The sequence below is a fragment of the Caulobacter sp. BK020 genome, assembly GCF_004342605.1.
Classification (GTDB): domain Bacteria; phylum Pseudomonadota; class Alphaproteobacteria; order Caulobacterales; family Caulobacteraceae; genus Caulobacter.
On sequence record NZ_SLZL01000001.1, the window covers coordinates 1 to 54,153 of the forward strand.

Consider the following 54,153-nt stretch of genomic DNA (forward strand, 5'->3'; position numbering starts at 1 on the left):
GACGACAGCGGCGTGGGCTGGCATTACATCGCGCCGGGCAAGCCCCAGCAGAACGGCTACAACGAAAGCTTCAACGGCCGGCTGCGCGACGAACTACTGAACGAGACCCTGTTCCGGTCGCTGCCGCACGCCCGCGCCGTGCTGGAGACCTGGCGGCGCGATTACAACGAGCGCCGGCCCCATTCCAAGCTCGGCTGGATGACGCCCAGGGCGTACGCCAGCGCCTTCTGCGGAGACACCGGCCGGCACGCTGCGCAGGCTGATAGCTCCGCGCGCCGGCCTCTTGCCACCCACCAACACCAAGGCTCAAATCAACCCAGGACTCTCGTTATCGCTGGATGAAAAATGGGGGTCACGTCACGGTCACAACGATCAGCAAACGCACCTTGAGAGAGGCCCGTCCCCGGACGCGCTTCTTAACACGCGAGGAGTTCGCTTCTCTCAAATCTGCGGCACCCGACTTCTTCAAGCCGATGCTCGTGCTGGCTGTCGAGACCGGGATGCGCCGCGAGGAGCTTCTCAGCCTGACGGTGAGGTCGATTGACCTCGAACGGCGGGAGGTTCACCTCGACAAGACCAAGACAAACGCACCACGCCGGGTGCCATTGACGGACACAGCAGCGGTCACAGTCGAAAGCCTCCTGAACGCTCCCAACCGACCGTTGTCGCCCTACCTGTTCTGCAAGGCTGATGGCAGCCGGTATGTGGACCCGAAGAAGGCGTTCGCGTCAGCCTTGAAAGCAAGTGGGATCAAAGACTTCCGCTGGCATGACCTTCGTCACACCTTCGCGTCATGGTGGGTGCAAGCGGGCGGCGACCTCTACCGTCTCAGCAGGGTGCTGGGTCATTCCACGCTGCAAATGAGCGCGCGATATGGCCACCTTCGCACCGACGATCTGCACGACGAACTGCGGACCTTGGCACAAAAGCGGTCACAGGGGCGTCAGACCAAGGCTCCAGAACTGTCGCCGGAACTGTCCGTGGATTTTGGCTCGCGACCGTCTAAACCGTTGAAGGAAAACGGTTCTCGACGGTCTGGAGTGTCAGGAGAAAATGGCGCGCCCGGAACGATTCGAACGTCCGACCCTCAGATTCGTAGTCTGATGCTCTATCCAGCTGAGCTACGGGCGCGCACTGCCTTTCGGCGAGGCGGGGGAGATAGCCCGGACCATCCGAGGACGCAAGCGCCTTTTGATGCAGAAGAGGCGAAGTTTGTGGAGAAGGGCCTCCAGGCCTTGACCCGCAAGGCTCCGCTCCCCTTTTGGAAGGAACGACCTTGGCCACGCGGGGATCGCAACGGCGCGCTCCCCGTTTCCGTGGCCGGGGTCTTCGAGAAGGTTCGCCATGCGTCTGATCGCCCCCCTGCTCCTTGCCCTGCTCGCCGGCTGCGCGCCCCTCGCGGCGGAGGCCGGGCCGCCGGCGCCGGCGGCCGCGACGGCGGCGTCCGCCCCCGCCTACACGCCCCGCGGCATGGTGGCGGCGGCCAATCCCCTGGCGGTTGAGGCCGGTCTGCGGGTGCTGCGCGACGGCGGCACGGCGGTGGACGCGGCGGTGGCGGTGCAGGCGGTGCTGGGCCTGGTCGAGCCGCAGAGCTCGGGCCTGGGCGGCGGGTCGTTCCTGGTGTTCTACGACGCCAAGACCGGCAAGGTGACCGCCTATGACGGCCGCGAGACGGCGCCGCGGGCGGCGACGCCGCAGCTGTTCATGGGACCGGACGGCAAGCCGCTGAACTTCGTGACCGCCGTGCTGTCGGGCCGCTCGACCGGCGTGCCCGGCGCGGTCGGCATGCTGGCCCAGGCCCAGAAGGAACACGGCAAGGCCGCCTGGAACACGCTGTTCAAGGACGCCGAGCGCCTGGCCGACGGCGGCTTCACGGTCAGCCCGCGCCTGGCCGGCATGATCAACAGCCCGCGCGTGCCGCAGAACGTCGCGCCGGACGTGATCGCCTATTTCACCAAGCCGGACGGCCAGCGCTACCAGGCCGGCGACACCCTGAAGAACCCGGCCTACGCCGCCACCGTGCGCGACCTGGCCGCCAAGGGCCCCAGCGCCCTCTACGACGGCCCCCTGGCCCAGCAGATCGTTGACCGGCTGCACCAGGGCGACCTGCCCTCCAGCATGACCCTGGCCGACCTGAAGGCCTACAGGCCGCGCTCGGCCGACGCCCTGTGCCGGCCGTGGAAGGTCTACACCGTCTGCGTGCCCAATCCGTCGTCGAGCGGCGTGTCGGTGCTCCAGGCGCTGATGATGCTGGAGCACACCGACATCGCCCAGCGCGGACCGACCGATCCGGTGGCCTGGGCCCAGCTGGCGGAGGCCGAGCGGGTGATGTACGCCGACCGCGACCGCTATGTCGGCGATCCGTCGTTCGTGAAGGTGCCGGTCGAGGGCCTGCTGGATCCGGCCTATGTCGCCCAGAGGGCCAAGCTGATCGGCAACACCGCCGGGCCGGTCCCGACGTTCGGCCTGCCGAAGGGCGCGCCGGCGGTCGGACCGGACAAGACCCAGGAGCCGGCCGGGACGACCCACATGGTCATCGTCGATCCGATGGGCAATGTCGTGTCGATGACCACCACGGTCGAGAGCGTGTTCGGCTCGGGCCGGATGGTCGGCGGGTTCTTCCTCAACAACCAGCTGACCGACTTCAACTTCGACCCGCACGACGGCGACGGGGCGCCGGGGGCCAACGCCGTGGCCGGCGGCAAGCGGCCGCGTTCGTCGATGGTTCCGATCGTCGTGCTGGACAAGGACGGCAAATTCCTGGCCGCCGTGGGCTCGCCCGGCGGCTCGGCGATCCTGTCCTACAATCTCAAGGCCATGGTCGGGGTGTTCGACTGGGGCCTGACCATGCAGCAGGCCATCAACCTGCCCAACCTGGTGGCGCGCGGCGACAGCTTCTCGGCGGACGTCGAGAAGTTCGGGCCGGAGATGACGGCGGCCCTGCAGGCGCGGGGGGTGGCGATCAGGACCGGCCAGAACGAGACCTCCGGCCTGCACGGGGTGATCGTGCGACCGGGCGGCGTGCTGGAAGGCGGGGCCGACCCCCGCCGCGAGGGGGTGGCCAAGGGGTTGTAGGACCCCCTCCGGCCCTTCGCCCCTCACACGGGAGGATCTACGCCCTACGTGCTGCTCCCCTCTGGGGGAGCTGTCGCGGAGCGACTGAGGGGGCCTACGGCTTCGACTTCGCCCTGGGCTTCACCGGCTCGGGCGGCGGTTCCGGCAGCGGCTCGGGCGCGCCCGCCAGCGTCAGGTCGAACACCGAGCCGCCCGGTCCGGTCTCGACCAGGGCCAGGTCGCCGCCGTGGCCCTGGGCCAGTTCGCGGGCGATGGCCAGGCCCAGGCCGGTGCCGCCCCGCCGCACCGAGCCGACGAACGGCTGGAACAGGTTGTTGCGCGCCTTTTCCGGCACGCCGGGGCCGTCGTCGGACAGCCGCAGGATGCTTGAGCCCTCGGCGCGGCGCAGCTCGACGAACACCCGGCCCTTGCCGCCGCGGTCGGGCGCGCCCTCGATCGCCTCGCGGGCGTTGCGCAGCAGGTTGGTCAGGATGCGGTGCAGCTGGTCCGGATCGGCCAGCACCTGCTCGCGGCCGTCGATCACGGTCTCCAGGGCCACGCCCGTCGGCTGCAGGCCGGCGTCCTCGGCGGCCATGTCCAGGGCGGCGCGCAGCGGGGTGGCGCGCAGGGCCGGGGCCGGCTCCTTGGACTTGCCGTAGGCCATCACGTCGCTGGCCAGGGTGATGGCGCGGTCCAGGGCCCGTTCGAGGCGCGGCAGGGCCTGGGCCACCTTGGGGTCGCCCAGGGCGGCCAGACGGTCGGAGGCCATCTGGGCGCTGGTCAGCATGTTGCGCAGGTCGTGATTGATCTTGGCCACCGCCTCGCCCAGCGCGGCCAGCCGGGCCTTGGCCTGCAGGGCGGCGATCAGGTCGGTCTGCATCATGTCCAGTTCGCGTTCGGCCCGGCCGATCTCGTCGCGGCGGCGCGAGACCACCACCCGGGCGGCCGGATCCTCGGGATCGACGCGGAACCGCTCCATGGCCTGGGTGATGCGCTGCATGGGCCGCACCAAGAGGAAGTTCAGCGACAGATAGATCAGCCCGCCGGCCAGGGCCGCGACGAACAGCGTCACCCCGGCCAGCCGGCCCAGGGTGGCGACCAGCTCGGCCTTCAGCTTGGCGTCGGGCAGCACGATCTCGACGAACTCGGCCTCCTGGCGGAAGCGCGGCTCGGCCATCACCCGCACCATGCTGCCGGGCGCGCTCTTGAGGGTGAAGAACGGCGCGGCCAGCCAGGAGCCGGGGTTCTGGCGGCGCAGGTCGACCAGGTAGGGCGGCTGGATCTTCAGGCCGCGCGGCTCCGACGGCAGGACCAGGCGGCGGGCGCCGTCGACCTCGAGCGCCACGATCACCACCCCGGCCTGGTCGAGCAGCTGCTGGGAGACCTTGTCGGTCACCCGCCGCTCGGGATCGGCGTCGGCGATGGTCGAGGCCAGCTCGGCGGCCCGCACCCGGTCCAGCAGCCACTGCTTCTCGAAATAGGCCAGGGCGGGCGGCAGGATGACGACGCCGGCGATGGCCACGAACAGGGCGGTCAGCAGCAGCAGGCGCGCCGACAGGCCTCCGGGCCACGGGAAGCGACGCCCTGGCCTGGCATTCTCCGGAACGGACGGCGCGACCGGCTCGGTCATTCGTCTGGGTTACTTCACGTCTGGAGCTTGGGCAACGCGGCGGTTTCGCCAATAGCGCCACAACGGCGGCAGCAAGGCCAGGGCGCCCATCGCCGCGATCGGCAGGTAGATGCGCGGCGAGAACAGGGTGTGCATCGTCACCGGCTCGCCGCTGGCGAAGATATGGCCCAGGCCCGCGCCGATGCCGGCATAGACGAACGAGCTGGGAATCATCCCCAGGAACGAGGCCAGCAGATAGGTGCGCACCGGGATGTTCATCAGGCCCGAGGCGACATTGACCAGCAGCAGGGGGAAGGCCGGGATCAGGCGCAGGGTCAGCAGGTAGGAGAAGGCGTCGGCCCTGAAGCCTTCCTCGATCCGGGTCAGCAGGGCGCCGGGCTTGCGGCGCAGGAAGTCGCCGAAGGCCGAGCGGCAGACGAGATAGACCACGGTCGAGCCGCCGGTCGCCCCGGTCACCGCCGCCGCCCCGCCGCCGATCGGTCCGAACAGGAAGCCGCCGGTCAGGGACAGGAACAGGGCGCCCGGCAGCGAGATCGACACCGTGGCGACGTAGATCAGGATGTAGATCGCCGCGCACTTCAGCGGATTGGCCGCGGCGTAGGCCTGCAGGGCCTGTCCGTGGGCCTGCAGGGTCGCCAGGTCGAGCTTGCCGGCCAGGCCGCTGGCCAGGGCGGCGACCAGCAGGATCAGCAAGGCCCCCAGCGGCCCGAACCGGCGCAGCCAGGCCAGGGTGGCGTCAGGCGTCATCCCGCGCCGACCGCGTCGGTCACCGAGGCGAAGCCCTCGGCGCGCAGCCGGGCGGCCAGGTCGCGCTTGATCCGCTGGACCAGGCCGGGGCCGCCATAGACCAGGGCCGAATAGAGCTGCACGGCGCAGGCCCCGGCCCGGATCTTGGCCAGGGCGTCGGCGCCGCTGGCGACCCCGCCCGCCCCGATCAGGACCAGCCGACCGCTGTTGGCGGCGTGGAACCGGGCCAGCATGGCCGTGGAGGCGGCCAGCAGCGGCCGGCCGGACAGGCCGCCGCTCTCGCCCTTGTGGGACGAGGCCAGGTCGGTGGGGCGGGCGATCGTGGTGTTGCTGACGATGATCCCGTTCAGGCCGTTGGCCGTGACGGTCTCGACGATGGCCTCGACCTCGCCGTCCTCCAGGTCGGGCGCGACCTTCAGGAAGATCGGATAGTCGACCGTTCCGGCCGCCTTCAGCAGGCCGCGCGCCTCGGCGATGCGGCCCAGCAGCTCTTCCAGCGCCGCCCGGGTCTGCAGGGCGCGCAGGCCGGGGGTGTTGGGCGAGGAGATGTTGACGGTGAAATAGTCCGACAGGCCCCAGAGCCGCGTCAGGCCGGCGACATAGTCGACGATCCGGTCGGTCGCGTCCTTGTTGGCCCCGATATTGGCCCCGACCACCGGTCTCCGGCGTTCGGGAACGGGCGCGGCCTTCAGGGCCGACAGGCGGGCGGCGAACGGCTCCAGCCCCGCGTTGTTGAAGCCCATCCGGTTGATCACCGCCTGGTCCTGGGTCAGGCGAAACAGCCGCGGCCGCGGGTTGCCGGCCTGGGCCAGGGGCGTGACCGTGCCGCATTCCACGAAGCCGAATCCGGCCTGGGACATGGCGGCGGGCACCTCGGCGTTCTTGTCGAAACCGGCGGCCAGGCCCACGCAGTTGGACAGCGAAAGACCGGCCACCGTGCAGGCCAGGATCGGATCGTCGACGTCGGACTGGCGCGGGCCCAGGCCCATCTTCAGACCCCGGATCGCCCAGCCGTGGGCGTCCTCGGGGTCAAGCGCATGCAGGGCTCGGGCGGCGATGTCGTGCAAGGTCATTGGGGCAGGCTCATGCGGCCAGCTCGCCCAGGATCGGCGCGCCGTCGGCGTCCAGCGCGAGCGGCCGCTCGGCGATCACCTCGTCCACCTTCAGCGCGCGGAACAGGTGCGGGAACAGGGCCCCGCCGCGCGAGGCCTCCCATTTCAGGGCCTCGCCCAGGTCGTCGGCCTCGACGGTCAGCAGCATCAGGTCGGACTGGCCCTTGAAATAGAGTTCAGCCGTCCGCTGGGCGGTGTCGTGACCGGAGAAGTGGATGAAGCCGTCGGCCAGGTCGACCGCCGAGCCGGCGAAGACGCCGGCCGCGCGAGCAGCCTCCCATTCGGCCTTGGGAAGGATCTTGTAGATCTTGCTCATTCGCCGCCGTGTCCGCCGTTTTCCGAAGCATAGAACAGGTGGCTCAAGGTCGGGGCTCCATCGGGGTCGATCGAAAACACCGCGACGGTCGCGGTGGGGAACTTGCCGCGCAGCTGGGCCAGCTTGGCGGGATCGGCCGGACCGCCCATGGCCAGGCGCAGGGCCAGCTCGTGCAGGCCGGGATTGTGGCCCACGACCATGACCGTTCCTTTGTCGGGCGCCTCCTCGCGAATCGCCGCCAGCACGTCCTGGGCCTCGGCGTGATAGAGGTCGCGGCGGGTGGCGGCTCGCGCCTTGGGAAACGCCGGGGCGGCGGCGTCCCAGGTCTCGCGGGTGCGGCGGGCCGAGGAGACCAGGGCAAGGTCTGGCGACAGGCCGGCCTTGGCCAGGACCTTGGCCATCAGGGCCGCGTCGTTCTGGCCGCGCGGCGCCAGGGCGCGCTCGAAATCGCCGCCCGACGCGGCGTGTTGCTCGGCCTTGCCGTGGCGCATGAGGATCAGTCGGTCCATGATCCTCCATAGCCTTGACCGGAGCGCATCGGAAGCGCGCGGTTGACACGGAACACGCCAAGCGGTCCAAGGCGGCATGGCTGAACTCGACTTCGCCGGACCTGTGCTGTCGGAAGGCGGAACCTGGCGGTTTCCGTCCCATCAACCTCTGCGGCTCGACTCCGGCGCCCAGCTGGAAAACCTGGAGATCGCCTACCGCACCTGGGGCGAGCTGAACGCCGACGGCACCAACGCGATCCTGATCTGCCATGCCCTGACCGGCGACCAGCACGTGGCCGGAACCCACCCGGTCAGCGGCAAGCCCGGCTGGTGGACCCGCCTGGTCGGTCCCGGCAAGCCGATCGATCCGGCCAAGCACTTCGTCATCTGCTCCAACGTGGTGGGCGGCTGCATGGGCTCGACCGGCCCCGCCTCGATCAATCCGGCCACCGGCAAGGCCTACGGCCTGAGCTTCCCGGTGATCACCATCGCCGACATGGTGCGGGCCCAGGCCATGCTGGTCGAGGCGCTGGGCGTCGAGAACCTGCTGGCCGTGGTGGGCGGCTCGATGGGCGGCATGCAGGTGCAGCAATGGGCGGCCGACTATCCCGACAAGCTGTTCAGCGCGGTGATCGTCGCGTCGGCCTCGCGCCACTCGGCCCAGAACATCGCCTTCCACGAGGTGGGCCGCCAGGCGATCATGGCCGACCCCGACTGGAAGGCCGGCGCCTACGCCGAAGGCAAGTCCCGGCCGGAAAAAGGCCTGGCCGTGGCGCGGATGGCCGCCCACATCACCTACCTGTCCGAACCGGCCCTGCAGCGGAAGTTCGGCCGCGAGCTGCAGCGCGACGGCCTGTCGTGGGGCTTCGACGCCGACTTCCAGGTGGAGAGCTACCTGCGCCACCAGGGGGCCAGCTTCGTCGACCGCTTCGACGCCAACTCCTATCTCTACATCACCCGGGCCATGGACTATTTCGACCTGGCCGCCGCCCATGGCGGGGTATTGGCCCAGGCCTTCGCCGGGGCGCGCCACGTACGCTTCTGCGTGCTGTCGTTCACCAGCGACTGGCTCTATCCGACCGCCGAGAACCGCCACATCGTCCGCGCCCTGACCGCCGCCGGCTGCCGCGCGGCCTTCGTCGAGATCGAGAGCGACAAGGGCCACGACGCCTTCCTGCTGGACGAGCCGGTGATGGACGCGGCGCTGCAGGGCTTCCTCGGCTCGGTCGAACGGGAGCGGGGTCTGGCCAAATGATCCGCGAGGACTTCAAGGAGATCCTGCGCCTGGTCCGTCCCGGCTCCCGCGTGCTGGACGTCGGCTGCGGCGAGGGCGTGCTGCTGGACCTGCTGACCCGGGAAAAGCAGGTCGACGGCCGCGGGCTGGAGATCAGCGCCGCCGGCGTCGCCGCCTGCATGTCGCGCGGCCTGTCGGTGGTGCAGGGCGACGCCGACCTGGACCTGGACCACTTCCCCGACCGCTCCTTCGACTACGCCATCCTGTCCCAGACCCTGCAGGCGACGCGCCAGCCGCGCCACGTGCTGGACGAGCTGCTGCGGATCGCCGACCGGGCCGTGGTCTCGTTCCCCAACTTCGGCCACTGGCGGGTGCGCTGGTCGCTGCTGCATCGGGGCCGCATGCCCGAGACCGAGGCCCTGCCCCTGCCCTGGTGGTCGACGCCCAACATCCACCTGTGCACCCTGGCCGACTTCCTGGCCCTGACCGAGGACCTGGGCGTGCGCATCGACGCCTGCGCCGCCTTCGCCGGGATCGGCCCGGCCCGGCAGATCGACCCGACCAAGGCCATCGAGAACTGGCGCGCCGAAAGCTGCCTGTTCATGCTCAGCCGCAATCCTCCGCCGGTGCAAGGCGCGACGAGGACGGAACCTCCAGCGACCTCAGGCGATCTCTTCGACGGATGAAGCTTCGTCTCATGACCTACAATGTCCACCGGTGCGTGGGCACGGATCGCAAGCTCGACGTCGAGCGTGTGGCCGAGGTCATCGCTGCGGAAAACGCCGACGTGGTGGCGCTCCAGGAACTGGACGTCCGCCGGGCCCGCACCCGGGGCGTGGACCAGGCCCACCGCCTGGCCGAACTGCTGAAGATGCGCTCGCACTTCCATCCGGCCATGGCGGTGGAGGAAGAGCTGTACGGCGACGCTATCCTGACCGCCCTGCCCGAGAAGAAGGTCAAGGCCGACGGCCTGCCGCTGTATCCGCGCATCCCCGGCCTGGAGCCGCGCGGCGCCATCTGGATCACCGTCGACGTCGGCGGGACGCCGGTGCAGATCATCAACACCCACCTGGGCCTGGTTCCCCAGGAGCAGAAGCGCCAGGCCGCCGCCCTGCTGGGCGAGGGCTGGATCACCCACGAGGCCTGGAAGGCGCCCGGCATCCTGCTGGGCGACTTCAACGCCACGCCCTATTCGGCCACCTATCGCCTGCTGAGGGCGGCCCTGCGCGACGCCCAGGCCCCTAGCGCCACGTGGCGAAAGACGCCGACCGCGACCTTCCCGTCCAACTTCCCGTTCATGCGCATCGACCACGTGTTCCTGACCAAGGGCCTGGAGACGGTGGGGGTGCGCTCGCCCTACGGCCCCCTGGCGCGGACCGCCTCGGATCACCTGCCGCTGGTGGTGGACCTGGAGATCACCGGCGCTTGACGCGGGCCTGACCGCGGACGCGTCGAAAGTCCGAAGAAGGGTGGTTGTCGGACCTCCCTCTCCCATAGGGAGAGGGTCGGGGTGAGGGGTTATTGAGCAAGACGGAGTGCCGGCACGCCGGTCGACGCTGTAACCCCTCACCCTCCCACCGCTTCGCGGCGGGCCCCTCCCTCTCCCTAAAGGAGAGGGATCTGAAGTCCGACCTGGGTCGAAAGCAGCCGATCACCTCTGCCCGAAGGACGGAAAGTCACTCCCGCAGGTGATCGGGCAGTTCCGGTCGGAAATCCGCCGTCAGGCGGCGCAGCTCGCGCCTGAGGCGCCGGCGGCGGCCCCAGGGCCGCCAGGCGTCGGTCGGCGAGATCGCGTCGCCCAGGCTCCAGTTGGCGATGAACCGCTGGACGCCGGTCAGCGGCTTGGCCGGCACGGGCGCCAGGCGACGCGGCTGGCCGTCCTTGCGATCCAGTTCGTTGATCGTCGCCGCCAGGCCGCCCAGGCGGTCATAGGTCTCCAGCACATAGCCGGTCTCGTGGTCCAGGAAGTGGCCGATCAGCCGGCCCAGGAAGGCGCGGATCGCGGCGCGGCTGGTCTCGTCGGTCCCCTCGAAGGCGATGTCGCACTCGGTGTCCAGCCCGATCGAGCGGTTGTTCAGGTTGGCCGAGCCCAGCCGCAGCACCCGGTCGTCCATGATCGCCACCTTGGAGTGGACGATGATCGCCGCCCCTTTCGGCGTGCGGGCGCTGAAGGCCGAGAAGCGGCCATGGACGTCGATCTCGCGCAGGCGGTTGATCGCCGAGGTGCGGGCGCTGTCCATGGTCATCTGGTCGAAATAGCTGGGGCTGTGCGCCGGCCCCACGGTCACCACCTCCGGCCCGTCCGGCTCGGCCAGGCGTTCGGCCAGGGCTTCGACGATGATCGGCGAGGTCAGGTACTGGTTCTCCAGATAGACCAGCCGCCGCGCGGCCTTGATGCTGGCCAGGTGCATCAGCATCGACTCGTTGATCTCGGCGTCGTCCTTCCAGGCCGGCTGGGTGCGGCAGACGGCGACCGGAACATTGCGCAGGTCCGGCGCCAGATAGTCCGGCCAGGGCGCCTCCGCGGGCCTTTCGGGGCGCTCCAGCGCCTCGCCCGTCGAGCGGGCCCAGCGGGCGATGAACAGGTCGCCCAGGGCCTCGGCCGCCTTGCCGTCGACCATCGCCGCCACCTCGTGGCGCGCCGGATAATGATGACCGGTCGGCAGGCGGCGGCGGGGATCGTTGTCCAGGTGCTGGGTGGTGTCCCAGCGATCGACGCCGATGTCGCCGCCGCTGACCAGGGCCACCGAGCCGTCGACCACGACCACCTTCTGGTGGTGGCTGGCGCTGGCCGGCAGGGTGTTGTCCAGGTGGTACTTCACCCGCGAGCCGGTGAAGAAAACCTGGCCGCGATGGGGTCCGAACAGCTGCGAGGCGGCGATCGGGAACGGCATGTCCCAGACCAGGATCCGGACGTCCAGGCCGGGGTTCAGCGCAGCCTGCCGGCGCAGCAACAAGCCGATGCGGTCCACGTGCTTGGGGTCTCGGCTCTTCCTGACCCGGTCGGGATCCAGGCGGGTCAGCGGGTCGAACACCCAGGCCAGGATCCAGATCGACTTCCGGGCCGACAGCAGGATCGACTTCAGCGCGTCGAAGGCCTCGTCGTTGTCGATGAACAGCGCCAGCCGGTCGGCCTGCTCGACGCGCCAACAGGTGGCGCCCGGTCGGAGGAGGGAAGCGGCGGTCAGCGAGGATGTGTCGTCGGCCATATCGCCCCTTGTGCCATGGAAATTCGTCAACGCACGGACCCATGTTATGGCTCCGCTTGGATTGAACGCTGACCCATGTTTGTTGGACGCCGATGACAACCCAGACACCCGCCCATCATGTTCTCGCCGACCGCCAGCGCCTTTGGGCCTTCTGGCTGGGCTGCCTGGTGGTCACCGCCGGCGTGGTCCTGCACGTGCCGATGTACCTGATGGGCGCCGACATCGGCTACCGGCTGGCCGGCATGAAGATGGACCTGGGCATGACCGTGGGCATGCTGATCATCCCGCCCGGCTGCGCCCTGGCCGGCTGGGGCCTGCTGCCTCGGCGCGGCGTCGACCATCACCTGGAGCACACGATCGAGGTCACCCCGCCCGAGGACGCGCCGCTGTCCCTGGCCCATTGGGGCCTGATGCTGGTGCTGGTGGTGGCCCTGATCATCGACATCATGAAGCCGGCCAGCCTGGGCTTCGTGGTGCCGGGCATGATCAAGGAATACGGGGTGACCAAGGCCATGGTCGCCTGGCTGCCGTTCGCCGCCCTGACCGGCACGGTGGCCGGTTCGATCATCTGGGGCGCCCTGGCGGACATCTTCGGGCGGCGGGCCTCGATCCTGCTGTCGGCGGTGATGTTCGTCGGCACCTCGATCTGCGGGGCCATGCCCGATTTCTGGTGGAACGTCGGCATGTGCTTCATGATGGGCGCGGCGGCCGGCGGGCTGCTGCCGGTGGTCTACGCCCTGCTGGCCGAGACCATGCCGTCCAAGCACCGCGGCTGGGCCCTGGTGCTGGTGGGCGGCCTGGGAGCCGTGGGCGGCTATCTGGCCTCGTCCAGTTCGTCGGCCTGGCTGCAGCCGGCGTTCGGCTGGCGGATCATGTGGTTCCTGAACCTGCCGACCGGTCTGATCCTGATCGCCCTGTCCGGTTTCATCCCCGAATCGGCCAAATTCCTGATGGCCATCGGCCGCCTCGACGCCGCCCATGCGGTGATGAAGCGGTTCGGCTCGGTGGTCCGCGAGAAGGCGGACCGGCCCGAGGATCACCACCACGTCCTGACCCCGCCGCCGGTCGAGCGGCGCTTCCTGGGCAAGACCGCCGCCCTCAGCATCGCCGCCGTGGCCTGGGGCCTGGTCAATTTCGGCCTGCTGCTGTGGCTGCCGGCCGAGCTGGTCGCCGAAGGCCACAGCGTCGGGGTCTCCAGCCAGCTGCTGGCCAAGTCGGCCCTGATCGCCTTCCCGACCGTCTTCGTCTGCGCTTTCCTCTACAGCCGCTGGAGCACCAAGTGGTCGCTGGCGACGACGATCGCGGTCAGCGCCCTGGGGGTGGCCGGCGTGCTGACCATCGGCCCCGGCGTCAGCCCGGTGCTGCCGGTGGCCCTGATGATCATCGGCACGAACGGCCTGCTGGCCATCCTGCTGCCCTATACCGCTGAGAGCTTCCCACTGCGGATCCGCGGCCGCGCCACGGGCTGGGTGGCGGCGTGCAGCAAGTCGGGCGGGCTGATCGCCCAGCTGCTGGGCATCCTGGCCGCCGTGCCGCCGCTGAAGGTCGCCGCCCTGATGATCATCGCGCCCCTGGCCCTGGCCCTGGCCCTGGTGGCCTGGTTCGGCACCGAGACGCGCGGCCGGGACCTGCGGGAGCTGGAGGGGTAGGCGTCCGGCGTCCTTCGAGGCTCGCATCTCAGGATGAGGAAATCAGAGCCAGCCTACGTTCCTCTTCGTGAGGTGCTCGCGAAGCGAGCCTCGAAGGACGCAGGGCGGACTACCCCGCGATCGCGGCGGCGTCGCGTTCGCCGGTGCGGATGCGCAGGGCCTGTTCCAGGTCCATGACGAACACCTTGCCGTCGCCGATCTTGCCGGTGTTGGCGGTGCGCTGCAGGGCCTCGACCACCGGCTCGACCACATCGGTGGGCACGGCGATCTCCAGCTTGACCTTGGGCAGCAACTTCACCTCGTACTCGGCGCCGCGATAGACCTCGGTCTTGCCCTTCTGTCGGCCATAGCCGCGAACCTCGGTGACCGTCAGGCCCGAGGCGCCGGCCTCGGTGACCGCCTCAAGCACGGCGTCCAGGCGACTGGGCTTGATAATGGCGACGATCATCTTCATGGCGCGGCTCCCGCTGACGACGGCTTGTTCTACGGCTTGAAGCTAGGCCCGGGAATCGATGGCTCCAAGGGCTTTGCGGCATTTAGAGTACCCGGCGCCTTTCGAACAGGCGCCGTCCTGACCGGAGCTGGGCCGCCGGGCGAGGGGGCAAGCACCCCCGGCGCGAAAACCCGCACCCGGGCCCGGCTGCCGCGCGGCTTGACCGCGAAGGTCTGCTTGACGGCCTCCATCAGGATCAGGCCGGCGAAACGCGGCCACAGCCGGGCGCCGACCTGCTCGAATCCCTCGGCCCAGCGCGCCGCCACCGCCAGTGGCGGGGCGTAGAGGGCCCGCGTCCAGCCGGCGGGCTCCAGGTCCGCCTCGCGCAGCAGGGCCTCCAGCTGGTGGCGGCTGAACGGCCGTCCGTGGCCGAAGGGCGTGCTCTCGGCCCCCGCCCACAGGCCGTCCCGCGACGCCACCGCGACGATCAGCCGGCCGGACGGCGCCATGACCCGCCAAAGCTCGCGCAGCACCGCGCCCGGGTCGTCGGCCTCCTCCAGGGCGTGGACGGCCAGGATGCGGTCAAACATGGCGTTGGGGAACGGCAGGGCCGTCTCCTCGACCAGGGTCGCGGCGTTGGCCCCGCCGGTGGGCCAGACCTCGACGCCCTGGGCGGCGGGCATGGCCGCCACCACCCGGCGCGCCTGGGGGCGGGCCTTGTCGAGAAACGGCGTGGCGTAGCCCAGGCCCAGGACGTCCAGCCCGCGCGCGTCGCCCCACGCCTCCTCGACCTTGCGGCCCAGCATCTCGCGGGCCGCGCGTCCGAGCGGACTAGCGTAGAACGCTCTGAGATCGAGCACGTCGCGGCGCATTGAGTCTCCCGATCGATCGCATCATCTATGTAGGCGGGCGGGTCCCTGGCGTCACGTCCCGCCCCCCAAGAGAGCATGGCCCTGTCCGGAGTCGAAACCATGTCGCTGACCGTTCACCAGTTTCCCTGCCTGTCGGACAATTACGGCTTTCTCGTGCGCGACGACGCCACCGGGACGACGGCGACCATCGACACGCCCGACGCCGATGCGATCCTGGCGCAGCTGGACAGGCTGGGCTGGAAACTGGACCTGATCCTCAACACCCACTGGCATCCGGACCACGCCGGCGGCAATGCGGCGATCCAGGCGGCGACCGGCGCGACGATCGTGGGTCCCCAGGAGGTGACCCGGATCGCGCCGCTGGACCGCCCCGTGGTCGAAGGCGACGAGGTGCAGCTGGGCGAGAGCGTGTTCCGGGTGATCGACACCGGCGGCCACACCCTGGGCCACATCGCCTATCACGACGCGGCCGACCGCATCGCCTTCGTCGGCGACACCCTGTTCGCCCTGGGCTGCGGCCGATTGTTCGAGGGCACGGCCGAGCAGATGTGGGGATCGCTGGCCCGGCTGGCCGCCCTGCCGGACGACACCACCGTCTATTGCGCCCACGAATACACCGCTTCCAACGCCCGCTTCGCCCTGTCGGTGGACGACGCCCCGGCGCTGAAGGATCGGGCCCAGGCGGTGTTCGCCGCCCGCGAGCGCGGCCAGCCCACCGTGCCGACCACGATCGGCCTGGAGAAGGCGACCAATCCCTTCCTGCGCGCGCCGCTGCTGCGGCCCCACCTGCCCCCGGCCGAGGCGTTCGGCGAGATTCGCGCCGCCAAGGACGGCTTCAAGGGATGAGCATCGACTTGCGCGGCCTCTCCGGCGACCTCGGCGCCCGCGAGATCATCCGGCTGCTGGACCTGGCGCCCCACCCCGAGGGCGGCTGGTACCGGCGCACCTTCGAGGACACGAGCGTCGACGCCGACGGCCGCCCCGCCTCCACCGCCATCTACTACCTGCTGCAGGCCGAGGAGCTGTCGGCCTGGCACCGGATCGACGCGGTCGAGACCTGGCACTGGTACGCCGGCGCGCCGATCCGCCTGACCCTGTCGCCCCCCGACGGCCAGGGGGCCACCGCCCACACCCTGGGACCGGACCTGCGGGCCGGCTGCCGGCCACAGCTGATCGTGCCGACCGGCTGGTGGCAGACCGCCGTCAGCCTGGGCGCCTGGACCCTGGTCGGATGCACCGTGGCCCCGGGCTTCCGGTTCGAGGGCTTCGAACTGGCGCCAGAGGGGTGGCGGCCGGGGGGCTGGCGCTGACGGCTCCAATCAAAATCGGCTTGCAGAACAAAGGTGGAACATGTAGCCTAAGGATGCAACATCCTGGGATACAATCGATGTTCAGGCGCGTACGCGACACCGCCCTTTCTTCGCTGAGCTATGTCGTGTTCATCGGCGCCTGGATCTATGGGCCGGCTCTACCCTTGCTATGGTCCCGCCCCTTGCACGGTTTGGACCTCATTTACGCCGCACCGATCTTTGGCGTTGTCTGCATCGTCATGGCCGGCGCGCTGATGGCGTACTCGGTCTGGTGCGGCGCACGTGTAAAGACCTGGCTGAAGGCCAATCCAAGCCCGCCACTGTCCGCGACGCTCGTGGCCGCCGTGGTCGCATTGTGCCTGGCCTTCTTCACCGCCGAAGGTCGCAGGCTGCTCGGCCTGCTCCAGCCGCAGGGCGATGTCGGTTCGCAGGCCCTGGTCGTCTACGAGACCGTGTGGCTGTTGGCGATCGCCTACCTGGCCAAGCTCTTCTGGGACAACGCCATCGAAAGCTCGCAGCGGGCCCGCGCCGCCAAGGCGGAGACCGCCGCCTGAGCCCCCCCCTGCGCCTCACCTACAGGCGCAGATCAGCGGATAGTTGGTCGTGTCGGCGATGGTGGTCATGCCGTAATAGTCGACCAGCACCGACTCGGCCGTGCAGAACGCCCCTTCCACCCAGGCCTGGTCGTTGGAATAGGCCTCGCCAATGATGAACAGGTTGGCGGCCGGGGCGCCGTCGACCAAGCCGGTGGGCTGGCGGATACGCTGCATCACGTCGCAGATGTCGTAATGCGCCGCCCAGGCGTGGTAGCCGGCCCCGAACGGGTTGAACGAGAAATCGTTGTACACCGCCGACACGGGATACGGGATCTTGTAGGCGTCGTTCGGGTCGCCGTAGTGCACCTTGGCCAACTCCAGCAGCACCATGCGGATCATCGTCTCGTTGGCCGGCGCGGGCGCGTGGAGGACCTGGTAGTCCTCCTCGAGCGGGATGGTGCGGCGCTCATCGACGTGCAGCTCCAGCTCCTGCCAGAACTGCACGTACTGCATGTCGTCGTACGAGGCGAGCACGCCATAGACCGGGTTGGGATTGCCGTCGCTGTTGTTCCCGAAATAGTAGACTTGGCGCAAGGGCAGGTCGGTGATGGTCGGGCCGAAGGTGTTGGGCAGGCCGTCGCTGGTCAGGTCGGGCGGATAGGGGCAGGTCTCCCACCAGGGGCTGTCGAAGAACAGCATCACCCGCATCGACGGCTGGCGGATCACCCCGTCCATATAGAGCTGCACCGGCCTCTGGTTCATGACGTCCAGTGTCCCCGCCGGCAGGTCGGCGTAGCGCGTGGCCTCGGCCACCAGGTCCAGGGAGGCCGGCGGCATGGCCAGGAAGGCGTTGGGCGTGGTCAGGGTCGGCCCGCCCTTGAACGGTTCGGCGGCGCTGGCCAGCCGGTAGCTTATCACCCCATCGGCCAGCCAGATCGAATGCAGCCGGGTGTTGGCCTGCAGCGAGAACCCGATCCCGGCCGCCTGGGCCGCGGCGCGGGTCTGCTGGAACAGCTGGACGAAGACCTGGGAATAGCCGCCCTGCACGGTCTTGAACTGGCCGCCGGGCGCGAACTCGCTGTTGTAGACGGCGGCGTTGGCGGCGTTCCAGTTGATGACGTTGGAGGTGTAGCCGCCGGCGTCCGAGGCGTACTCGTAGCCCTCGTTGCCGGCCTGATCATAGAAGATGTTCCAGTAGCCGATGTTGCCTGCGGTCGACCCCGGCGCATAGACGAACGAGTTGAAGGTCGAGGGTAGGGTCCCATCGCCGTAGAAGGCGCACTGGGCGATGCGGGTCGAGGGCGCCGGGACTCCGGTGATCAGGTTGGAGATGTTGGCGAACAGCGTGGCGGCCGGAGCGGCGTTGTTGCCCGGCGTGTTGTAGGGCGCGTGCTGGGTGGCCAGGTTCCTCTGGTAGATGTGCTCGCCGCGCAGATAGAGCAGCGGATCGGTCGTCGTGTTGAACGGCACGACCTTGGGCGTAAGGCCCAGCTTGTTGATCGTCAGGGTGACCAGCTGGTGGCCCTGGCTGGTCGTCGGATCCCATTCGATGAACCGCATGCCACCGGCCTCGATATAGGACTGGGTCGGGTCGTCGTCGCAGAAGTGGGTCACGATCCGCCCGGCTGGCAGGCGGGAGCCCGAGCCCGGCCCGTCGAACGCGTAGTCGCCCCATTCGATCAGCTCGACGCTGTCGCCCGCCGCGGCCTTGCCGCCGGTGACCAGTCGCCAGGCCGTGTAGAGCCCCGCCGGCCCCGCGCCGAAGATGGTGTAGGTGGTTCCCATGACGCCCTCCCGAGTTGGCGGGCCTTGCCGCCAACTCGACCCCAGCGTGCGTCAATGTATTTTTCGCGTCAATATTGAAGCACCAGAAAAGGCCCCGGAGCGATCCGGGGCCTTTTGCCTTACGGCGCGATCGACGCCGGCTCGGCGGTCGGTTCGGGGGTGGTGTCGTCCGAGCCGTGCGACCACTTCCTGAGGATCGGCGACAGGGCCAGGAACAGCACGCCGATGCCGATCGCCACCAGGCCGATGACCTTGAACACCAGCAGGGACTGGGTCATGGCCGCGGCCGGGTCCAGCACCTGGCCGCCGATGGTCTCGGTCGAGGCGATGGCCGCGATCCAGCTGCCGAACAGGTTGGCCATGGCCAGCGCCATGTACCAGACCGCCATGACGAACGAGACGATCGACAGCGGCGACAGCTTGGTCATCTGCGACAGCCCCACCGGCGACATGAACATCTCGCCGGAGGTGTGCAGCATGTACATCAGGACCAGGAAGATCAGCGGCATCCGGAAGGCGCCGTCGGCGAAGGCGGCGCCGACCAGCAGGATCAGGAAGCCGGCGCCGACCTGGATCAGCGACAGGCCGAACTTGACCATCGGCCCCGGGTTGCGGCCCCGCCGGCCCAGCACCGTCCAGAGCGCCGCGAACACGGGGGCGAAGATCAGGATCCAGCCGGCGTTGATCGCCTGGGTCTGGGCGGCGTTGAAGGCGGTGTTGACCCACAGCTTGCCGGCCGGGTTCTGGCCCGCCGCCGCCAGCTGCTCGGGCGAGCCCAGCAGCACCGCGCCGCCCAGCCATTGCACCGGATGCGACAGCAGGGTCAGGTTGACGTTGGTGGCGGCGAACAGGTTCAGCGACGAACCGGCCTGTTCGAACAGCGTCCAGAACACCACCGCGCCCAGCACCAGTACCGTGGCCAGCAGCAGCCGCTCGCGCTCGACCTTCTGGCACTTGGCGAAGGCGAACCACAGGATGTAGCCCAGCGACCCGAACATGCCGGCGACCAGGGTGGCGCTGACCACCGGGGTGTACTGCACCAGGAAGAAGATCAGCCCGACCACGCCCAGCGAGGCGGCGTAGATCACGCCCTCGCGGTTGACCGGCCCCAGGACCGGGGCCTTCAGCCTGGTCAGCTCCGGCGGCTCGCCCTTGCCCAGCAGCCAGGGCTTGCCCAGCACGAAGGCCACGAAGCCGGCCAGCATGCCCAGGCCGGCGGCGCCGAAGCCCGCCGACCAGCCGAAATTGACGCCCAGCAGGCCGCAGAGGATCGCCGCCCAGAACGACCCCAGATTGATGCCGTAGTAATAGAGGGTGAAGCCCGGATCGCGGCGCGGGTCGCCCTGCGGATAGAGCTGGCCGACCAGGGTGGCGACATTGGCCTTCATGAAGCCCACGCCCACGATGATCAGCGCCAGGGCCAGCCAGAAGATGTTCAGGTACAGCGGGTCGCGGTCCTTGACCCCCAGCTTGTACTGGCCCTTGGGCAGGACGCCGGGCAGCGCGGCCTGGGCCGGCAGGTTCCTGATCTCGAAATCGCCCCTGTCGTTGGCGGCGACGTCATAGGGCTTGTCGCCGACGACGATCCTGGCCACGCGCGCCTCCCCACGGCCCTCGACCTGGAAGTCGTAGACCTGGTTGGCGTAGGTCAGGGTCTGGGTCGCGGGCCGGCCTTCGACGGCCATGGCCAGGTGCCCGGCCACCAGCAGGATCGCGCCGAAGGCCACGGCCTTGCGGGTGCCCAGATAGCGGTCGGCCAGGAAACCACCCAGCAGCGGCACGATATAGACCAGCGAGGTGTAGGAGCCGTAGTGGCCGCTGGCGACCTTCGGATCGAACAGGAAGTGCTGGGTCAGGTAGAAGATCAGCAGCCCGCGCATGCCGTAGTACGAGAAGCGCTCCCACATCTCGGCCAGGAAGCAGATGATCAGGCCGCGCGGATGGCCTCGCAGCAGCTGGATAAGCACGGGTACACCGGTCACCAGGGTGACCAGGATGCCGACGGCGACAACGATATTCATTCACGAACCTTGAAACGTACAAGCGGCGGGGCGACCAGCGGGTGGTTTCGCCCTCCCCTCCCCCAATTGGCGGGGAGAAGATCACGCCGCCCTGCGTTTCACAAGCAATGGCTTGCCGCATCGGAGCCCCGTTCCCGTCCCGCGCGTTTGATAGGCGCACGCTTTCATCGCAGGAGAATCAGCCATGGACGCCACCCGTCAGGACCATCCGATCACCTGCGCCAAGGAGCCCGGCCGGGTCCAGGTGCTGTTCGAGGGCCACAGCATCGCCACCAGCGACGACGTGCTGGTGCTGCGCGAGGAAGGACATGACCCCGTTCGCTACTTCCCCCGCGAACACGTGGCCATGGCCTTCCTGAAGAAGACCGACAAGGTCACCCACTGCCCCTACAAGGGCCAGGCCTCGTACTACACGATCATGCGCGATCGGCAGATCATCGAGAACGCCATCTGGTCGTACGAGGACCCGCTGCCGGGCATGGGCCTGATCGCCGGCCGGCTGGCCTTCTATCCCGAGCATTTCGATTTCCAGGTCGGCGCCCAGTCGGCCTCCGACACAGAAGCCGCCGACCATGGCCGGCCCGAGGCGGCCAATGCGCCGGCCCGCGGCGTCGACGCCGCCCGCTCCTTCGCCCCGGCCGACCCGCGCGGGGTCGACGAGGTGGTCCGCCACACCGACAGCGGCTCGGGCGCCAGCCAGGCCGAGCACTGGGACGCCAACGTCTCGATGCCGGACGACGAGGCCTGGGAAGGCGACGACATCCGCGAGGACGGCCCGCCCACGGTGGCCAAGCCCTACGAGGGAACCGGCTCGATCTGAACGCCGTCGTGGAACCTTGGGCGTAAAACGTTCGTTAACCTATGAAGCGCTGCAATGACCGCAACACTCAAGTTTGAAGCCTCCCCAAGAGAGGCGTCCTGGGAGAAACGTCATGGCCTACATCGGTTATGAGTCCGGCTTGCGTCCGCCCTCCGGCCGGACGCAGTCTCGCCCCGCCCGCGCCCGGTTCGCCTGGGAACGCCTGGGGCTGGTGGCAGCCAGCCTCCTGGCCTGGGCCGCGATCATCGCCGGGGTCCGCGCGATCTTCTAAAGTCCCGGCGCTGGGCCCCGGTCTCAGTACGCGAAGTCCTCGAACACCCGGCCGATATCGCCCTTCCAAGCGCCGTCATACAGCGCCAGCAGACGTTCGGCCGGGGTAATCCCCGTCTCGGCGATCTCCTCCAGGTCGCCCAGATAGATCGTCTCGTCCAGGAATCCGCCGTTCAGGTGGGCGCGGCCCTTCAGGCCAGCCCTGGCGATGGCCACGAAATCCTTGGCCACGTCCTGGGCCCTGCGGCCGGCCACCTTGGCCTTCAGGCCCAGCCGGGGCACGTCGCGGCGCAGCCCCGCGCGGTCCTCGGCCGTCCAGTGCTTGCAGAGGTCCCAGGCCGCGGCCAGGGCGGCGTCGTCGTAGAACACCCCGGTCCACAGGGCCGGCAGGGCGCAGAGGCGGCTCCACGGCCCGGCGTCGGCCCCGCGCATTTCCAGATAGGTCTTCAGGCGGACTTCCGGGAACAGGGTGGTGGTGTGGTCGGCCCAGTCCTTCATCGTCGCGCGTTCGCCCGGCAGTTCGGGGATCTTGCCATCGATGAAGTCGCGGAAGCTGCGGCCGGCCAGGTCGATGTACCTGTCGCCGCGCTTGGCGAAATACATCGGCACGTCCAGGGCGTAGCGGGCGTAGCGCTCGAAGTCGAAGCCGTCCTCGAACACGAAATCCAGCAGGCCGGTGCGGTCGGCGTCGGTGTCGGTCCAGACATTGGCCCGGGCCGACAGGAAGCCGTTGGGCTTGCCTTCGGTGAACGGCGAATTGGCGAACAGGGCGGTGGCGATCGGCTGCAGGGCCAGGCTCATGCGGAACTTGGCGACCATGTCGGCTTCGCTGGAGAAGTCGAGATTGGCCTGCACCGTGCAGGTGCGCAGCATCATGTCCAGGCCCAGGCCGCCGACCTTGGGCATGTAGTTGCGCATGATGACATAGCGGCCCTTGGGCATGACCGGCACCTCGTCCCGCCGCCAGAGCGGCGAGAAGCCCAGACCCAGGAAACCCAGGCCCAGCTCGTCGGCCACGGTCTTGACCTCGTCCAGGTGCTGCCCGGTCTCCTCGCAGATGTCGTGCATGGTCTTGAGCGGCGCGCCGGAAAGCTCGAACTGGCCGCCCGGCTCCAGGCTGACATTGGCGCCGTTGCGCTCAAGGCCGATGATCGTCGACCCTTCCATGACCGGCTTCCAGCCGAAGCGCTGCAGGCCGGTCAGCAGAGCGTGCACGCCCTTGTCGCCCTCATAGGGAACCGGCGCGTGCGAGCCGAGGTAGAAGCCGAACTTCTCGTGCTCGGCGCCGACCCGGAACTGGTCCTTGGGCTTGGAGCCCTGGGCGAAATAGGCGGTCAGATCGTCCAGCGTCAGCGGACGCTCCTGGCTCACGGTTTCGGCCATCGGCCCCTCCCCAAAACACGCTTCAAGAAGGGAGGGAATTTCCCTCCGACCAGGCCGCGAACTGTCGTGCTGCGCAGTTGGGCGCTTTCTTAGCGAACCTCAAGAGGGCGGGACAGGGTTTCGCGACAAGCGAAGCCTTGCCCCAGGCCGGGCGGCGTCGGCCAATCACGGAACGGATGACGTTCGGACGAGGATCTAAGGTGGCGAGGCCGGCAGTTCGGCGCCATATCGCCGGGCGGTCTCGTCGCTCATTTCGAGCACGAAACGGTTAAGGGCGCCGTCCTCGTCGCGCCCCTCCAAATTCAGAAACAGCTGCGGTGTGTGAAGGCCGGGGGTGATCGAAACCTCGTCGATCCGCAGCGGCAGCCGGGCCAGGATTCGTGCGGGGGGCTGGATCTTGCTGTCCGCGAACGCGACGATGACGGTTTCTGACGTCTTGGCAGGATGCATCAGGCCGACAAAAAAGAGCGTTCCACCGGTGTAGACCGGCGCGATCGCGCCAGCCTGAAAGCCCGCCAGCACCGGACGCGCGCCGTGTTCGGCGGCCAAGGTAGCCGCCGGCGCCAGATCACGAGCTTGCGGTTTGAAGACCATGTTCCAGCGCGAGCGATTGGCGTCAAACGCGTTCCAACCCGACGGACCGTCGACGACGAAGCCGCAGGCGTGCCGAGTTCCGACGCCTGGCTGCACGACAAGTTCCCGAAAACGGGGGTCCGAGGACCGGATCGTCAACCCATAGCCCCGATAGGCCAGATCTCCGATGGCGACGGCGGGCCGCTCGCCGGAGACCAGGATCGGCAAGGGCCGTCCGCCAAGCGCCTCGGACGGGATGCTCGACAGACTGATGGCGATCGGCTCGTTCAGACGGGCCACGAAGGCCGCGCAATCTTCACCCGCCAAGACGCCGGCGAACATGAGCACGGCGATCATCAGGGTTCTCCGAGGATGGTGCGGGCGCTGTATGCCCAACAGACGCAACCTCAGGCTACAAAGTTTCAGGGTCGGGACAAGCGCCGCGACAAGGATGTCCGAAGCTTTTGCCTACCGCCAATCTCCCACCGCCGCTTGCCACAGGGTCATGGCGGCGATGGCGGCGGTGTCGGCGCGCAGGATGCGCGGGCCCAGCGACACCGGAATGACGAACGGCAGCGACCGCAGGCGCTCGCGTTCCTCCGGCGCGAAGCCGCCCTCCGGGCCGATCAGGATGGCGGCTGGCGCGCCGGTTTCCGCAAGGGCCTCGATCATCGGCCGCGCGTCGCCGCCCTCGTCGCAGAAGACCAGCCGGCGGGCTGGATCCCAGCCGTCCAGGATCCTGTCCAGCTTCTGCGGATCGTCGACGGCCGGCACGTCCAGGCGGCCGGTCTGCTCGGCGGCCTCGATGGCGATGGCGTCCAGGCGGCCCAGCTTGACGAAATCGACATTGGTCCGCCGGGTCTGGGTCAGGCGCACCCGGCGCGCGCCCAGCTCGGCGGCCTTCTCGACGATGGTCTCGACCCGGCCGCGCTTGACCATGGCGATCACCAGGTCGAGATCGGAACCGTGGGCCTGGGGCCGCGTCTGTTCCTCGGCCTTCAGCAGGCAGCCGCGCTTGCCCGCCTCGGCCAGGCTGCAGCGCCATTCGCCGTCCTGGCCGTTGAACACCAGGATCTCGTCGCCGACCGACAGCCGCATCACCGCGGTCAGGTAGCGCGACTGGTCGATCGTGGGCGCGACGCCGGCGCCGGCCTTCAGCGGATGGGGAACGAAGAGACGGATCATGCCGCTCTTCTAGCCTAACTGCGCATTCCAGGGGTAGGCTCGCGTCATGAGCAAGTCCGAAGACTACGAAGCCGAGCTCCGCGACCTGCAGCTGGCGATGATCGGTCTGCAGCGCCAGGCGATCAAGGAAGGCTGGAAGACCGTCACCCTGTTCGAGGGCCGCGACGCGGCCGGCAAGGACGGGGCCATCGCCCGCCTGACCGAGCACGCCCACCGCCGCGCCACCCAGGTGATCTCGCTGCCCGCGCCCAGCGACCACGAACGCAGCGAATGGTACTTCCAGCGCTATGTCCGCCACCTGCCCGCCGCCGGCCAGTCGGTGGTCTTCAACCGCTCCTGGTACAATCGGGCCGGGGTCGAGCGGGTGATGGGCTTTTCCACGCCACAGGAGCAGGAGCAGTTCCTGCGCGACGTGCCGGCCTTCGAGCTGATGCTGGTGGAGAACGGGATCAAGCTGACCAAGTTCTGGCTCGACATCGACCAGGACACCCAGGCCGAGCGGCTCAAGGCGCGCCGCGACGAGCCGCTGAAGGCTTTCAAGGTCAGTGATCTGGACGCCGTGGCCCAGGCAAAATGGGACGACTATTCGGCGGCCCGCGACGAAATGCTGATCCGCACCCACTCCACCCCGGTCCCGTGGATCTGCGTGCGCGCCAACCACAAGAAGGCCGCGCGGCTGAACATCCTGCGCTGGCTGCTGCACGTCTCAGCCCCCAAGAAGCTGCTCAAGGGCGTCGCCAGGCCGGACCCGGCGGTGATCTTCAGGTTTGAGCCGGCGGCGCTGACGGATGGACGGCTGGCGAAGTAGCGATCGCTTGCCCCCTACGGATCGCTTCGCGATCGTCGTCCCCCAGAGGGGGAAGAGCCTGATGCGCTAAGGCTCCGCCCCCTGTGGGGGCGGACAGGCGGCGAAGCCGCCAGGTGGGGGCAAGTATCAGTTCTAATCCACGTCCCACGCGAACGCCGGATCCAGCCACTCCCCAAGCCGCCCGTCCGGTCGCGCCAGGGCGGAGATCCGGGCCATTTCGTCGTCCGACAGGGCGAAGTCGAAGATGTCGAAGTTCTCGGCCAGCCGCGCCGGATTGCCGGTCCGGGGAATGGTGGCCACGCCCTGCTGGATCTGCCAGCGCAGGGTCACCTGGCCCGGGGTCTTGCCGTGGGCCTGGCCGATGGCGACCAGCACCGGATCGGTCGCCACCTTGCCCTGGGCCAGGGGCGACCAGGCGGTGATCGTCGAGCCCATCGCCTTGGCCTTGGCGATCAGGGTCTTCTGCGACAGGTAGGGGTGGTACTCGACCTGGTTGGTGGCGATCGGCGCCTCCGAGGCCGTCTGGGCCCTGGCCATCAGGGCGGACGGGAAGTTCGACAGGCCGATGGCGCGGGTCAGGCCGCGGCCATGGACGTCGTTCAGCGCCGCCATGGTTTCCGACAGGGCCGGCTTCGGCTTGGGCCAGTGCAGCAGCAGCAGGTCGACGCGCGGGACCTTCAGCCGCTTCAGGCTGGCCTCGACCGACCGCTGCAGGTCGCCCTGGGCGAACTGGTCGACCCAGACCTTGGTGGTCAGGAAGACTTGGTCGCGCGGCACGCCGGTGGCCGCCAGCGCCGCCCCCACGTCCTGTTCGTTGCGATAGGCCTGGGCGGTGTCGATATGGCGGTAGCCCAGCTCCAGCGCCTTCTCGACCATGGCCTGGGCGGCGCCGCCCTCCAGCTGCCAGGTGCCCAGGCCGATGACGGGCATGGCCACGTCGCCCGCGCGGAGGTCGGGAATGGAATGGGGCATGGCGGGGGTCTCCGGACGGGCGCTCCGGCCGATATAGGCGCTGGCGGCCTTCGCGTCAGCCGCCGTCGCGAAACGCCAGCCTCAGGCCTGCGCCGCGTCCCAGGCTTTCAGCAGCCTCTTCGGCGCGGTCGCTCGCCACTGCCGCTCGATCAGGCGTTCCACCGTGCCGGCGTCCGCCCGCGCCAGGCGGACCAGCACATAGGGATAGTTCCGGTAGTGGTCGGTCACGAAGAAGGTCTCGGGCTCGGACTCGACCAGCAGCTCGCGCTCGTCGAAACCGACCCCGGGGCAGACCAGGGTGTCGCCGTCGTCCCAGACACGGGTCAGGAACTTGCCGTAGGCCTTCAGGCACGGATGGCCGTAGGCGGTTCCGTCGGTCACGCCCGGCAGCTTGAAGGCGAAGGCGCGGACGTCCTCGAAGATCATGGCCAAAGTCCTGGGTCGCCGCTGGCGGGGCGACTATAGGAGGAAGATGGACGCTGAAAACACCCCCTCCGCCCCGGCCGGCCGCCCGTCCGCCCTGGCCTCGCCCGTGCTGGTGCTGGGGGCCACCAGCCTGATCGGCGGCTTCATGCTGGCGCGGCTGAACGCCCGGGGGATCACGCCGATCTCGCTGAGCCGGCGTCCGCCCAGCGACGACGTCTGCTGGGTGGACGGCGACCTGGCCGACCCGAACCTGGCCGACGAGCTGCCGCCGGTCGCCACGGTGTTCTCGCTGTCGCCGATCTGGCTGCTGCCCGGGGCCCTGCCGGCCCTCAAGGCGCGCGGCATGACCCGGCTGGTGGCGTTCTCCTCGACCAGCCGCTTCACCAAGCTTGACTCGGTGGAACCTTCGGAACGGGCGGTGGCCCGGTCGCTGGCCGAGTCGGAGGCCCGGGTCGAGGCGTTCTGCGCCGAGCATGGCGTGGCGTGGACCATCCTGCGGCCGACCCTGATCTATGTCGAAGGCCGCGACGCCAATGTCAGCCGCCTGGCCGGCCTGATCCGCCGGTTCAAGGTGCTGCCGCTGTCCGGACGGGGCGATGGCCTGCGCCAGCCGGTGCACGCCGACGACCTGGCGGGCGGCGCGATCGCCGCGGCCGAGGCCCCGGCGGCGCGGGACAAGGCCTATGACCTGGTCGGCGGCGAGACCCTGACCTATCGGGTGATGGCCGAGCGGATCTATGCGGGCCTTGGCTGCCGGCCGATGATCCTGGCCCTGCCCCCGTGGCTGTTCCGCCTGCTGCTGACCCTGGCCAAGCCGTTCTATCCTGGCGCCACGGCGACCATGGCCGATCGCATGGCCCGGGACCTGACCTTCGACGACGCCTCGGCCCGCCGGGACTTCGGCTGGGCGCCGCGCGATTTCCGGCCGCGGTTCTGAGGCGCCGCGACGGGTAACGGGTCTCAGGAAGCGACGGCCAGCGTCCGGACCCGCCGGTAGCTCAGCCCGTAGTCCAGCAGCACCACCCCGCGCTCCAGCGCCTCGACCCCGTTCAGCCGCATGTCCCGCAGACCCGGCGAGGCCTTCGGAAACAGCGACCGGCCCTGGCCCAGCAGCACCGGCGCGACCAGCAGCTCCAGCCGGTCCAGCGCGCCGGCCTCGATCATCCCCGCCATCAGCCGCCCGCCGCCGGCCACCCAGACGTCGCCGTCGTCCAGGTCACGCAGGTGATCGACCAGGGCCGGCAGGCCGTCGGTCCAGAACCGGGTCTTCTCGCGCACGCTGGAGCCGCGCCCCGAGGTCAGCACCAGGGCTCGCTTGCCTGCGTACGGCCAGCCGATGCCCAGGCTGGGGATCAGGTCATAGGTGCGTCGGCCCATCACCACCGTGCCGACCTGGTCGATGAACCGCTGGTAGCCGTGCTCGACCGAGACGAACGGCGCCAGGGCCGCGACGCCGCCGTCGGGGCCGGCCACATAGCCGTCCAGGCTGGCGGCGATCAGTCCGCGAATGACGGCCATGACGTCCTCGAAATCCGGCGCGAAAGTCAGGCCGCCAGCATTTCAGAACATTTCAGGAACATCAAGTATCGCGCTGACGACGCTGGATTTTCTGAGTCTGATCGGACTCAGTCCGCCGGCTTCCAGCGAGGTTAACGGCCGATAACCATGTCCATCAACACACTATTTACTAGCTAGACTCATGATTCCGCTCAGTGTTTTTGACGGGAAGCGGACATGTCCTTCGGGCCTGAAACCATCATCCAGGGCGACTGCATCGAGGCGATGAACGCCCTGCCCGAGAAGTCCGTGGACCTGATCTTCGCCGATCCGCCCTATAATCTGCAGCTGGGCGGCGACCTGCTGCGGCCCGACAACTCCAAGGTCGACGCGGTCGACGACCACTGGGACCAGTTCGAAAGCTTCGCCGCCTACGACAAGTTCACCCGCGAATGGCTGAAGGCCGCCCGCCGGGTGCTGAAGGACGACGGCGCGATCTGGGTGATCGGCAGCTATCACAACATCTTCCGCGTCGGCGTGGCCGTGCAGGACCTGGGCTTCTGGATCCTCAACGACGTGATCTGGCGCAAGTCCAACCCGATGCCCAACTTCAAGGGCACCCGCTTCGCCAACGCCCACGAGACCCTGATCTGGGCCAGCAAAAGCCAGGGCGCCAAGCGCTACACCTTCAACTACGACGCCCTGAAGATGGCCAATGACGAGGTGCAGATGCGCTCGGACTGGACCATCCCCCTGTGCACCGGCGAGGAGCGCGTCAAGGGCGCGGACGGGAACAAGGCCCACCCGACCCAGAAGCCGGAAGCCCTGCTCTACCGGGTGATCCTGTCGACCACCAAGCCGGGCGACGTCATCCTCGACCCATTCTTCGGCGTGGGCACCACCGGCGCGGCCGCCAAGCGCCTGGGCCGCCGATTCGTCGGCATCGAGCGCGAGGCCGAGTATATCGAGCACGCCAAGGCGCGCATCGCCAAGGTCACGCCGATCGCGCCGCAGGACCTGGAGGTCATGGGGTCCAAGCGCGCCGAGCCGCGCGTGCCGTTCGGCACGATCGTCGAGGCTGGCCTGCTGCATCCCGGCGACACGCTCTACTGCGCCAAGGGCGCCCACGCCGCCAAGGTCCGCCCCGACGGCTCGATCAGCGTCGGCGACCTGTCGGGCTCGATCCACAAGGTCGGCGCCCTGGTGCAGTCGGCCCCGGCCTGCAACGGCTGGACCTACTGGCACTTCAAGACCGACAAGGGCCTGGCCCCGATCGACGTCCTGCGCTCGCAGGTGCGGGCGGGGATGAACTAGCGAACCCATCGCCCCCTGACGGGTTAACCCCGTCATGGAACAGCGCTGGCCGAACACTCTCTGGATCGTCCGCCATGGCCAGAGCGCCGGCAATGTCGCCCGCGACGCGGCCGACGCCGCCGGCCTGGGGCGGATCGACATCGCCGACCGCGACATGGACGTGGCGCTCAGCCCGCTTGGCGAGGATCAGGCCAGCGCCCTGGGCCGCTGGCTGGCGTCGTTGCCGCGGGACGAGCGGCCGCGCACTCTGATGACCTCGCCCTATCGCCGGGCGATCCAGACCAGCCAGCGCATCCGCGACGCCGGCGGCATGGCCGCGCCCGACGCCAAGTTCTGCATCGACGAGCGGCTGCGCGAGAAGGAGTTCGGCGTCCTGGACCGCCTGACCCGCGTGGGCATCGAGGCGCAGTTCCCCGAACAGGCGCAGTTCCGCCGCCTGCTGGGCAAGTTCTATCACCGGCCGCCCGGCGGCGAGAGCTGGTGCGACGTGATCCTGCGGCTGCGCAGCGTGCTCGACACCATCAGCCTGCACCACGGCGGCGACCGGGTGATGATCGTCGCCCACCAAGTGGTGGTGCTGTGCCTGCGCTACCTGCTGGAAAGCCTGACCGAGGAGCAGATCCTGGCCATCGACCGCCAGGCCGACATCGCCAATTGCGGCGTCACCGAATACCGCTTCGACCCGACCTGCGGCCCCGACGGCGGGCTGAAGCTGACCCGCTACAACTTCACCGCCCCGCTGGAGGCGCAGGCCGCGCCGGTGACCGCCGAACCCGACGCCAACGTGGCCGCCCGGTGAGCGACCTCCTGGCGTTGGACCGGGCGTGGATGCGCGCCCGCCCCCTGCCCCTGCCCGGCGACGGCGGCAAGGAAGAACGGGGCCGGGTGCTTGTGGTCGGCGGCGGGCTCGAAATGGCCGGGGCCGTGCTGCTGGCCGGCACGGCGGCGCTGCGAGCCGGGGCGGGAAAACTGCAGCTGGCCACCGTGGCCGGCGCGGTGGTCGCCCTGAACGTCGCCATGCCCGAGGCCCGCGTGTTCGCCCTGCCCGAGACGGACGGCCGCCCTTCCGCCCAGGCCGCCGACGTCCTGGCCGAGCAGGTGGCCGGCTGCGACGCCCTGCTGATCGGCCCCGGCATGATGCGTGACGCCGAGGGCATGGCCAGGGCGCTGCTGGACCTGTCGCCCCGCCAGCCGATGGTGCTGGACGCTGGAGCTCTCAACGCCGTCGAGGCCGCCGGCCCGCGCCGCGGGGCCCTGATCCTGACGCCGCATTCGGGCGAGATGGCCCGGCTGCTCGACCGCGACAAGTCGGTCGTCGAGGCCGAGCCCCTGGCCGCCGCGCGCGAGGCCGCCGAACGGTTCGCGGGGGTGATCGTGATGAAGGGCGCCCGAACCCACGTGGTGGGGCCGGACGGCGCAGCAGGCCTCTATGCCGGCGGCGGGGTGGGCCTGGGCGTCTCCGGCTCGGGCGACGTGCTGGGCGGGGTGATCGCCGGCCTGCTGGCGCGCGGCGTTCCGCCGTTCGAGGCGGCGGCCTGGGGTGTCTTCCTGCACGGCGAGGCCGGCGCGCGACTGAGCAAGAGCGTCGGAACCCTGGGCTTTCTGGCCCGCGAGATCGCCTGTGAGATCCCGGCGGTGATGGCGAAATTTCTTTGAGACCCGCTCATTCCGGCGAAGGCCAGAACCAGCGGCCATGAGATTCTAGAGCAAATCGCGCGATATAGGAATCGCACGACTTGCTCTAGATTTTTGTTTTCGCATCGCTTTTGCGGAAAACCGGCGTCCACTTTTCCGCGCGATGCTCTAGACCAAACGATCCCGCCCCGCCCGCGCCGCCTTCAGGAACACGCTGGGCAGCGCGGCCAGCCCCTCCGGCGCCGTCCAGACGAACTCCCCTTCGCCGTTCGACTCCGCCCGCAGCACCCGCAGCGTCAGGGCGAAGTGGGTGAAGACATGCTCCACCGTGCCGACATCCCGCCAGGCTCCGGCCGTCGGCGCGGCCTCCACGGCCTCCGCGTCCGTCCACGGACGGTCGCGCCAGTCGCTGGTCGGCAGGCCCAGCATGCCGCCCAGCAGGCCCTTGGGCGGCCGGCGGACCAGGGCGACCGCGTCGCCTTGGACCAGCACATAGGCCACGCCGAACCGACGCGGCCGGTCGGCCTTTTTCGTCTTGCGCGGATAGCGCTCCGGCGCGCCGGTCTTGAAGCCATCGCACCAGGCCTGGATCGGACAGCGGTCGCACAGCGGCGCCTTGGGCCGGCAGATCGTGGCCCCCAGATCCATCAGCGCCTGAGCCCAATCGCCCGGGCGTTCCGCCGTGACTAGGTCGCCGGCCAGGCGCTTGAGCTGAGGCTTGGCGTCGGGGACCGGCTCCTCCACGGCGAACAGCCGGGCCATCACCCGCTCGACATTGCCGTCGACCACATTGGCCGGCCGGTCGAAGGCGATGGCCGCCACGGCGGCGGCGGTGTAGGCGCCCACGCCGGGGAGGGCTCGCAAGGACTCCTCGGTATCGGGAAAGATCCCGCCATGCTCGGCCGCCACCGCGCGGGCGCAGGCCAGCAGGTTGCGGGCCCGGGCATAGTAGCCAAGGCCGGCCCAGGCGGCCATCAGCGCCCCGTCCTCCGCCGCCGCCAGGTCCGACACGGTCGGCCAGCGCTGGATAAAGCTCAGGAAATAGGGCGTGGCGTGCGGCACGGTGGTCTGCTGCAGCATCACCTCCGACAACCAGACGCGGTAGGGATCGGACCGCCGCCCCGCCTTGCCGGCCGCCGGCCCGGTGCGCCAGGGCAGGTCCCGCGCCTGGGCGTCGTACCAGGCCAGCAGGGCGGCGCGGAGGGCGGGAATGTCGAGCATTGCCTCCCTATGGCAAATCCTTGGGCGGATGGGGAGGGGCTGCTACTGTCCCGCCATGCGCCGTCGCCCCCTGCCCACCGCGGAAGAAGCCCTCGAGATCCTCAAGCGCCGCCGCACGCGTCCGCAGGTCCGGCCGCCGCCGCCGGCCGGCAAGTCGCTGGCCCCGCTGATCAAGAAGCTCGACGAGAAATTCGGCCAGGGCCCGGCCGTCCTGCAGGCCCGCTGGCGCGAGATCGTCGGCGAGACCCTGGCCCGCCGTACCGAGCCCGTCCGGGTGATCAAGAGCCGCACCGGCGAGGGCGGCACGCTGGAGCTGCGGGTCGACGGGCCCGTGGCCTCGCTGATCCAGCACCAGGCGCCGCAGATCACCCAGCGCCTGGACCTGCTGCTGGGCAAGGGCGCGGTCACCAAGCTCCGCATCGTCCAGGGGCCCGTGAAGGCGCCGGCCGCCCCCGTCGCGACCGCCGCGCGCCGCAAGCCGCCGCTGGACGCCGCCCAGGAGCGCGACCTGGCCGACAGCCTGGCCGGCCAGCCGGACGGCGGCCTGAAGGACGCCCTGCTGAAGCTGGGACGCGGCGTACTGCGCGATCCGCGCTGAGCGGCGTCCCTTGCCAAGCGTCTCTGGCCAAGCGTCTCTGGCCAAGCGTCTCTAGATTGACAACCGGACGTCCGATAGGCTGATGCGACGCCTTATCCGCGCCCTTTTCACGCGACTAAAGAATCGCGCTTAACTTCACTGTTCACGCCTCTTCCAGGGAAGATCACATGCGTCCGCTGACCCGCCGGCTCCTGACCGCCGTCGCCCTCACCGCCTCTCTGGGCGTCGCGCTCGCCGGCTGCGACAAGAAGGAGTCGGTCTCGGCCGACGACATGTCGCTGGGCAATCCCAACGCCAAGGTCACGGTCGTCGAATACGCGTCGGCCTCGTGCGTTCACTGCGGCCGCTGGAACAACGAGGTCTTCCCGGCCTTCAAGACCAAGTACATCGACACCGGCCGCGTGCACTACGTCTACCGCGAATTCCTGACCGAGCCGGTGCAGGTGGCCTCGGCCGCGTTCCTGATGGCCCGCTGCGCCGGCAAGGACAAATATTTCTCGGTGCTGGACTCGGTCTACCATTCGCAGGAAGAGATGTTCACCACCGGCGACTATCGCGGCGTGCTGCTGCGCATCGCCCAGTCGGCCGGCATGGACGAGGCCCAGTTCACCAGCTGCGTCACCGACGAGAAGGCCCTCAAGGCCCTGAACGCCCGCGTCGAGAAGTACCAGGCCGACGCCAAGATCACCGGCACCCCGACCTTCGTCATCAACGGCAAGAAGGCCGGCGGCGACGACGGCGGCGAACAGTCGATGGCCCAGCTGGACGCCGCCATCACCGCGGCCGAGGCGGCCGCGAAATGATCCTCGACCGGCGCGCCCTGATCGGAACGGGCCTTCCCGTCCTGGGAGCGGCGGCTTCAGGCCTGGTCCTGACCGCCGCGCCGACCCTCGCGCGCGCCGCGCCGCTGCCGCCGGCCGAGGGCGACATGGCCCTGGGCTCGCCCAAGGCCAGGGTGCAGGTGGTGGAGTACGCCTCGCTCTCCTGCACCCACTGCGCCCACTGGAACAACGAGGTGTTCCCCGCCTTCAAGACGCGGTTCATCGACACGGGCAAGGTCCGCTACGTGTTCCGCGAGTTCCTGACTGAACCGACCCAATTCGCCGCCGCCGGCTACCTGCTGGCCCGGCGGGTGGGGCCGGCCCGCTATTTCCAGGTGATCGACGCGGTCTTCAAGCAGCAGGCGGCGATCTTCGAGAGCCAGGACCTGTGGGGCGGTTTGCTGAAGATCGGCAAGAGCTTTGGCCTGACCGAGGAACAGTTCACCGCCGCCCTGCAGGACAAGGCGGGGCTGGACGCCGTCAACGCCCGGGTCGAGAAGGCCGCCGAGCGCGACAAGGTCCAGTTCACCCCGACCTTCTTCGTCAACGGCGAGCGCTACGACGGCGGCCTGCCGATCGAGACCTTCGCCGGCGCGATCGCCAAGGCCGCGCAAACCAAGCCCGGCAAGGGCTGAGAGGCGGGCGCGCGCCGTGCAATTCCAGCGCCTGCGCCTTTCGGGATTCAAGTCCTTCGTCGAGCCGACCGAGTTCCGGATCGAGCCCGGTCTGACGGGGATCGTCGGCCCGAACGGCTGCGGCAAGTCCAACCTGCTGGAAGCCCTGCGCTGGGTGATGGGCGCCAATTCCGCCAAGGCCATGCGGGCGGGCGGCATGGACGACGTGATCTTCGCCGGCAGCGGGGCCCGTCCGGCCCGCAACCACGCCGACGTCACCCTGACGATCGACAACGCCGACCGCACGGCGCCGGCCCAGTTCAACGACGACCCGGTGCTGGAGGTGGTGCGCCGCATCGACCGGGGCGAAGGCTCGACCTACCGCATCAACGGCCGCGAGGTGCGGGCGCGGGACGTCCAGCTTCTGTTCGCCGACGCCTCGACCGGGGCCAACTCGCCGGCCCTGGTCCGCCAGGGCCAGATCAGCGAGCTGATCGGCGCCAAGCCGCAGAACCGCCGCCGCATCCTGGAAGAGGCGGCCGGCGTCTCGGGCCTGCACACCCGCCGCCACGAGGCCGAACTGCGGCTGCGGGCGGCCGAGGCCAATCTCGCCCGGCTGGAGGACGTGGCCCGCGAGCTGGAGACCGCCCTGGGCCGGCTGCGCCGCGAGGCCCGCCAGGCCGAGAAGTACAAGCGGCTGTCGGCCGAGATCCGCGCGGTGCAGGGGGCGGTGCTCTACACCCGCTGGACCGAGGCCCGCGACGCCCTCAACCGCACCCAGAGCGAGGCCACCGAGGCCGCCCGCGCCGTGGAGGAGACCGCCCGCGCCGCCGCCGCCGCCCAGACCGCGATCCTGGCGGCCGAGGCCGCCATGCCGCCGCTGCGCGAGGAGGCCTCGATCGCCCAGGCGGTGCTGGGGCAACTGGCCATCCAGAAGGACCGGGCCGAACGCGAGGCCGAGGCCGCCCAGGCCGAGTTCGAGCGGCTGTCGGCCGACCTGACCCGCATCGACGACGACCGGGCCCGCGAGGCGCAGGGCCTGCAGGACGCCGTCCAGGCCCTGGCCCGGGCCGAGGCCGAACTGGCCGAGCTGCGCGCCCTGATCGCCGCAGCCCCGGCGCGGGGTCCGGAACTGGCCGCCGCCGCCAAGGCCGCCGAGGAAGCCCGCGCCAAGGCCGACAGCGAGGTCGAGCAGCTGGCCGCCCGGGTCGCCGCCGAGGACGCCCGGGCCCGCGCCGCCGCCCAGCGCCTGGCCGAAGCCGAAAACCGCCTGGCCCGCACGGTCCGCGCCCTGGATCAGGCCAAGGCCGGGCGCGCCGCCGTCGGCCCCGTGGTCGACCCCGCCGCCGCCGAGGCCCGCCAGCGCTTCGCCAACGCCGAGGCCGGCCTGGCCGCCGCCCGCAAGGCCCTGGAGGACGCGGAAAGCCTGCGGGTCAAGGCCGCCGCCGCCGAGGCCCAGGCCCGCGACCTGGCCCGCAAGGTCGAGGACCAGCTGGGCCGCCTGCGCACCGAGGCCCGCGGCCTGGCCCAGCTGACGGCGCCGCGCGCCAAGAGCGGCTTCTCGCCGGCTCTTGACGCCGTGACGCCCGACAAGGGTTACGGCGCCGCCCTGGCCGCCGCCCTGGGCGACGACCTGGAAGCGGCGCTGGACTCTCGCGCGCCGTCGTTCTGGGCCCTCCTTTCGGAAAATGGCGCCGAGGCCAAGCCCGTCATCTGGCCCGACGGCGCAACGCCGCTGGCCCCGCTGATCAAGGCCCCGCCGGAACTGGCCGCCCGCCTGTCGCATGTGGCCGTGGTCGAGCGGGCCGACGGCGACCGTCTGGCCAGAGGCCTGCCCGTCGGCGCGCGGCTGGTCTCCAGGGAGGGCGACCTGTGGCGCTGGGACGGCTTCGTCGCCCGCGCCGACGCGCCCAAGCCGGCCGCCGTGCGGCTGGAGCAGCGCACCCGGCTGGCCGAGGTCGAGGCCGAGATCGATCTGGTCGCCCCGCGCGCTGAGGTCGCGACCGCCGCCCTGAAGACCGCCGCCGACGCCCTGCGGGTCGCGGAGGAGACCCTGCGCGACAAGCGCCGGGGTCCGCCCGAGGCCGAGCGGCTGCTGACCGGGGCCCGCGAGCAGGTGGCCCGCTACGAGCGCGAAGCGGCCCAGCGCGAAGCCCGCGCCCAGTCGCTGGACGACACCATCGCCCGCTTCGAGGCCGAGCGGGTCGAGGCCGAAGCCGCCCTGGCCGCCGTCCGCGCCGAAAGCGCCGGGGTCGAAAGCGCCGAGGACCTGGCCCCGCGCCTGGCCGCCGCCCGTCAGGCCGCCGCCGCCGCCCGCGAAGCCGCCGCCGCCGCTCGCTCGGCCCTGGACCAGGAGACCCGCGAGACGGCCGGCCGGGCCCGCCGGCTGGAAAGCCTGGAGCGCGACCATGCCGACTGGGCCAAGCGCCGCGAGGCCTCAAGCCGACGCGAGACCAGCCTGGAGGCCGACCGGCTCAAGGCCGCCGCCGCCCTGGAGGCCGCCCGCGAGGCGCCGACCGTCCTGGCCGGCAAGCTGGTGGTCATCGTCGAGCAGTTCGCCGCCGCCGAGACCCGCCGGGCCAAGGCCGCCGACGCGCTGGAAGCCGCCGAGACCGCCCGCCTCAACGCCGACCGCGCCGCCCGGGCCGCCGAACAGGCCGCGTCCGAGGCCCGCGAGAAGCGGGCCGGCCTGGTGGCCACCCTGGACGCGGCCCGCGACCGCTTCGCCGAGGTGGCCGGGGCGATTCGCGAGCAGGCCCGGATGGAGCCGGAGGAGCTGGGCCGCCACGTGGCCGGCGAGGCCGTGGCCGTGCCCAAGGACGCCGCCGGGGTCGAGGCCCACCTGTTCGCTCTCGAAAGAGAGCGCGACGCCATCGGCCCCGTGAACCTGCGCGCCGAGGAGGAGGCCAACGAATACGCCGCCCGCCTGGAGACCATGCGCACCGAGCGGGCCGACCTGTCAGGCGCGGTGGGCAAGCTGCGGGCCGGCATCGAAGAATTGAACGCCGAGGGCCGCGAGCGCCTGCTGGCGGCGTTCGACGTGATCAACGCCAACTTCCAGACCCTCTTCCAGGCCCTGTTCGGCGGCGGCCAGGCCGAGCTGAAGCTGATCGAGAGCGACGACCCGCTGGAGGCCGGCCTGGAGATCTTCGCCTGCCCGCCCGGCAAGCGCATGGCCAGCATGAGCCTGATGAGCGGCGGCGAGCAGGCCCTCACCGCCAGCGCCCTGATCTTCGGCGTCTTCCTGGCCAATCCGGCCCCGATCTGCGTGCTGGACGAGGTCGACGCGCCGCTGGATGACGCCAATGTCGACCGCTACTGCAACATGCTGGACGAAATGCGCCGGCGCACCCGCACGCGGTTCATCGCCATCACCCACAACCCGGTGACCATGAGCCGGATGGACCGTCTGTTCGGCGTGACCATGGCCGAGCGCGGCGTCAGCCAGCTGGTCAGCGTGGACCTGTCCACGGCCGAGCAGCTGGTGGCGGCGCAGTAGGGCGGCGGCTCACGTCCTTGCCCCCTACGGATCGCTTCGCGATCGTCTTCCCCCGGAGGGGGAAGAGCGCTCCGCCCCCTATGGGGGCGGACAGACGGCGAAGCGGTCAGGTGGGGGCAAGCGTCACCCGCCGAACAGCCCCGCCACCGCGTGCCGCAACGGGTTCCCCGGATCGCTCAACAGCTTCACCGCCATGGCGCAGGACATCATCACCAGCAGCGGCCGGATCAGCCGGGCCCCGAAGCGCATGGCCAGGCGCGAACCGATCTGGGCGCCGATGAACGCGCCGGTCGCCATGGCCAGGCCGATCGGCCAGACCACCACGCCCTTCAGGATGAACAGCGACAGGCTGCCCAGGTTCGACGCCGCATTGGCCAGCTTGGTGTGGGCCGTGGCCTTCAGCGCGCCGTAGCCCAGCAGGGTGACGATGGCCACCATGTAGAAGGCCCCCGCCCCCGGCCCGAAGATCCCGTCGTAGAAGCCGATCAGCGGGACCACGCAGAGGGCGAAGACCGGCAGGGTCAAGCGCGGATGGACGTCCTCGCCCTTCAGCCCCTTCGAGAAACCGAAATAGAGGGCGATGACGATCAGCAGCACCGGCACCAGCGCCGCCAGGACGCGCGGCGACAGCAGGCTGGCGCACAGGGCGCCGCAGAGCCCGGCCACCGCGGCCGCGCCGGCCACCGGCAGGGCGGTCTTCCAGTCGATCAGGCCGCGCCGGGCGAAGGCGCTGGTGGAGGAGATCGCGCTGACCGCGCCCTGCAGCTTGTTGGTGCCCAGGGCCGCGACGGGGTTCATGCCGGTCAGCAGCAGGGCCGGGACGGTCAGCAGGCCGCCGCCGCCGGCGATGGCGTCGAACGCGCCCGCGACCATGGCCACGGCGAACATCGTGGCCAGCAGGGCGAAATCGACGTGCATCCAGCTCAAGCCCCCACGTGGTCCGCCCTCATACGGGCCGGGACCGCGCGATGGAGCGAGTATCGATGATTACTTCTGGCGCGCCTTGCGGGCGGCGTACTTGGCGTCGCGGGCGGCCTTCTGCTCGGCGGCGGTCAGGGCCTTGCGCTCCTTGCGCTGGGCGCGCTTCTCGGCAAGGGCGGCCTCTTCCTTGGCCAGGGCTTCCTGGCGAGCGGCTTCCTTGATCGCGGCGCGTTCGGCGCGGACCCGTTCCAGTTCGGCTTCGCGCTCGGCGTGGCGCTGCTCGAAATTGGGGTCCTGGACGGTCGGCTTCACCTTCATCTTGGCCAGCATGGCCTTCTTGGCTTCGGCGGCGGCGGAGATGCGATCGGCGAAGCCGGTGTTCTTCAGGTGCGACATGAATCTTCTGGTTGGTGGAAAGTGCGCTCCTAAGACCCCAAAACGCCCGGAAATGCAATGGATCATCCCCGGCGCGAATGGTCGCGCCGGGGAAATCGCAGGCGTTACTTCTCGATTCGGTAGACGGTGTAGCTGTGCGGCGCCACCGCGGCGGCGAACTCGGTGCGGGTCGGCACGCCCTGGCGGCGCCAGGCGTCGGCCTTGCCGTCGGGCGCCCTGGCCTCGACCAGCTTGCCGGTGGCCATGTCGCGCAACTTCACCCCCGCGCCCAGCAGCGACAGGTTCACGTCGGTGTCGTCGTCACGGAACGACTGCACCACGAAGGTCCCGTTGTCGTAGGCGAACAGGCTGACCCGGTCCGGCGCGTCCAGCCGCACGGGAAAGTCGCGCTGCAGGTAGCGCTTGATCTCGGTCGTCACGCCCTGGGGCAGGTTGTAGAGGTCGCCCGGGTTCTCCGGCATGGTGATCACATAGAGGATCCCGCCGCCGTAGCGGTTCATCAGCAGGATCGGGAAGCCCTTGGCGTTGGCCACGCCGCGGATGATCCCCCAGCTGTCGTTGGTGTAGAAGGCCAGTTCCGGGAACAGCACCGGCGGGTTGTCCCGCTTGGGATCGTTGAGGCTTTCGCCATTGCCCGCGCCATAGCCGTTGAGGAAGTCGTGCAGCGCCACCTTGCGACCGGTGTCGCGCACCTCGAGGATGTCCTCGATCCCCTTGCCCTGCAGCGCCCCCAGCAGGCCCGAGGTGATGAACACCGTCTTGCCCGCCAGCAGGTTGCCCTTGATCTCCTCGACGACCTTGGGGTCCTTGGCCGCCGCCTGGGTCAGCAGGGCGACGTCCGCGCCCTTGGGGAAGTTGGGCGACAGCTCGATCGGTATGCCGATATTGCCCAGATAGTTGTGCAGGAAGTCCTCGCCCGACGACTGGTAGGGCTTGTAGCTGGCGACGCCGATCGGGGCGCCCAGCAGGCCCAGGTCCTTGTCGATCTTCTCCAGCGACCAGCCGGCCGCACGGCTCCAGCCGGGACCCGGATCGTTGGGCTGGCCCGAGGGCCGGTAGCTGGCGACCATGGCCTTCCAGTCGAAGCTGGTGACCTTGTCCTTCCACGGACGCTGGCCCGGCTCGACGGCCCTGGCCTCGCTCATCGGCCGCCAGTTGAACAGGGTGATCTCCGGCGCCTTGGCCAGCAGGGTGTCCCACAGCTGCTCGGCGTAGCGGTCGACATAGAGGGTGGAAAAGGTGTCGACCCAGCCGCCGCCGTTGCCCTTTCCGCCGTTGGAGCCTTTGGGGCGGATGTTGTCGTAGTAGCGGACGATCGAATAGCTCTCGTACTGCTGCAGCAGCTGGTCGGTGACCACCGGGTCGCGGGTTTCCGTGCCGGTATAGATGCCGTCGAACATCTGCGACTGCTTCTCCAGGTCATAGCCCGTGCCCTGGAAGTGCTCGTACCAGTTGGGGTACTTGATGATCATCCGCACCTTGGGATTGACCGCCTTGGCCGGGCCGAGCACCAGGTCCTGGCTGACCTTGCGCATGGTCTCCAGCCGGTACTGGCTCCAGCTGCGGTCGCCCTTGGCGGCGATGTCGGCGGGACTCTTGGAAGTGTAAAAGAAGAAGTCGTCGAGGATCACCTCGTCGAAATGCTTGGCCGCCAGGCGCACGGCCTTCTCGCACTCGGCCCGGTCGGCGGGTTTTTCGTAGTCGAAGGTGCCGAACTGGCCGCCCTCGCCGCCGGCCGCCAGGGTGATCCCGCCGGCCACCGTGACGCCGCGTTCCTCAAACCAGCCCTTGACCCGCTCGATCTGCTCGTCGGTGGCGAAGTTCTTGTCGCGATAGACCTCCAGATAGACCTTGTCGAAGCGCAGCTGGCGGCTGGCGCGCTCGAATTCCCGATCGAAGGTGGCCTTGTCGGCCAGCGCCTTGGCGTTGTTGACGGCGATATAGATGGCGGCGCGAAAGTTCTTGTAGGCCGGCGGGGGTTGCTGCCTGGGGGCGGCGGCCTGGGCGGCGGCGGGCGCGAGAAGCGCGCACAGCGCTGCGGCGCCGAGCAGACTGCGGGTGACGCGGATCATGGCTGGTTTCTTCCCTCGATGAGCCCGCCGGCGCGTCGAGGCGGCCGGTCATGGTTGCGGTACCATAGGGTTCGCGCGGGCCGCGACGCGAGGGAAATCTTGGGAAGGTCGATTCGGCGAACCCCCTCCGGCCCTTCGGGCCACCTCCCCCAAAGGGGAGGAGCTACCAGAACGCAGATGCTCCCCCTCTGGGGGAGCTGTCGGCGAAGCCGACTGAGGGGGTCGCGCACGATGCGGTTCCGCGATGGAACCCTGTCGCTGGCAAACCGCCGCCGATCACGTAAGGACGCGATGATTCCGACGCGCGGCTCGAAAATCTCCAAAAACCTTTACAAAACGGCCACTTGACGGGATACCGCCCAACCTTGACGCACCGCAGCGCGCCCTATAGGTTCCGCCGCGATCAAGCCGGCCGGAAAACCGCCTCTTTTGAGGTGGCCGCGGGCGTTATCGGACCTGACCGCTTCCCATGCCCAAGGCCGACGAACCGAACGACAGGGCTCCGCAGAGCCTCGACGCTCGGATCGCCGCTTTCGAGGCGCGAAAAGCGGCCGAGGCGCCGAAGCGCGCCGAGCACGAGAAATCGTCCCAGGACGGCTATCGTCTCCTGGCGGATCTGATCGGGGGCGTTTTGGTGGGGCTCGGCTTCGGCTGGCTGCTCGACCGCTACGCCGGCACGGGGCCCTGGGGCATGGTCGGCGGTCTGCTGATCGGCATGGGGTCCTCGATCTACATCGTCGTCCGCAAGGCGACGAAACTGAGCGCGCAGGCGTCGGCCCAGTCCGCCAAGGACGTAACCGACGGAGACACGGGAGGCGGGTCTACCGCCCCCAAGCAGAAGAGAGACTAGGGCCTTGGCCACGCCGATCGACCCGATGCATCAGTTCATGATCCAGAAGATCGTGGAGCTGCCGTCCGTGACTGTCCCGGGCCTGGGCGCGATCGACCTGTCGATCACCAACTCGATCGCCGCCATGCTGCTGTCGGCGTTCCTGATCGTCACCTTCTACGCCTTCGCCGGCAAGGGCGCGGTCATTCCGGGTCGCCTGCAGACGGTGGGCGAGCTGCTCTATGGAATCGTCGACGGCCTGACCAGCTCGATCATCGGCCACGACGGCAAGAAGTACCTGCCCTTCGTCTTCACCCTGTTCGCCTTCGTGCTGTTCGCCAACCTGCAGGGCATGCTGTTCGGCTGGACCGGCAACTTCCTGGGATTCACCGCGACCTCGCAGCTGGCCGTGACCCTGACCCTGGGCATGATGGTCATCCTGACCGTCATCGGCGTCGGCTTCGCCAAGAACGGCTTCAAGTTCTTCAAGCTGTTCGCGCCGTCGGGCGTGCCGCCGGTGCTCTACATCATCCTGGTGCCGATCGAGATCATCTCGTTCCTGATCCGCCCGATCACCCTGGCCCTTCGTCTGTTCGGCAACATGCTGGGCGGCCACGTGGTGCTGAAAATCTTCGCGACCTTCGTGGCCATCCTGCTGGCCATGGCCCCGGCCTACTGGCTGGTGGGCCTGCTGTCGCTGACCTCCGTCGTCGCCCTGACGGCCCTAGAGTTCATGGTGGCCTTCCTTCAGGCCTTCGTGTTCGCGGTGCTCACCTGCGTCTATCTGAACGACGTCGTGCACCTCGACAGCCACTGATCAACCCTTAGTCTTCCAACCAACACACCACTTCCCAAGGAGTCTCAATCATGGACGCTTCCGCCGCTAAGTTCATCGGCGCCGGCCTGGCTATGCTCGGCATGATCGGCGCGGGCATCGGCCTGGGCATCATGTTCGGCAACTACTTCCAAGGCGCCCTGCGCAACCCGACCGCGGCCGCCCAAGAGCGTCCGATGCTGTTCCTGGGCATGGCCCTGACCGAAGCCCTGGGCATCTTCGCCCTGGTCATCGCCTTCCTGATCCTGTTCTCGAAGTAAAACCCTGGGGCGCGGTCGGTCCCCCGAACCGTTTCGGCGATCGACGACGCCCCGGACTCGTTCTTCGAGCATTTTCGGCTTCGAGAATGCTCCAATCTTGAGAGGCTTCTTCGCCCATGGCGACGGAACATCACGGCACGGTCGAGTCGACTGAGCCCCCTCACGGGCAGGAAAGCGGCGGGCTTCCCCAGCTGCAGTTCCAGCACTGGGGCGGACAGATCGTCTGGCTGCTGCTCATCTTCGCCGTCCTCTACGCGGTGCTGTCCAAGGCGCTCCTGCCTCGGGTCAGCGGCGCGATCGAGACCCGCGGCGCCAAGATCGCCGGCGATATCGCCGACGCCCGTCGTCTGAAGGACGAGGCCGAGGTCCAGGCCCGCGCGGCCGCGGCCGAGGTGGCCGAGGCTCGCGCCAAGGCCCAGAAGACCGCGGCGGACGCCAAGGCCAAGGCTTCGGCCGAGGCCGCCGAGCGTCAGGCCAAGGAAGAGGCCGCGCTGGCTGAAAAGCTGGCCGCCGCCGAGGGCCGCATCCAGGCCGCCCGCGACGAGGCCATGGGCCACGTCCGCGCGGTGGCCTCGGAAACGGCCGGGGCCATCGTCGAGAAGCTGACGGGCAAGGCGGCTTCGGCCGCCGAGCTCGCCGCCTCGCTGGCCTAGGGAGAGACGACGATGGAACATGAAGCCCTCTTCGATCTCGCCAATCCCGAGCTGTGGGTCCTGATCGGCCTGGCCCTGTTCATCGGCCTGCTGGTCGTGCTCAAGGTCCTGCCGGGCGCCCTGTTCGGCGCGCTCGACGCCCACGCAGCCAAGATCAAGGCCGAACTCGACGAAGCCCAGCAGCTGCGGGAAGAGGCCCAGGCCCTGCTCGCCGACGTGAAGGCCCAGCGGGAAGAAGCCGAGCGTCAAGCCGCCGGCATGCTTGAAGCCGCCAAGGCCGACGCCGCTCTGATCGCGTCGGAAGCCAAGGCCCGGCTTGAGGAGCAGATCACGCGCCGCGCCGAAATGGCCGAGCGCAAGATCGCCCAGGCCGAGGCCCAGGCCGCCGCCGACGTCAAGTCGGCCGCTGTCGACCTCGCCGCCCAGGCCGCCGAGCAGATCCTGGTCGCCCGTCTCGCGACCGGCGCCTCGGACGGCCTCGTCGACGCGGCGATCGCCCAGGTCGGCGCCAAGCTGCAATAGCCGGTCCGGACTGCGAAAACATCAAGGGCGCGCTCCTCGCGGGGCGCGTCCTTTTTGGTGGTCGGAGCGCTCGGCCCCCTATGGGGGCGGACAGGCGGCGCGGCCGCCAGGTGGGGGCAAGTCGGGACCGACAAGGGCCAAGCGGCTAGAGCAAATCGCGCGATATAGAAATCGCACGACTTGCTCTAGGTTTTTGTCTTCGCATCGCTTTTGCGGAAAACCGGCGTCCACTTTTCCGCGCGATGCTCTAGCTTTGCGCGGCTAACACTTGCCCCCTCCCGGCCTTCGCCCCTCCTCCCCGGAGGGGGAAGAGCCTAAACCACCTGCTTCTTCAGCCAGCGCCGCTTCAGGTGCTTGCGGCCGCGCTTCAGCACGCGCCAGGAGGCCTTGCGCAGGAACACCTTCTCCGACCGCAGCAGCTGCTGCCAGGCCACCAGCATGATCTCCGGCTCGCGACGCATCAGGCGGCGGATCGGGAAGATCAGCTTGGGGTGACGGCGTTGCCAGCGCAGGAAGCGGCGCTTGGCCTGGAACGAATTGCGCAGCACGATCATCAGGCCGACGACCAGCAGCGGCAGGCCCAGATGCCCCGGCAGCGGCGTCAGGACCACCCCGGCCAGCAGCACGAGCACGCCGAAGGCCAGCGCCGCCCAGCGGGCGACGCGGCCCGCGGTTTCCCGCAGGACGAGGGCCAGGCGGCGGCGGCGGCGATAGAGCCTCGAAGGCAGCCTGGCGAGCGTTTCAGCCGCCGAGTTCACGCGCTCTGCTTGGACCATTGGCGCTTGAACGACTGGCGCCAGCGCTTGGCCACGCGCCAGCGGCGCGGGACGATCAGGCGCTCCATCCGCAGCACCTGCTGCCAGGCGACCGGAAACACTTCCGGCTCGCGGCGCAGCAGGCGGCGCAGCGGGAACAGCAGCTTGGGATGGGCGTGCTGGAAGCGGACGAACTGCTTGCGCGCCCGGAACGAGTTGCGCAGCACCAGCATCAGGCCGGCCACGGTCAGCGGCACGCCCAGCGGGCCGGGCAGCGGCGCGATCAGGAACCCGGCCACCACCAGGATCAGGCCCAGGGTGACCAGCACGACGCGCGAAATCCGCCCGAGAAGCTCGCGGGCGAGTTCATCGGCGGCGGAGAAGCGCACGGGCGGCATGGCGAAGGCGACGTTCATGGGCCAAAGCAAAAGGGGGCAGGACGAAACGGTTCCGTGGTCCGTTCGATCCCGGCGGGGGCCGGCCTCCTCGGCTCACTGAGACCGATATGAGAACGGGGCGCCTTTCCGTAAAGGCGCCCTATTGTCGCTTTCGCCGACTGTGACGTCTATTCCGCAGCCAGTGGCGCGGCGGCCACAGGTTTCCACCTCAAACGTGGCTTGCGAGCCGCCTGGGTCTCGTCCAGGCGCTTGAGCGGCGCGTGGTAGGGAGCCCCCTTGAAGCGGTCGACATCGCCCCCCTTCGCCGCTCCAGCCAGGGCCCGCAGCGCGGTGACGAAGCGATCGAGCTCCTGCTTGGATTCCGTCTCGGTCGGCTCGATCAGCATCGCCCCGTGCACCACCAGCGGGAAGTACATGGTCATCGGGTGGAAGCCCTCGTCGATCATCGCCTTGGCGAAGTCGAGCGTGGTCACCCCCGTGCCCTCCAGCCAGGCGTCGTCGAACAGGGCCTCGTGCATGCAGGGACCGTTCGGGAAGGCCGGACTCATCAGGTCGCCGAGGCGGGCCTTGATGTAGTTGGCGTTGAGGACGGCGTCCTCGGCCACCTGGCGCAGGCCGTCGGCCCCATGGCTGAGCATATAGGCGTAGGCCCGCACGAACATGCCCATCTGGCCGTGGAAGGCGCTCATCCGGCCAAAGGCCTGAGCGGCGGGCCCCTTGGCTTCCTCGACCAGCTTGAACGTATGCTCGTGGCTGACCACCCAGGGGGTGGGCGCGAACGGGGCCAGGGCCGCCGACAGCACCACCGGACCCGCGCCCGGACCACCGCCGCCGTGCGGGGTGGAGAAGGTCTTGTGCAGGTTGATGTGCATGGCGTCGACGCCCAGGTCGCCCGGGCGCACCCGGCCGACGATGGCGTTGAAGTTGGCGCCGTCGCAGTAGAAATAGGCCCCGGCCGCATGGGTCAGGCGGGCGATCTCGACCACGTCGCGCTCGAACAGGCCGCAGGTGTTGGGGTTGGTGACCATGATGGCGGCCACGTGGTCGCCCAGCTTGGCCTCCAGGTCCGCCAGGTCGACCCGGCCGTCGTCGGTCTGAGCGATCTCGACGACGGTGTAGCCGCAGAAGGCCGCCGTGGCCGGGTTGGTGCCGTGGGCGCTGGTCGGGGCCAGGACGGTCTTGCGGTGGCCCTGCCCGTTGGCCTCGTGGGCGGCGCGGATGGCCAGCAGGCCGCACAGCTCGCCGTGGGCGCCGGCCTTGGGGCTCAGGGCCACGGCCGGCATGCCGGTCAGGGTCTTCAGCCAGTGGGCCAGGCGGTCCATCAGCTCGATCGCCCCCTGCACCGTCGACTGCGGCTGCAGCGGGTGAATGTCGGAGAAGCCCGGCAGGCGCGCCATCTTCTCGTTCAGGCGCGGATTGTGCTTCATCGTGCACGAACCCAACGGATAGAGCGCCAGGTCGATGGCGTGGTTCTTCTGGCTCAGGCGCACATAGTGGCGCACCGCTTCCGGCTCGGACAGGCCCGGCAGGCCGATCGGATCCTTGCGGACCAGGTCGCCCAGATCGTCGGCCGGCGGGGCGTCGGGCAGGTCGACCCCGGTCTTGTCCCAGGCGTTCAGTTCGAAGATCAGCGCCTCGTCCTGCAGCAGGCCGCGGGCCCCGGTCAGGGTCGGGTGGACGTAGTCGTTGACGTCGCCCGTCTGGGAGGGGGCTTCGGGACGGGTCGGACGTCCGACGGTGTTCATGCTCATTGGTCCAGCACCTTGGTCAGGGCCTTGGCGAAGAAGGCGATGTCGCTGTCGGGGGTCGTCTCGGTGGCGGCGACCAGCAGGACGTCGTCGAGGCCGGCGGCCGGGTCGAGGCGCGAGAACGGCACGCCGGCGATCACGCCGTTGGCGGCCAGGGTCTCGACCAGCTCGGCGGCGACGCCCGGGACCTTGATCGCGAACTCATTGAAGAAGCGCGGGGTCAGCACCTGGACGCCCGGCACGGCGGCCAGGGCGTCGCGCAGCTTCAAGGCCTTCTGGTGGTTGACCAGGGCCAGGCGGCGCAGGCCTTTCTCGCCCAGCAGGCTCATGTGGATGCTGAACGCCAGGGCGCACAGGCCGCTGTTGGTGCAGATGTTCGACGTGGCCTTGTCGCGGCGGATGTGCTGCTCGCGGGTCGACAGGGTCAGGACGAAGCCGCGGCGGCCCTCGGCGTCGACGGTCTCGCCGCACAGGCGGCCCGGCGCCTGGCGGACGTATTTTTCCTTGCAGGCGAACAGGCCGACATAGGGCCCGCCGAAGCTCAGGCCGTTGCCGATCGACTGGCCCTCGGCCACCACGACGTCGGCGCCCATCTCGCCGGGCGACTTCAGCAGGCCGTACGACACCGCCTCGGTGGTGACCACGACCAGCAGGGCGCCGGCGGCCTGGGCGGCGGCGGCGATCTTGCTGACGTCGGTGGCCGTGCCGAACACGTTGGGGGTCTGGACGACCACGCAGGCGGTGTCGGCGTCGATGGCGGCGATCACCGCGTCCTCGGCGTCGATGGCCGGCGCCAGGCGCTCGGTGGCCACGCCGGCCGCGTGGGCCAGGGTCTCGACCGTGCCGACATAGTGCGGGTGCACGCCGCCCGACAGCACCGCCTTGCTGCGGCGGGTGACGCGCGTGGCCATCATCACCGCCTCGGCCGTGGCGGTGGAGCCGTCATAGAGCGAGGCGTTGGCCACCTCCATGCCGGTCAGGGCCGCGACCTGGGTCTGGAACTCGAACAGCACCTGCAGCGTGCCCTGGGCGATCTCGGGCTGGTAGGGCGTGTAGCTGGTCAGGAACTCCGACCGCTGGATGATGTGGTCGACGCTGGCCGGCACATGGTGGCGATAGGCCCCCGCCCCCACGAAGAACGGCCCTTCGGACGCCGAGCGGTTGCGACGCGACAGGCCCAGCATCTCGCGCTCCACCTCCAGCTCGCCGGCATGGAACGGCAGGTCGACCGGGTCCTTGCGGCGGGCGACGGCGGGCACGTCGACGAACAGCTCGTCAATCGACTCCGCGCCGATGACGCCGAGCATGTCGGCGCGATCTTCGGGTGTGAGGGGGAGGTAGCGCATGAAAAACTTCCGCGGCATGCTCCCTTCCCCCTTGATGGGGGAAGGGTCGGGGATGGGGGTGTTGCGAGCGGCGGGGTCACCCCCACCCCTGCCCCTCCCCCATCAAGGGGGAGGGGTGCTGGGTTAGAGCGTGCCGAGGAACGCTTCGTACGCGTCGCGATCCATCAGGGCGTCGAGTTCGCCGGGATTGCTCAGCTTGATCTTGGCGAACCAGCCGCCGGTTTCCGGCAGGGCGTTGACGGTCTCAGGGCTGTCGGAAAGCTCGCCGTTGGCCTCGACCACCTCGCCCGACACCGGGGCGTAGACGTCGGAGGCGGCCTTGACGCTCTCGACCACCGCCAGGGCCTCGCCCTGCTTGACGGTCTTGCCGACGTCGGGGGTCTCGACGAACACCACGTCGCCCAGCTGCTCGGCGGCGTAGGCGGTGATGCCGACCGTGGCGAGATCGCCGGCGACTTCGACCCACTCGTGGTCCTTGGTGAACTTCATGGTCTGGCCCTTTGGTCTGAGTGCTAGATCTTGCGCACGTAGCGGGTGGGAACGAACGGGCTGGCGACAACCTCGGCGGCCGCCGCCTTGCCCCGGACGATGACTTTCAGCGTCGAGCCGATCACCGCGAACTCGGGCGGCACGAAGCCGATGGCGATGGCGCCGCCGAAGCTGGGGCCGAAGCCGCCGCTGGTGACCTTGCCGATGACATTGCCGTCGACGTCGGCGATCTCGGCGCCCTCTCGGGCGGGAGCGCCTTCCAGCACCTTCAGATTGACGCGCACGCGCTCAAGGTCGCCGGCCAGCTCCCTGAGGATTCGAGCCGCACCCGGGAAGTCGCCGGCCTCGCGGCGGCTCTTGCCAACGGCGAACGGCATGCCGGCCTCGATCGGCGAGACCGTCTCGTCCATGTCGTGGCCATACAGCGGCAGGCCGGCCTCCAGGCGCAGGCTGTCGCGAGCGCCCAGGCCGATGGCCCTGACCCGCTCGTCCGCCAGCAGCGTGTTCCAGATGCGCGTCGCCTCGGCGGCCGGGACCGAGATCTCGTAACCGTCCTCGCCGGTATAGCCCGAGCGGCAGATAATGGCGTCGGTCCCGAGGGCGGTCAGGGCCCTGGCGTCCATGAACACCATGCTCGCGGCTTCCGGAACGTGGGCGGCCAGGACGGCGGCGGCCTCGGGCCCCTGCAGGGCCAGCAGGGCGCGGTCTTCCAGGCGCTCGACGGTGGCCTCGCCCTTCAGGGCCTCCGCGATGATCCTGTAGTCGTTGTCCTTGCAGGCCCCGTTGACGACGATGAACAGGCCGTCGTCGTCGGGGCGGGCGGTCATCAGGTCGTCGATCACCCCGCCTTGGTCGTTCAGCAGCACGGCGTAGCGCTGCTTGCCCGGCTTGAGACCCTGATAGTCAGCCGAGACCAGCTTCTCGAAGCTCTTGGCCGGGTTCTCGCCGCGCAGCCGGGCCTGGCCCATGTGCGAGACGTCGAACAGGCCCGCGTGCTCGCGGGTCCAAAGATGCTCCTTCAGCACCCCGTCCTTGTACTGCACCGGCATGTGGTAGCCCGCGAACGGCACCATGCGCGCACCGGCCGCGACGTGCGCGTCGTACAGCGGGGTCTTCTTGAGATCTTGGCCGGAAAGGCTTGGGTCGGACACGCTTTGGGCTCCAATCGGGGTCGGCGACGCCGCCCGGCTTTCGCCAGGTGGTCTCGCCCCCGCTGTCCCTTTGACCTGAGAGATTCCGGTCCCTCGCCGCTCGAAAGCGCGATGGCCTTGCTCCTTCGGCGGGCAGACCTGTCGGCCTGCCTCTTTCCAGCGTTCCTAAACCCGCGCGGTCCTTTTGCCTGAGCGTTTCCGGGGCGGTTGCGCCTTCGGCCTCGGGACAGAATCCCGATGTCTCCCGCGAGGGTCGAGGCGTGTTTGGGCGACGGGGCGACGGGAGTCAACTGGGCGCGAACGCCGTCGCCCCAAGGTTGCGAACATTTCAAGAACAGGTCAAGTTTGAGGTCACAAACTGCGATCCCAAGGGACGGTCATGATTTACGCGCCCATTCCCGACGCGCCCATCGAAGCAGCCTTCGCGCCACAGCTGTTCGAGGTGCGCGGGGTCTCCGTGATCATCGACGCCGATCTCGCGCGGCTGTTTGGCGTCGAGACCAAACGCCTCAACCAGCAAACGCGACGGAACGAGGCGAAGTTCGACGGCTTCGCCTTTCAGCTTACCCTCAAGGAGTTCGCGGCTTTGAGGTTGCAAATTGTGACCTCAAAGATCGGTCGGGGCGGCTCCCGCCATCGACCCTATGTCTTCACCGAGCACGGCGTGGTCATGGCGGCCACCGTCCTGCAGTCCGAGGAAGCCATCGCCGCCTCCCGCTTCATCATCAAGGTGTTCGTTGAGGCGCGGCGCAAGACACTCGTGTCGGATGGCGCGAACGTGCTGTCGCTGAGCGACGTGCGTGGGACGCCGCCGCTGCAGAGCGAAGCCCGCACCGGGCTGATGAGCAAGCTCAACGACGCCCTGGGCCGGGTGCTGGACGCCATCGCCGATCCCGAAACCCAGACCACGGTCCGCGACGAGGCCCACGCCATCGCCGCCGAGGGCCTGCGCAGCATCAAGGAATATCTGAAGCGGGCCGGCGTCCAGAATGAGAAGACCCTGGCCGAGGTCCGAAAGCTGCTGGCCGAAGCCGACGCCCTGGAGGCCGAGACGGCCCAGAAGCGCACCGAGAACCAGCACCGGCAGCTGGCGTTGCTGGCCAAACAGCTGCGTCTGGTGCTGGTCGCTCAACAATATCTGGAAACCGGCGGCGTCGAAGGCCTGCTGGCGACGCTGCAGGATCTTGAACGCCCCTAGCGCCGCCTACATCCGCTCCGGCGCTTCGATCCCCAGCAGGTTCAGCGCCAGTTCCAGCTGTTTCAGCGTCGTCTCGGCCAGGGCCAGGCGCGAGGCCCGGATGGACGGCGCGTCGGCGCTGAGGATCGGGCAGGCGGCATAGAACTTGGAGAAGGTCTGGGCCAGCTTGTAGGCGTGCTCGGCGACGAAGTTGGGGGCCTTCTTGTCGTAGGCCTCCGACAGCGCGCCCTCGAAGGCGTCCAGCAGCAGGGTCAGGTCGCGCTCGGCCGGTTCGCCGACCACGATCGGGCCCGAGACGACGTTCTGCTCGGCCGCCTTGCGCAGGATGCTCTTGATGCGCACCGACTGGTACAGCAGGTATGGCCCGGTCTTCCCCTCGAAGCTGGTGAAGCGGTCGAGGTCGAAGACGTAGGAGGTGCCGCGGAAGTTCTGCAGGTCGGCGAACTTCAGGGCCGCGACCCCCACCTTGTGGGCGGTGTCCTCGAAGGCCTCTTCGGAAAGCTCGGCGCCCAGGCCGGCTTCGCGCAGGCGCTCGCGGGCCTTTTCGCGGGCCATCTCGATCAGGTCGTGCAGCTTCAGCACCCCGCCCGCCCGGGTCTTGAACGGCTTGCCGTCGGCTCCGTTCATGGTGCCGAAGCCGATGTGCTCCAGCCCGCCCGGCTGAGCGTAGCCGGCCAGGTACGAGGCGCGGAACACCTGCTCGAAGTGGTCGGCCTGGCGCTGGTCCACGGCGTAGAGGATCAGGTGCGGGTCGAACGACCGGCGGCGATCCAGGATGGTGGCCAGGTCGGTCGTGCCGTACATGGCCGAGCCTTCCGACGACACGATCAACAGCGGGTCGGGGCTCTCGACCTCGACCACCGAACCGTCGGGCAGTTTCTTCTTCTTGGTCTCGCCGGGGCGGGCGACGCGGACGATCCGGGCGCCCTGGTCGTCGACCAGCAGGCCCTTGGCCTCCAGCTCGGCGATCATTCCCGGGATCAGGTCGTTGGCGTCGCTCTCGCCCTTCCACAGGTCGAAATCGACGCCCAGCGCGTGGAACTCGCGCTCCAGGGCCACACGGCTGACCTCGACGAAGCGGGCCCAGATCGCGCGGTAGGCGTCAGCCCCGCCCTGCAGCAGGGCCGTGGCGCGGCGCGCGCGGTCGCGGAACGGCTCGTCGACCTTGGCGCGGGCGGCGGCGATCGGATAGGCGCGATCCAGATCCTCAAGGCCCAGGTCGAGCAGCTTGAGCTTGACCTGCTCGCCAGCCGCGTCACCGGCGAACCGGCCGGTTTCCTCGGAAATCCAGCCGTCGAACAGGCCCCGCTCCTCGCCGACCGAGACGATCAGCAGGCCCATCTGGAAGCCCCAGTCGCCGAAGTGGGCGTCGCCCAGCACCTGGTCGCCGCGGAAGCGGTACAGGCGCTTGATCGACTCGCCGATGATCGAGGCGCGCAGGTGGCCCACGTGCATCGGCTTGGCGACGTTGGGGCCGGCGTAGTCGACCAGCACCCGGCGCGGCTGGGCCAGGGGCTCGGCCCCGGCGCGCGGATCGGCGGCGATCGCGTTGGCGCGGACCGACAGGGCCTCGCTGGCGACGCGCAGGTTGATGAAGCCGGCGCCGGCGATCTCCACCGAGGCCAGGCGTGGGTCGGCCTTCAGGATATCGACGACCTGCTCGGCGATCTCGCGCGGATTGCGCTTGGCGCTCTTGGCGGCCGCCAGGGCCCCGTTGCATTGGAAGTCGGCCAGATCGGGCCGGTCGGACGCGGTGACGCGCCCGAAGTCGGGAGACAGTCCGGCGGCCTGGAAGGCGGCCGCGGCCGCCTCGCTCAGGGACCGCTTCAAATCACTCATGGCTTGGCGACGTTTCCAGGTTGAGTCTGGGCTTGCTGGGTCTGGCCGGCGTTGACGCGGAAGCGCTTGCCGTCACGGTTGAAGGCGGCCATTTCCGGAGTGACGTCGAAACCGATCAGGACCTCGAAATTGCTGCCGCTGACCTTCTCGTCGGCGCGCGGGATGGTGACGGTCTTCAGGGTTTCGGTCGCATAGACGCGGTCTTGACCGCCACGGAAGGTCACCGGCAGATCGAAATATTCCTTGGCCAGCACGTCCTTGTTGCGCTCGGTCACCGCCACCCAATAGCGATAGGTCTTCTGGTCGCCCGTCGCCTGCGGGCCCCGACCCAGCTCGAACAGGATCTGGACCTGCATCTTGATCGGATCGTTGCTCTTGTAGGCGCAGCCGGACGACAGGCCCTGGATCTCGCCGGTATAGGCGGTCTGGGCGGCGGACTCCTTGCCGTCCTTGAACTCGACATAGCGGCTGGCGTCGTACAGCACCTTCACATAGGGGCATGGGCCGGCGTTGCGCAGCTGGGCCAGCGGAGCCTTGGGCTGGTTCCACTCGTCGTCGCGCTTCTTCTTCTTGGCGGCCTGGTCCTCGCCCTGGTCCTGACCGCCCCGGCCGCCCGCCTGGGCGTGGGCGGTCGCCGCCGTAGCGGCGATCGAGAGGGCCATCATGGCGCTGAGGGCGACGGAGAAAGTGCGGCGCATGAAACGTCCGG

Annotated in this window: 54 protein-coding genes, 1 tRNA gene, 1 pseudogene and 1 riboswitch; of the genes and pseudogenes, 27 read left to right on the forward strand and 29 right to left on the reverse strand. The window is 69.4% G+C overall.

From position 1 onward, the window contains the following. The coding region (locus tag EV278_RS00005) for an integrase core domain-containing protein (RefSeq protein ID WP_132085426.1) at positions 1–342 on the forward strand (342 nt) is incomplete at its 5' end. 712 nt (positions 343–1,054) lie between these two features. Here the strand turns inward: EV278_RS00005 and EV278_RS00015 are convergent. Beyond that, positions 1,055–1,131 (reverse strand) — tRNA-Arg (locus EV278_RS00015). Positions 1,132–1,344: 213 nt separating this feature from the next. Between EV278_RS00015 and ggt the strand changes: the two genes are divergently transcribed. Continuing rightward, the gene (gene ggt, locus EV278_RS00020) at positions 1,345–3,075 is read left to right on the forward strand and encodes a gamma-glutamyltransferase (protein ID WP_132085428.1); all 1,731 of its coding nucleotides are present in this window, start codon (positions 1,345–1,347) and stop codon (positions 3,073–3,075) included. 94 nt (positions 3,076–3,169) lie between these two features. Here the strand turns inward: ggt and EV278_RS00025 are convergent, their stop codons facing one another. The 5 genes from EV278_RS00025 to EV278_RS00045 are packed head-to-tail and all read right to left on the reverse strand — an operon-like array spanning position 3,170 to position 7,368. Further along, positions 3,170–4,684 carry a HAMP domain-containing sensor histidine kinase gene (locus EV278_RS00025; protein WP_132085430.1) on the reverse strand — a complete coding sequence of 505 codons (1,515 nt, stop codon included), beginning with the start codon at positions 4,682–4,684 and terminating at the stop codon, positions 3,170–3,172. A gap of 9 nt (positions 4,685–4,693) precedes the next feature. Further along, the gene (locus EV278_RS00030; RefSeq protein ID WP_132085432.1) at positions 4,694–5,431 is read right to left on the reverse strand and encodes a TVP38/TMEM64 family protein; all 738 of its coding nucleotides are present in this window, start codon (positions 5,429–5,431) and stop codon (positions 4,694–4,696) included. Continuing rightward, entirely contained in the window at positions 5,428–6,504 is a 1,077-nt protein-coding gene (locus EV278_RS00035) for a quinone-dependent dihydroorotate dehydrogenase (RefSeq protein WP_132085434.1), read from the reverse strand. The genes EV278_RS00030 and EV278_RS00035 overlap by 4 nt, the downstream gene beginning before the upstream one ends. Before the next feature lie 10 nt (positions 6,505–6,514). Further along, positions 6,515–6,859, reverse strand: a complete 345-nt coding sequence (locus EV278_RS00040) for a DUF952 domain-containing protein (RefSeq protein ID WP_132085436.1) — start codon at positions 6,857–6,859, stop codon at positions 6,515–6,517. After that, positions 6,856–7,368: a histidine phosphatase family protein gene (locus tag EV278_RS00045; protein ID WP_132085438.1), complete on the reverse strand. Its 513-nt coding sequence runs from the start codon at positions 7,366–7,368 to the stop codon at positions 6,856–6,858. The genes EV278_RS00040 and EV278_RS00045 overlap by 4 nt, the downstream gene beginning before the upstream one ends. Positions 7,369–7,444: 76 nt before the next feature. Between EV278_RS00045 and EV278_RS00050 the strand changes: the two genes are divergently transcribed. The 4 genes and pseudogenes from EV278_RS00050 to EV278_RS24195 all read left to right on the forward strand — a co-directional run bounded on the left by EV278_RS00050 (position 7,445) and on the right by EV278_RS24195 (position 10,190). Beyond that, positions 7,445–8,602 (forward strand): homoserine O-acetyltransferase, encoded by a 1,158-nt coding sequence (locus tag EV278_RS00050; RefSeq protein WP_132085440.1) that lies wholly within the window; start codon positions 7,445–7,447, stop codon positions 8,600–8,602. After that, positions 8,599–9,267 (forward strand): methionine biosynthesis protein MetW, encoded by a 669-nt coding sequence (metW, locus tag EV278_RS00055; RefSeq protein ID WP_132085442.1) that lies wholly within the window; start codon positions 8,599–8,601, stop codon positions 9,265–9,267. Before EV278_RS00050 ends, metW begins: the two co-directional genes overlap by 4 nt. Then, complete coding sequence (locus EV278_RS00060; protein WP_132085444.1) at positions 9,264–10,010, forward strand: endonuclease/exonuclease/phosphatase family protein; 747 nt, start codon at positions 9,264–9,266, stop codon at positions 10,008–10,010. Before metW ends, EV278_RS00060 begins: the two co-directional genes overlap by 4 nt. A gap of 81 nt (positions 10,011–10,091) precedes the next feature. Next, a pseudogene (locus EV278_RS24195) lies at positions 10,092–10,190 on the forward strand (hypothetical protein). Positions 10,191–10,257: 67 nt separating this feature from the next. Here the strand turns inward: EV278_RS24195 and EV278_RS00065 are convergent. Then, positions 10,258–11,790 carry a phospholipase D-like domain-containing protein gene (locus EV278_RS00065; protein WP_132085446.1) on the reverse strand — a complete coding sequence of 511 codons (1,533 nt, stop codon included), beginning with the start codon at positions 11,788–11,790 and terminating at the stop codon, positions 10,258–10,260. Between the two features lie 92 nt (positions 11,791–11,882). Here EV278_RS00065 and EV278_RS00070 point away from each other — a divergent pair, with 92 nt between their 5' ends. After that, positions 11,883–13,439 (forward strand): MFS transporter, encoded by a 1,557-nt coding sequence (locus tag EV278_RS00070; protein ID WP_132085448.1) that lies wholly within the window; start codon positions 11,883–11,885, stop codon positions 13,437–13,439. 109 nt (positions 13,440–13,548) lie between these two features. Here EV278_RS00070 and EV278_RS00075 read toward each other — a convergent pair whose 3' ends face one another. Next, positions 13,549–13,893, reverse strand: coding sequence for a P-II family nitrogen regulator (locus EV278_RS00075; protein WP_062143741.1), 345 nt, complete (start codon positions 13,891–13,893; stop codon positions 13,549–13,551). A gap of 29 nt (positions 13,894–13,922) precedes the next feature. After that, on the reverse strand, positions 13,923–14,744 hold the full coding sequence (locus tag EV278_RS00080) for a methyltransferase domain-containing protein (RefSeq protein ID WP_132085450.1): 822 nt from the start codon (positions 14,742–14,744) through the stop codon (positions 13,923–13,925). A 99-nt stretch (positions 14,745–14,843) separates the two neighbouring features. On the opposite strand from EV278_RS00080, the gene gloB reads away from it, so the two are divergent. From gloB to EV278_RS00095, 3 genes are all read left to right on the forward strand, one after another. Further along, positions 14,844–15,590, forward strand: a complete 747-nt coding sequence (gene gloB / locus EV278_RS00085) for a hydroxyacylglutathione hydrolase (protein ID WP_132085452.1) — start codon at positions 14,844–14,846, stop codon at positions 15,588–15,590. Beyond that, positions 15,587–16,054: a cupin domain-containing protein gene (locus EV278_RS00090; protein WP_132085454.1), complete on the forward strand. Its 468-nt coding sequence runs from the start codon at positions 15,587–15,589 to the stop codon at positions 16,052–16,054. Before gloB ends, EV278_RS00090 begins: the two co-directional genes overlap by 4 nt. Positions 16,055–16,131: 77 nt before the next feature. Continuing rightward, positions 16,132–16,608, forward strand: coding sequence for a hypothetical protein (locus EV278_RS00095; RefSeq protein ID WP_132085456.1), 477 nt, complete (start codon positions 16,132–16,134; stop codon positions 16,606–16,608). A 15-nt stretch (positions 16,609–16,623) separates the two neighbouring features. On the opposite strand, the gene EV278_RS00100 is transcribed toward EV278_RS00095, so the two are convergent. Then, complete coding sequence (locus EV278_RS00100; protein ID WP_132085458.1) at positions 16,624–18,375, reverse strand: hypothetical protein; 1,752 nt, start codon at positions 18,373–18,375, stop codon at positions 16,624–16,626. Positions 18,376–18,494: 119 nt separating this feature from the next. After that, positions 18,495–20,396 carry an oligopeptide:H+ symporter gene (locus EV278_RS00105; RefSeq protein ID WP_132085460.1) on the reverse strand — a complete coding sequence of 634 codons (1,902 nt, stop codon included), beginning with the start codon at positions 20,394–20,396 and terminating at the stop codon, positions 18,495–18,497. 184 nt (positions 20,397–20,580) lie between these two features. Here EV278_RS00105 and EV278_RS00110 point away from each other — a divergent pair, with 184 nt between their 5' ends. Together EV278_RS00110 and EV278_RS23855 are read left to right on the forward strand one after the other, a co-directional pair. Continuing rightward, a complete protein-coding gene (locus EV278_RS00110; protein WP_132085462.1) occupies positions 20,581–21,216 on the forward strand; it encodes a DUF427 domain-containing protein in 636 nt (211 codons plus the stop codon). Between the two features lie 112 nt (positions 21,217–21,328). Further along, entirely contained in the window at positions 21,329–21,487 is a 159-nt protein-coding gene (locus tag EV278_RS23855; protein WP_165916477.1) for a hypothetical protein, read from the forward strand. A gap of 23 nt (positions 21,488–21,510) precedes the next feature. On the opposite strand, the gene EV278_RS00115 is transcribed toward EV278_RS23855, so the two are convergent. From EV278_RS00115 to EV278_RS00125, 3 genes are all read right to left on the reverse strand, one after another. Further along, positions 21,511–22,869: a glutamate--cysteine ligase gene (locus EV278_RS00115; RefSeq protein WP_132085464.1), complete on the reverse strand. Its 1,359-nt coding sequence runs from the start codon at positions 22,867–22,869 to the stop codon at positions 21,511–21,513. 195 nt (positions 22,870–23,064) lie between these two features. Next, a complete protein-coding gene (locus tag EV278_RS00120; protein WP_132085466.1) occupies positions 23,065–23,799 on the reverse strand; it encodes a hypothetical protein in 735 nt (244 codons plus the stop codon). Between the two features lie 111 nt (positions 23,800–23,910). Further along, entirely contained in the window at positions 23,911–24,627 is a 717-nt protein-coding gene (locus EV278_RS00125; protein WP_132085468.1) for a 16S rRNA (uracil(1498)-N(3))-methyltransferase, read from the reverse strand. A 46-nt stretch (positions 24,628–24,673) separates the two neighbouring features. On the opposite strand from EV278_RS00125, the gene ppk2 reads away from it, so the two are divergent. Continuing rightward, complete coding sequence (gene ppk2, locus EV278_RS00130; RefSeq protein ID WP_132085470.1) at positions 24,674–25,435, forward strand: polyphosphate kinase 2; 762 nt, start codon at positions 24,674–24,676, stop codon at positions 25,433–25,435. Positions 25,436–25,567: 132 nt separating this feature from the next. On the opposite strand, the gene EV278_RS00135 is transcribed toward ppk2, so the two are convergent. Together EV278_RS00135 and EV278_RS00140 are read right to left on the reverse strand one after the other, a co-directional pair. Continuing rightward, positions 25,568–26,407 (reverse strand): aldo/keto reductase, encoded by an 840-nt coding sequence (locus EV278_RS00135; protein WP_132085472.1) that lies wholly within the window; start codon positions 26,405–26,407, stop codon positions 25,568–25,570. Positions 26,408–26,488: 81 nt separating this feature from the next. After that, positions 26,489–26,833 (reverse strand): MmcQ/YjbR family DNA-binding protein, encoded by a 345-nt coding sequence (locus tag EV278_RS00140; protein WP_132085474.1) that lies wholly within the window; start codon positions 26,831–26,833, stop codon positions 26,489–26,491. 46 nt (positions 26,834–26,879) lie between these two features. On the opposite strand from EV278_RS00140, the gene EV278_RS00145 reads away from it, so the two are divergent. Continuing rightward, entirely contained in the window at positions 26,880–27,770 is an 891-nt protein-coding gene (locus EV278_RS00145; protein WP_132085476.1) for an NAD-dependent epimerase/dehydratase family protein, read from the forward strand. Between the two features lie 23 nt (positions 27,771–27,793). Here EV278_RS00145 and EV278_RS00150 read toward each other — a convergent pair whose 3' ends face one another. Further along, entirely contained in the window at positions 27,794–28,351 is a 558-nt protein-coding gene (locus tag EV278_RS00150) for a dihydrofolate reductase family protein (protein WP_132085478.1), read from the reverse strand. 216 nt (positions 28,352–28,567) lie between these two features. Here EV278_RS00150 and EV278_RS00155 point away from each other — a divergent pair, with 216 nt between their 5' ends. From EV278_RS00155 to EV278_RS00165, 3 genes are read left to right on the forward strand one after another with little or no spacing between them, the layout of a single operon-like run. Continuing rightward, positions 28,568–29,644 (forward strand): site-specific DNA-methyltransferase, encoded by a 1,077-nt coding sequence (locus EV278_RS00155; RefSeq protein WP_132085480.1) that lies wholly within the window; start codon positions 28,568–28,570, stop codon positions 29,642–29,644. Positions 29,645–29,678: 34 nt separating this feature from the next. Beyond that, the gene (locus tag EV278_RS00160; protein WP_132085482.1) at positions 29,679–30,443 is read left to right on the forward strand and encodes a histidine phosphatase family protein; all 765 of its coding nucleotides are present in this window, start codon (positions 29,679–29,681) and stop codon (positions 30,441–30,443) included. A gap of 29 nt (positions 30,444–30,472) precedes the next feature. Beyond that, positions 30,473–31,300, forward strand: a complete 828-nt coding sequence (locus EV278_RS00165) for an NAD(P)H-hydrate dehydratase (protein WP_132085484.1) — start codon at positions 30,473–30,475, stop codon at positions 31,298–31,300. A gap of 147 nt (positions 31,301–31,447) precedes the next feature. On the opposite strand, the gene mutY is transcribed toward EV278_RS00165, so the two are convergent. Then, complete coding sequence (gene mutY / locus EV278_RS00170) at positions 31,448–32,500, reverse strand: A/G-specific adenine glycosylase (RefSeq protein ID WP_132085486.1); 1,053 nt, start codon at positions 32,498–32,500, stop codon at positions 31,448–31,450. A 55-nt stretch (positions 32,501–32,555) separates the two neighbouring features. On the opposite strand from mutY, the gene EV278_RS00175 reads away from it, so the two are divergent. The 4 genes from EV278_RS00175 to smc all read left to right on the forward strand — a co-directional run bounded on the left by EV278_RS00175 (position 32,556) and on the right by smc (position 38,032). Next, the gene (locus tag EV278_RS00175; RefSeq protein WP_132085488.1) at positions 32,556–33,098 is read left to right on the forward strand and encodes a DciA family protein; all 543 of its coding nucleotides are present in this window, start codon (positions 32,556–32,558) and stop codon (positions 33,096–33,098) included. Between the two features lie 167 nt (positions 33,099–33,265). Further along, on the forward strand, positions 33,266–33,901 hold the full coding sequence (locus tag EV278_RS00180) for a thioredoxin domain-containing protein (RefSeq protein WP_132085490.1): 636 nt from the start codon (positions 33,266–33,268) through the stop codon (positions 33,899–33,901). Next, the gene (locus EV278_RS00185) at positions 33,898–34,554 is read left to right on the forward strand and encodes a DsbA family protein (RefSeq protein WP_132085492.1); all 657 of its coding nucleotides are present in this window, start codon (positions 33,898–33,900) and stop codon (positions 34,552–34,554) included. The genes EV278_RS00180 and EV278_RS00185 overlap by 4 nt, the downstream gene beginning before the upstream one ends. A gap of 16 nt (positions 34,555–34,570) precedes the next feature. Then, positions 34,571–38,032, forward strand: a complete 3,462-nt coding sequence (gene smc / locus EV278_RS00190; RefSeq protein ID WP_132085494.1) for a chromosome segregation protein SMC — start codon at positions 34,571–34,573, stop codon at positions 38,030–38,032. A gap of 123 nt (positions 38,033–38,155) precedes the next feature. Here the strand turns inward: smc and EV278_RS00195 are convergent, their stop codons facing one another. From EV278_RS00195 to EV278_RS00205, 3 genes are all read right to left on the reverse strand, one after another. After that, positions 38,156–38,950 carry a TSUP family transporter gene (locus tag EV278_RS00195; RefSeq protein ID WP_132085496.1) on the reverse strand — a complete coding sequence of 265 codons (795 nt, stop codon included), beginning with the start codon at positions 38,948–38,950 and terminating at the stop codon, positions 38,156–38,158. A gap of 69 nt (positions 38,951–39,019) precedes the next feature. Then, complete coding sequence (locus tag EV278_RS00200; protein ID WP_018061123.1) at positions 39,020–39,349, reverse strand: DUF6481 family protein; 330 nt, start codon at positions 39,347–39,349, stop codon at positions 39,020–39,022. A 104-nt stretch (positions 39,350–39,453) separates the two neighbouring features. Continuing rightward, positions 39,454–41,421, reverse strand: coding sequence for a hypothetical protein (locus EV278_RS00205; protein WP_132085498.1), 1,968 nt, complete (start codon positions 41,419–41,421; stop codon positions 39,454–39,456). Positions 41,422–41,890: 469 nt separating this feature from the next. On the opposite strand from EV278_RS00205, the gene EV278_RS00210 reads away from it, so the two are divergent. From EV278_RS00210 to EV278_RS00230, 5 genes are all read left to right on the forward strand, one after another. Further along, positions 41,891–42,271 (forward strand): AtpZ/AtpI family protein, encoded by a 381-nt coding sequence (locus EV278_RS00210; RefSeq protein WP_132085500.1) that lies wholly within the window; start codon positions 41,891–41,893, stop codon positions 42,269–42,271. A gap of 25 nt (positions 42,272–42,296) precedes the next feature. Further along, on the forward strand, positions 42,297–43,067 hold the full coding sequence (locus EV278_RS00215) for a F0F1 ATP synthase subunit A (RefSeq protein WP_132086267.1): 771 nt from the start codon (positions 42,297–42,299) through the stop codon (positions 43,065–43,067). 50 nt (positions 43,068–43,117) lie between these two features. Continuing rightward, entirely contained in the window at positions 43,118–43,345 is a 228-nt protein-coding gene (locus EV278_RS00220) for a F0F1 ATP synthase subunit C (RefSeq protein WP_018061086.1), read from the forward strand. A gap of 116 nt (positions 43,346–43,461) precedes the next feature. Continuing rightward, on the forward strand, positions 43,462–43,998 hold the full coding sequence (locus EV278_RS00225) for a hypothetical protein (RefSeq protein ID WP_132085502.1): 537 nt from the start codon (positions 43,462–43,464) through the stop codon (positions 43,996–43,998). 12 nt (positions 43,999–44,010) lie between these two features. After that, positions 44,011–44,520, forward strand: coding sequence for a F0F1 ATP synthase subunit B (locus tag EV278_RS00230; protein WP_056760898.1), 510 nt, complete (start codon positions 44,011–44,013; stop codon positions 44,518–44,520). 314 nt (positions 44,521–44,834) lie between these two features. Here EV278_RS00230 and EV278_RS00235 read toward each other — a convergent pair whose 3' ends face one another. The 6 genes from EV278_RS00235 to gcvT all read right to left on the reverse strand — a co-directional run bounded on the left by EV278_RS00235 (position 44,835) and on the right by gcvT (position 50,407). Next, positions 44,835–45,278 carry a hypothetical protein gene (locus EV278_RS00235; protein ID WP_132085504.1) on the reverse strand — a complete coding sequence of 148 codons (444 nt, stop codon included), beginning with the start codon at positions 45,276–45,278 and terminating at the stop codon, positions 44,835–44,837. Beyond that, positions 45,275–45,691, reverse strand: a complete 417-nt coding sequence (locus EV278_RS00240; RefSeq protein ID WP_132085506.1) for a hypothetical protein — start codon at positions 45,689–45,691, stop codon at positions 45,275–45,277. Before EV278_RS00240 ends, EV278_RS00235 begins: the two co-directional genes overlap by 4 nt. A 149-nt stretch (positions 45,692–45,840) precedes the next feature. After that, positions 45,841–47,424, reverse strand: coding sequence for an aminomethyl-transferring glycine dehydrogenase subunit GcvPB (gcvPB, locus tag EV278_RS00245; RefSeq protein WP_132085508.1), 1,584 nt, complete (start codon positions 47,422–47,424; stop codon positions 45,841–45,843). Then, positions 47,421–48,767 carry an aminomethyl-transferring glycine dehydrogenase subunit GcvPA gene (gcvPA, locus tag EV278_RS00250; protein WP_132085510.1) on the reverse strand — a complete coding sequence of 449 codons (1,347 nt, stop codon included), beginning with the start codon at positions 48,765–48,767 and terminating at the stop codon, positions 47,421–47,423. Before gcvPA ends, gcvPB begins: the two co-directional genes overlap by 4 nt. A gap of 123 nt (positions 48,768–48,890) precedes the next feature. Continuing rightward, the gene (gene gcvH, locus EV278_RS00255; protein WP_132085512.1) at positions 48,891–49,256 is read right to left on the reverse strand and encodes a glycine cleavage system protein GcvH; all 366 of its coding nucleotides are present in this window, start codon (positions 49,254–49,256) and stop codon (positions 48,891–48,893) included. 23 nt (positions 49,257–49,279) lie between these two features. After that, positions 49,280–50,407, reverse strand: a complete 1,128-nt coding sequence (gene gcvT / locus EV278_RS00260; RefSeq protein ID WP_132085514.1) for a glycine cleavage system aminomethyltransferase GcvT — start codon at positions 50,405–50,407, stop codon at positions 49,280–49,282. 166 nt (positions 50,408–50,573) lie between these two features. Further along, positions 50,574–50,664: riboswitch (glycine riboswitch) on the reverse strand. Between the two features lie 122 nt (positions 50,665–50,786). On the opposite strand from gcvT, the gene EV278_RS00265 reads away from it, so the two are divergent. Continuing rightward, the gene (locus tag EV278_RS00265; RefSeq protein ID WP_132085516.1) at positions 50,787–51,605 is read left to right on the forward strand and encodes an ORF6N domain-containing protein; all 819 of its coding nucleotides are present in this window, start codon (positions 50,787–50,789) and stop codon (positions 51,603–51,605) included. Between the two features lie 6 nt (positions 51,606–51,611). On the opposite strand, the gene EV278_RS00270 is transcribed toward EV278_RS00265, so the two are convergent. Together EV278_RS00270 and EV278_RS00275 are read right to left on the reverse strand one after the other, a co-directional pair. Then, positions 51,612–53,444, reverse strand: a complete 1,833-nt coding sequence (locus EV278_RS00270) for an arginine--tRNA ligase (protein ID WP_132085518.1) — start codon at positions 53,442–53,444, stop codon at positions 51,612–51,614. After that, positions 53,441–54,142, reverse strand: a complete 702-nt coding sequence (locus tag EV278_RS00275; protein ID WP_132085520.1) for a Tat pathway signal sequence domain protein — start codon at positions 54,140–54,142, stop codon at positions 53,441–53,443. Before EV278_RS00275 ends, EV278_RS00270 begins: the two co-directional genes overlap by 4 nt. Positions 54,143–54,153: the final 11 nt, after the last annotated feature.

Excerpts from the sequence above, each read along its gene's own strand:
- ggt (WP_132085428.1), top strand. The coding sequence starts at position 1,345 with ATGCGTCTGATCGCCCCCCTGCTCCTTGCCCTGCTCGCCGGCTGCGCG.
- EV278_RS00025 (WP_132085430.1), bottom strand. The coding sequence starts at position 4,684 with ATGACCGAGCCGGTCGCGCCGTCCGTTCCGGAGAATGCCAGGCCAGGG.
- EV278_RS00030 (WP_132085432.1), bottom strand. The coding sequence starts at position 5,431 with ATGACGCCTGACGCCACCCTGGCCTGGCTGCGCCGGTTCGGGCCGCTG.
- EV278_RS00035 (WP_132085434.1), bottom strand. The coding sequence starts at position 6,504 with ATGACCTTGCACGACATCGCCGCCCGAGCCCTGCATGCGCTTGACCCC.
- EV278_RS00040 (WP_132085436.1), bottom strand. The coding sequence starts at position 6,859 with ATGAGCAAGATCTACAAGATCCTTCCCAAGGCCGAATGGGAGGCTGCT.
- EV278_RS00045 (WP_132085438.1), bottom strand. The coding sequence starts at position 7,368 with ATGGACCGACTGATCCTCATGCGCCACGGCAAGGCCGAGCAACACGCC.
- EV278_RS00050 (WP_132085440.1), top strand. The coding sequence starts at position 7,445 with ATGGCTGAACTCGACTTCGCCGGACCTGTGCTGTCGGAAGGCGGAACC.
- metW (WP_132085442.1), top strand. The coding sequence starts at position 8,599 with ATGATCCGCGAGGACTTCAAGGAGATCCTGCGCCTGGTCCGTCCCGGC.
- EV278_RS00060 (WP_132085444.1), top strand. The coding sequence starts at position 9,264 with ATGAAGCTTCGTCTCATGACCTACAATGTCCACCGGTGCGTGGGCACG.
- EV278_RS00065 (WP_132085446.1), bottom strand. The coding sequence starts at position 11,790 with ATGGCCGACGACACATCCTCGCTGACCGCCGCTTCCCTCCTCCGACCG.
- EV278_RS00070 (WP_132085448.1), top strand. The coding sequence starts at position 11,883 with ATGACAACCCAGACACCCGCCCATCATGTTCTCGCCGACCGCCAGCGC.
- EV278_RS00075 (WP_062143741.1), bottom strand. The coding sequence starts at position 13,893 with ATGAAGATGATCGTCGCCATTATCAAGCCCAGTCGCCTGGACGCCGTG.
- EV278_RS00080 (WP_132085450.1), bottom strand. The coding sequence starts at position 14,744 with ATGCGCCGCGACGTGCTCGATCTCAGAGCGTTCTACGCTAGTCCGCTC.
- gloB (WP_132085452.1), top strand. The coding sequence starts at position 14,844 with ATGTCGCTGACCGTTCACCAGTTTCCCTGCCTGTCGGACAATTACGGC.
- EV278_RS00090 (WP_132085454.1), top strand. The coding sequence starts at position 15,587 with ATGAGCATCGACTTGCGCGGCCTCTCCGGCGACCTCGGCGCCCGCGAG.
- EV278_RS00095 (WP_132085456.1), top strand. The coding sequence starts at position 16,132 with ATGTTCAGGCGCGTACGCGACACCGCCCTTTCTTCGCTGAGCTATGTC.
- EV278_RS00100 (WP_132085458.1), bottom strand. The coding sequence starts at position 18,375 with ATGGGAACCACCTACACCATCTTCGGCGCGGGGCCGGCGGGGCTCTAC.
- EV278_RS00105 (WP_132085460.1), bottom strand. The coding sequence starts at position 20,396 with ATGAATATCGTTGTCGCCGTCGGCATCCTGGTCACCCTGGTGACCGGT.
- EV278_RS00110 (WP_132085462.1), top strand. The coding sequence starts at position 20,581 with ATGGACGCCACCCGTCAGGACCATCCGATCACCTGCGCCAAGGAGCCC.
- EV278_RS23855 (WP_165916477.1), top strand. The coding sequence starts at position 21,329 with ATGGCCTACATCGGTTATGAGTCCGGCTTGCGTCCGCCCTCCGGCCGG.
- EV278_RS00115 (WP_132085464.1), bottom strand. The coding sequence starts at position 22,869 with ATGGCCGAAACCGTGAGCCAGGAGCGTCCGCTGACGCTGGACGATCTG.
- EV278_RS00120 (WP_132085466.1), bottom strand. The coding sequence starts at position 23,799 with ATGATCGCCGTGCTCATGTTCGCCGGCGTCTTGGCGGGTGAAGATTGC.
- EV278_RS00125 (WP_132085468.1), bottom strand. The coding sequence starts at position 24,627 with ATGATCCGTCTCTTCGTTCCCCATCCGCTGAAGGCCGGCGCCGGCGTC.
- ppk2 (WP_132085470.1), top strand. The coding sequence starts at position 24,674 with ATGAGCAAGTCCGAAGACTACGAAGCCGAGCTCCGCGACCTGCAGCTG.
- EV278_RS00135 (WP_132085472.1), bottom strand. The coding sequence starts at position 26,407 with ATGCCCCATTCCATTCCCGACCTCCGCGCGGGCGACGTGGCCATGCCC.
- EV278_RS00140 (WP_132085474.1), bottom strand. The coding sequence starts at position 26,833 with ATGATCTTCGAGGACGTCCGCGCCTTCGCCTTCAAGCTGCCGGGCGTG.
- EV278_RS00145 (WP_132085476.1), top strand. The coding sequence starts at position 26,880 with ATGGACGCTGAAAACACCCCCTCCGCCCCGGCCGGCCGCCCGTCCGCC.
- EV278_RS00150 (WP_132085478.1), bottom strand. The coding sequence starts at position 28,351 with ATGGCCGTCATTCGCGGACTGATCGCCGCCAGCCTGGACGGCTATGTG.
- EV278_RS00155 (WP_132085480.1), top strand. The coding sequence starts at position 28,568 with ATGTCCTTCGGGCCTGAAACCATCATCCAGGGCGACTGCATCGAGGCG.
- EV278_RS00160 (WP_132085482.1), top strand. The coding sequence starts at position 29,679 with ATGGAACAGCGCTGGCCGAACACTCTCTGGATCGTCCGCCATGGCCAG.
- EV278_RS00165 (WP_132085484.1), top strand. The coding sequence starts at position 30,473 with ATGCGCGCCCGCCCCCTGCCCCTGCCCGGCGACGGCGGCAAGGAAGAA.
- mutY (WP_132085486.1), bottom strand. The coding sequence starts at position 32,500 with ATGCTCGACATTCCCGCCCTCCGCGCCGCCCTGCTGGCCTGGTACGAC.
- EV278_RS00175 (WP_132085488.1), top strand. The coding sequence starts at position 32,556 with ATGCGCCGTCGCCCCCTGCCCACCGCGGAAGAAGCCCTCGAGATCCTC.
- EV278_RS00180 (WP_132085490.1), top strand. The coding sequence starts at position 33,266 with ATGCGTCCGCTGACCCGCCGGCTCCTGACCGCCGTCGCCCTCACCGCC.
- EV278_RS00185 (WP_132085492.1), top strand. The coding sequence starts at position 33,898 with ATGATCCTCGACCGGCGCGCCCTGATCGGAACGGGCCTTCCCGTCCTG.
- EV278_RS00195 (WP_132085496.1), bottom strand. The coding sequence starts at position 38,950 with ATGCACGTCGATTTCGCCCTGCTGGCCACGATGTTCGCCGTGGCCATG.
- EV278_RS00200 (WP_018061123.1), bottom strand. The coding sequence starts at position 39,349 with ATGTCGCACCTGAAGAACACCGGCTTCGCCGATCGCATCTCCGCCGCC.
- EV278_RS00205 (WP_132085498.1), bottom strand. The coding sequence starts at position 41,421 with ATGATCCGCGTCACCCGCAGTCTGCTCGGCGCCGCAGCGCTGTGCGCG.
- EV278_RS00210 (WP_132085500.1), top strand. The coding sequence starts at position 41,891 with ATGCCCAAGGCCGACGAACCGAACGACAGGGCTCCGCAGAGCCTCGAC.
- EV278_RS00215 (WP_132086267.1), top strand. The coding sequence starts at position 42,297 with ATGCATCAGTTCATGATCCAGAAGATCGTGGAGCTGCCGTCCGTGACT.
- EV278_RS00220 (WP_018061086.1), top strand. The coding sequence starts at position 43,118 with ATGGACGCTTCCGCCGCTAAGTTCATCGGCGCCGGCCTGGCTATGCTC.
- EV278_RS00225 (WP_132085502.1), top strand. The coding sequence starts at position 43,462 with ATGGCGACGGAACATCACGGCACGGTCGAGTCGACTGAGCCCCCTCAC.
- EV278_RS00230 (WP_056760898.1), top strand. The coding sequence starts at position 44,011 with ATGGAACATGAAGCCCTCTTCGATCTCGCCAATCCCGAGCTGTGGGTC.
- EV278_RS00240 (WP_132085506.1), bottom strand. The coding sequence starts at position 45,691 with ATGAACGTCGCCTTCGCCATGCCGCCCGTGCGCTTCTCCGCCGCCGAT.
- gcvPB (WP_132085508.1), bottom strand. The coding sequence starts at position 47,424 with ATGAGCATGAACACCGTCGGACGTCCGACCCGTCCCGAAGCCCCCTCC.
- gcvPA (WP_132085510.1), bottom strand. The coding sequence starts at position 48,767 with ATGCGCTACCTCCCCCTCACACCCGAAGATCGCGCCGACATGCTCGGC.
- gcvH (WP_132085512.1), bottom strand. The coding sequence starts at position 49,256 with ATGAAGTTCACCAAGGACCACGAGTGGGTCGAAGTCGCCGGCGATCTC.
- EV278_RS00265 (WP_132085516.1), top strand. The coding sequence starts at position 50,787 with ATGATTTACGCGCCCATTCCCGACGCGCCCATCGAAGCAGCCTTCGCG.
- EV278_RS00270 (WP_132085518.1), bottom strand. The coding sequence starts at position 53,444 with ATGAGTGATTTGAAGCGGTCCCTGAGCGAGGCGGCCGCGGCCGCCTTC.
- EV278_RS00275 (WP_132085520.1), bottom strand. The coding sequence starts at position 54,142 with ATGCGCCGCACTTTCTCCGTCGCCCTCAGCGCCATGATGGCCCTCTCG.